The 41,235-nt window shown below is 69.9% G+C and carries 43 protein-coding genes and 1 tRNA gene; 22 read left to right on the top strand and 22 right to left on the bottom strand.

The annotated features are described in order from the left end of the window. Positions 1-681, bottom strand: a 681-nt coding sequence (locus RAC69_RS07155; RefSeq protein WP_375086130.1) for a DUF3027 domain-containing protein, incomplete at its 3' end; no start/stop codon positions are given. Further along, positions 665-1,045, bottom strand: coding sequence for a cold shock domain-containing protein (locus RAC69_RS07150; protein WP_341933779.1), 381 nt, complete (start codon positions 1,043-1,045; stop codon positions 665-667). The genes RAC69_RS07150 and RAC69_RS07155, both read right to left, overlap by 17 nt. Before the next feature lie 157 nt (positions 1,046-1,202). Between RAC69_RS07150 and RAC69_RS07145 the strand changes: the two genes are divergently transcribed. The 6 genes from RAC69_RS07145 to RAC69_RS07120 all read left to right on the top strand — a co-directional run bounded on the left by RAC69_RS07145 (position 1,203) and on the right by RAC69_RS07120 (position 7,757). Then, positions 1,203-1,478: a multidrug ABC transporter ATPase gene (locus tag RAC69_RS07145; RefSeq protein WP_375086128.1), complete on the top strand. Its 276-nt coding sequence runs from the start codon at positions 1,203-1,205 to the stop codon at positions 1,476-1,478. 10 nt (positions 1,479-1,488) lie between these two features. Next, the gene (locus tag RAC69_RS07140) at positions 1,489-3,198 is read left to right on the top strand and encodes a helicase-associated domain-containing protein (protein WP_375086126.1); all 1,710 of its coding nucleotides are present in this window, start codon (positions 1,489-1,491) and stop codon (positions 3,196-3,198) included. Positions 3,199-3,209: 11 nt separating this feature from the next. After that, on the top strand, positions 3,210-4,850 hold the full coding sequence (locus RAC69_RS07135; RefSeq protein WP_375086124.1) for a DNA repair helicase XPB: 1,641 nt from the start codon (positions 3,210-3,212) through the stop codon (positions 4,848-4,850). Positions 4,851-4,906: 56 nt separating this feature from the next. Continuing rightward, positions 4,907-5,593: a response regulator transcription factor gene (locus tag RAC69_RS07130; RefSeq protein WP_096714949.1), complete on the top strand. Its 687-nt coding sequence runs from the start codon at positions 4,907-4,909 to the stop codon at positions 5,591-5,593. 51 nt (positions 5,594-5,644) lie between these two features. Then, positions 5,645-7,348 carry a sensor histidine kinase gene (locus tag RAC69_RS07125; RefSeq protein ID WP_375086123.1) on the top strand — a complete coding sequence of 568 codons (1,704 nt, stop codon included), beginning with the start codon at positions 5,645-5,647 and terminating at the stop codon, positions 7,346-7,348. Between the two features lie 121 nt (positions 7,349-7,469). Then, positions 7,470-7,757 carry a WXG100 family type VII secretion target gene (locus RAC69_RS07120; RefSeq protein WP_375086121.1) on the top strand — a complete coding sequence of 96 codons (288 nt, stop codon included), beginning with the start codon at positions 7,470-7,472 and terminating at the stop codon, positions 7,755-7,757. Positions 7,758-7,824: 67 nt separating this feature from the next. On the opposite strand, the gene groL is transcribed toward RAC69_RS07120, so the two are convergent. The 4 genes from groL to RAC69_RS07100 all read right to left on the bottom strand — a co-directional run bounded on the left by groL (position 7,825) and on the right by RAC69_RS07100 (position 11,460). After that, the gene (gene groL / locus RAC69_RS07115; RefSeq protein ID WP_375086120.1) at positions 7,825-9,444 is read right to left on the bottom strand and encodes a chaperonin GroEL; all 1,620 of its coding nucleotides are present in this window, start codon (positions 9,442-9,444) and stop codon (positions 7,825-7,827) included. A 111-nt stretch (positions 9,445-9,555) separates the two neighbouring features. Next, positions 9,556-10,131 carry a LytR C-terminal domain-containing protein gene (locus tag RAC69_RS07110; protein WP_341933772.1) on the bottom strand — a complete coding sequence of 192 codons (576 nt, stop codon included), beginning with the start codon at positions 10,129-10,131 and terminating at the stop codon, positions 9,556-9,558. Between the two features lie 69 nt (positions 10,132-10,200). After that, positions 10,201-10,458: a DUF3263 domain-containing protein gene (locus RAC69_RS07105; protein ID WP_341933771.1), complete on the bottom strand. Its 258-nt coding sequence runs from the start codon at positions 10,456-10,458 to the stop codon at positions 10,201-10,203. Between the two features lie 9 nt (positions 10,459-10,467). Further along, on the bottom strand, positions 10,468-11,460 hold the full coding sequence (locus RAC69_RS07100; protein ID WP_375086118.1) for a DUF2332 domain-containing protein: 993 nt from the start codon (positions 11,458-11,460) through the stop codon (positions 10,468-10,470). Between the two features lie 70 nt (positions 11,461-11,530). Here RAC69_RS07100 and msrB point away from each other — a divergent pair, with 70 nt between their 5' ends. Both msrB and RAC69_RS07090 read left to right on the top strand, forming a co-directional pair. Then, positions 11,531-11,935, top strand: coding sequence for a peptide-methionine (R)-S-oxide reductase MsrB (gene msrB, locus RAC69_RS07095; RefSeq protein WP_341933769.1), 405 nt, complete (start codon positions 11,531-11,533; stop codon positions 11,933-11,935). Next, positions 11,932-12,498, top strand: a complete 567-nt coding sequence (locus RAC69_RS07090) for a nitroreductase family protein (protein WP_375086115.1) — start codon at positions 11,932-11,934, stop codon at positions 12,496-12,498. The genes msrB and RAC69_RS07090 overlap by 4 nt, the downstream gene beginning before the upstream one ends. Here RAC69_RS07090 and RAC69_RS07085 read toward each other — a convergent pair whose 3' ends face one another. After that, positions 12,499-13,437, bottom strand: a complete 939-nt coding sequence (locus tag RAC69_RS07085; RefSeq protein WP_375086114.1) for a DMT family transporter — start codon at positions 13,435-13,437, stop codon at positions 12,499-12,501. Between the two features lie 69 nt (positions 13,438-13,506). On the opposite strand from RAC69_RS07085, the gene RAC69_RS07080 reads away from it, so the two are divergent. From RAC69_RS07080 to RAC69_RS07060, 5 genes are all read left to right on the top strand, one after another. Further along, on the top strand, positions 13,507-14,133 hold the full coding sequence (locus tag RAC69_RS07080; RefSeq protein ID WP_375086113.1) for an SOS response-associated peptidase family protein: 627 nt from the start codon (positions 13,507-13,509) through the stop codon (positions 14,131-14,133). A 123-nt stretch (positions 14,134-14,256) separates the two neighbouring features. After that, positions 14,257-15,168 (top strand): ABC transporter ATP-binding protein, encoded by a 912-nt coding sequence (locus RAC69_RS07075; RefSeq protein ID WP_375086111.1) that lies wholly within the window; start codon positions 14,257-14,259, stop codon positions 15,166-15,168. Continuing rightward, a complete protein-coding gene (locus RAC69_RS07070; RefSeq protein ID WP_375086110.1) occupies positions 15,165-15,974 on the top strand; it encodes an ABC transporter permease in 810 nt (269 codons plus the stop codon). The genes RAC69_RS07075 and RAC69_RS07070 overlap by 4 nt, the downstream gene beginning before the upstream one ends. Before the next feature lie 25 nt (positions 15,975-15,999). After that, positions 16,000-17,265 (top strand): sensor histidine kinase, encoded by a 1,266-nt coding sequence (locus RAC69_RS07065; protein ID WP_375086108.1) that lies wholly within the window; start codon positions 16,000-16,002, stop codon positions 17,263-17,265. Beyond that, entirely contained in the window at positions 17,262-17,963 is a 702-nt protein-coding gene (locus tag RAC69_RS07060) for a response regulator (RefSeq protein WP_375086106.1), read from the top strand. Before RAC69_RS07065 ends, RAC69_RS07060 begins: the two co-directional genes overlap by 4 nt. A gap of 74 nt (positions 17,964-18,037) precedes the next feature. Here the strand turns inward: RAC69_RS07060 and RAC69_RS07055 are convergent, their stop codons facing one another. The 3 genes from RAC69_RS07055 to RAC69_RS07045 form a co-directional block, all read right to left on the bottom strand. Beyond that, a complete protein-coding gene (locus RAC69_RS07055) occupies positions 18,038-18,991 on the bottom strand; it encodes an aldo/keto reductase (RefSeq protein ID WP_375086104.1) in 954 nt (317 codons plus the stop codon). Between the two features lie 82 nt (positions 18,992-19,073). Beyond that, positions 19,074-19,146 (bottom strand) — tRNA-Thr (locus RAC69_RS07050). Between the two features lie 42 nt (positions 19,147-19,188). Then, complete coding sequence (locus tag RAC69_RS07045) at positions 19,189-20,085, bottom strand: thioredoxin domain-containing protein (protein ID WP_375086102.1); 897 nt, start codon at positions 20,083-20,085, stop codon at positions 19,189-19,191. 286 nt (positions 20,086-20,371) lie between these two features. Here RAC69_RS07045 and RAC69_RS07040 point away from each other — a divergent pair, with 286 nt between their 5' ends. Beyond that, entirely contained in the window at positions 20,372-21,475 is a 1,104-nt protein-coding gene (locus RAC69_RS07040) for a sn-glycerol-3-phosphate ABC transporter ATP-binding protein UgpC (protein WP_341933745.1), read from the top strand. Between the two features lie 85 nt (positions 21,476-21,560). Beyond that, a complete protein-coding gene (locus tag RAC69_RS07035) occupies positions 21,561-22,862 on the top strand; it encodes a DUF4032 domain-containing protein (protein ID WP_375086100.1) in 1,302 nt (433 codons plus the stop codon). 6 nt (positions 22,863-22,868) lie between these two features. On the opposite strand, the gene RAC69_RS07030 is transcribed toward RAC69_RS07035, so the two are convergent. The 6 genes from RAC69_RS07030 to RAC69_RS07005 form a co-directional block, all read right to left on the bottom strand. Continuing rightward, entirely contained in the window at positions 22,869-23,510 is a 642-nt protein-coding gene (locus RAC69_RS07030; protein ID WP_375086099.1) for an NAD(P)-dependent oxidoreductase, read from the bottom strand. Between the two features lie 11 nt (positions 23,511-23,521). Continuing rightward, complete coding sequence (gene rlmB / locus RAC69_RS07025; RefSeq protein ID WP_341933742.1) at positions 23,522-24,526, bottom strand: 23S rRNA (guanosine(2251)-2'-O)-methyltransferase RlmB; 1,005 nt, start codon at positions 24,524-24,526, stop codon at positions 23,522-23,524. Continuing rightward, positions 24,519-25,922, bottom strand: a complete 1,404-nt coding sequence (cysS, locus tag RAC69_RS07020) for a cysteine--tRNA ligase (RefSeq protein ID WP_375086097.1) — start codon at positions 25,920-25,922, stop codon at positions 24,519-24,521. The genes rlmB and cysS overlap by 8 nt, the downstream gene beginning before the upstream one ends. 54 nt (positions 25,923-25,976) lie before the next feature. Beyond that, positions 25,977-26,567, bottom strand: a complete 591-nt coding sequence (locus RAC69_RS07015) for a short chain dehydrogenase (RefSeq protein ID WP_375086096.1) — start codon at positions 26,565-26,567, stop codon at positions 25,977-25,979. Beyond that, positions 26,567-27,799, bottom strand: a complete 1,233-nt coding sequence (ispD, locus tag RAC69_RS07010) for a 2-C-methyl-D-erythritol 4-phosphate cytidylyltransferase (protein WP_375086095.1) — start codon at positions 27,797-27,799, stop codon at positions 26,567-26,569. The genes RAC69_RS07015 and ispD overlap by 1 nt, the downstream gene beginning before the upstream one ends. Positions 27,800-27,870: 71 nt before the next feature. Further along, positions 27,871-28,353, bottom strand: coding sequence for a CarD family transcriptional regulator (locus RAC69_RS07005; RefSeq protein WP_050722636.1), 483 nt, complete (start codon positions 28,351-28,353; stop codon positions 27,871-27,873). Between the two features lie 135 nt (positions 28,354-28,488). Here RAC69_RS07005 and RAC69_RS07000 point away from each other — a divergent pair, with 135 nt between their 5' ends. After that, complete coding sequence (locus tag RAC69_RS07000) at positions 28,489-29,025, top strand: DNA modification methylase (protein ID WP_341933738.1); 537 nt, start codon at positions 28,489-28,491, stop codon at positions 29,023-29,025. 63 nt (positions 29,026-29,088) lie between these two features. Here the strand turns inward: RAC69_RS07000 and RAC69_RS06995 are convergent, their stop codons facing one another. Then, the gene (locus RAC69_RS06995) at positions 29,089-29,772 is read right to left on the bottom strand and encodes a response regulator transcription factor (protein WP_096714925.1); all 684 of its coding nucleotides are present in this window, start codon (positions 29,770-29,772) and stop codon (positions 29,089-29,091) included. Further along, entirely contained in the window at positions 29,769-30,986 is a 1,218-nt protein-coding gene (locus RAC69_RS06990) for an ATP-binding protein (protein WP_341933737.1), read from the bottom strand. The genes RAC69_RS06995 and RAC69_RS06990 overlap by 4 nt, the downstream gene beginning before the upstream one ends. 220 nt (positions 30,987-31,206) lie before the next feature. Here RAC69_RS06990 and phoU point away from each other — a divergent pair, with 220 nt between their 5' ends. Next, positions 31,207-31,905: a phosphate signaling complex protein PhoU gene (phoU, locus tag RAC69_RS06985; RefSeq protein WP_341933736.1), complete on the top strand. Its 699-nt coding sequence runs from the start codon at positions 31,207-31,209 to the stop codon at positions 31,903-31,905. A gap of 66 nt (positions 31,906-31,971) precedes the next feature. Here the strand turns inward: phoU and RAC69_RS06980 are convergent, their stop codons facing one another. After that, positions 31,972-32,721, bottom strand: a complete 750-nt coding sequence (locus RAC69_RS06980; RefSeq protein ID WP_341933735.1) for a phosphoglyceromutase — start codon at positions 32,719-32,721, stop codon at positions 31,972-31,974. Between the two features lie 78 nt (positions 32,722-32,799). On the opposite strand from RAC69_RS06980, the gene RAC69_RS06975 reads away from it, so the two are divergent. Continuing rightward, positions 32,800-33,624 (top strand): class I SAM-dependent methyltransferase, encoded by an 825-nt coding sequence (locus tag RAC69_RS06975; protein WP_375086093.1) that lies wholly within the window; start codon positions 32,800-32,802, stop codon positions 33,622-33,624. A 104-nt stretch (positions 33,625-33,728) separates the two neighbouring features. On the opposite strand, the gene RAC69_RS06970 is transcribed toward RAC69_RS06975, so the two are convergent. From RAC69_RS06970 to RAC69_RS06960, 3 genes are all read right to left on the bottom strand, one after another. Next, the gene (locus RAC69_RS06970) at positions 33,729-34,850 is read right to left on the bottom strand and encodes a YgfZ/GcvT domain-containing protein (RefSeq protein WP_375086092.1); all 1,122 of its coding nucleotides are present in this window, start codon (positions 34,848-34,850) and stop codon (positions 33,729-33,731) included. A 1-nt stretch (position 34,851) separates the two neighbouring features. Further along, a complete protein-coding gene (locus RAC69_RS06965; protein WP_375086091.1) occupies positions 34,852-35,454 on the bottom strand; it encodes an FABP family protein in 603 nt (200 codons plus the stop codon). A 159-nt stretch (positions 35,455-35,613) separates the two neighbouring features. Continuing rightward, positions 35,614-35,901, bottom strand: a complete 288-nt coding sequence (locus tag RAC69_RS06960) for a hypothetical protein (RefSeq protein WP_375086090.1) — start codon at positions 35,899-35,901, stop codon at positions 35,614-35,616. 72 nt (positions 35,902-35,973) lie between these two features. Between RAC69_RS06960 and RAC69_RS06955 the strand changes: the two genes are divergently transcribed. The 4 genes from RAC69_RS06955 to pstS all read left to right on the top strand — a co-directional run bounded on the left by RAC69_RS06955 (position 35,974) and on the right by pstS (position 41,138). Further along, on the top strand, positions 35,974-36,657 hold the full coding sequence (locus RAC69_RS06955) for a winged-helix domain-containing protein (protein ID WP_375086088.1): 684 nt from the start codon (positions 35,974-35,976) through the stop codon (positions 36,655-36,657). Between the two features lie 52 nt (positions 36,658-36,709). Beyond that, positions 36,710-38,875 carry an RNA degradosome polyphosphate kinase gene (locus RAC69_RS06950; protein WP_375086087.1) on the top strand — a complete coding sequence of 722 codons (2,166 nt, stop codon included), beginning with the start codon at positions 36,710-36,712 and terminating at the stop codon, positions 38,873-38,875. Further along, on the top strand, positions 38,872-39,849 hold the full coding sequence (locus tag RAC69_RS06945) for an NUDIX domain-containing protein (RefSeq protein WP_375086085.1): 978 nt from the start codon (positions 38,872-38,874) through the stop codon (positions 39,847-39,849). The genes RAC69_RS06950 and RAC69_RS06945 overlap by 4 nt, the downstream gene beginning before the upstream one ends. 188 nt (positions 39,850-40,037) lie before the next feature. After that, on the top strand, positions 40,038-41,138 hold the full coding sequence (gene pstS / locus RAC69_RS06940; RefSeq protein WP_375086083.1) for a phosphate ABC transporter substrate-binding protein PstS: 1,101 nt from the start codon (positions 40,038-40,040) through the stop codon (positions 41,136-41,138). Positions 41,139-41,235 lie beyond the last annotated feature (97 nt).

The following is a 41,235-nucleotide window of genomic DNA, read 5'->3' as shown; positions in this document are numbered from 1 at the left end:
GTCCGAGTCGTCGTCGTCGGACTCGTCAGAGTCGTCGGAGTCGTCGGAGTCGTCGAGCTCGTCGGAGTCGTCGAGCTCGTCGGAGTCGTCGAGCTCGTCGATGTCGACGCCGTCGAGGTCGCCACCGTGCACGGGCCGCGGTTCGCTGGTCAGCTCGTCGTCATCGAGGTCGTCGTCTTCATCGTCGTCATCGAGGTCGTCGTCCTCGTCGGAGTCGTCCTCGTCGGAGTCGTCCTCGAGGTCCTCGTCCTCGTCTTCGTCGACGTCGTCGAGGTCGTCATCGTCCTCGGCATCGCTCTCGGCGCTGGCGTCGGCGTCGCTCTGCTCGGCAGCCGCAGCCGCGGCCTGCTCGGCCAGCTCGGCCTGGTGCGCGCGGTACTCGGCCAGTCGCTCGGCCCACGGCACCCACTCGGGCGCGAGGAGCGCGCCGTCGCCGGGCAGCAGTTCGGTCTCGAGCACCGTCGGCTCCTCGTCGTCGACACGTGCGACGGTCACCGTCCAGTACCACCCGGGGTAGCCGGCCAGCCGGTTCTCGAAGCGCAGCGAGACCGAGCCGTCATCCTCCAGGAGGTAGCCGGCCGCGGGTCCGATCGTCGACGCGGGCGTGATCTCACGCAGCGCCGCGAGTGCGAGGTCGTGCGCGTCGAGCAGGCGCTCGTCGGCGTCAGGCTTCGAGGTCATCGGCTACCTTGCGGAGGACAGCCGCGATCTTGCGGCCGTGACCGGACGACGGGTAGCGGCCACGACGCAGGTCGCCGCCGATGCCGTCGAGGAGCTTCACGAGGTCTTCGATGATGATCGCCATGTCGTCGGCGGGCTTGCGCTTCGCCTTGGCAAGGCTCGGCGGAGCTTCGAGGACGCGCACCGAGAGCGCCTGCAGACCGCGCTTGCCGTCGGCGACACCGAACTCGACGCGCGCGCCGGCCTTGACGGCCGTGCCCGCGGGCATCGCGGAGGCGTGCAGGAAGACGTCCTGGCCGTCATCGGTGGCGATGAAGCCGAAACCCTTGTCTTCGTCGTAGAACCTGACCTTGCCGGTGGGCATGGGAGAAACCTCGCTGAGTCGGTGTGGAGCTGGACGGCCGCGCAGGATGCGACCGTCTCCAGCCTACCGGTGAGCGGGATCGGGCGCGGGGAGCACGACGGAATGCAGTGGCCGCGCGCGAGGCCGAGTTTCCCGCTCAGCGACTAGGCTGAGCGGGATGAGCAGTCAGAGTCCGGAACCCGACGTGCCCGTGCGCCGCGTCGATCGCATTCTCGCGTTCGCCGCGCTGGGGCTCGCCGCGGCATCGATCGTCTGCTTCTTCGCGATCATCATCGGCACAGCGACCGGCATGCAGCAGGAGGACTTCGGCTCCGGCGTGTGGCCGGTCGTCGCGGCGATCCCCTACTGGGGCCTGCCCGCGGCGTTCGTGATGATCATCGTGCTGCTGGCCATGAGTTTCATCCGGAAGGGTCGCGCGGAATCGCGGCCCTGAGGCACCAGGCATGAGCACGCACGCCCGACCGCTGGCCGAACACCTGGCCGCGATGAGCGATGCCGACCTGGCCGAGCTGTTCGCGGCGCGCGGGGTGCGTTCCGACATCGGATGGCAGGACTTCTTCGACGCTGCCGAGGCTCTCCTCGAGCCGTCGTCGCTCGCCAAGGCCCTCCCCCGTCTCACGCTCTCGGAGGCGACGACCCTTCGCCGGATCGCCGCGGGAGAGGAGGTCGCCGATTCCGCCGACCTGCACGCCCTGCAGCGCCTCGCGCTGGTGCGCCCCGACGGCGGGGTCGTTCCGCCCGTCGCCGCAGCCGTCTCGGAACGCCCCGCTCCCTCCGCACCCGCATCGGAACACCAGGCGACGGCCGGAGACAGTGCGGCAGCGCACGCCGCGGAGCGTGCGTTCACCACCGTCGCCGCGATCGCCGACCTGCTGCTCGCGGCCAAGGACCGGCCGTTCGCCCTGCTCGCGGGCGGCATGCTCAGCGCGGGCGAGAAGCGGCAGCTGACCGAGTCCGGCGTGGCGACCGATGCCGTCGACGACCTCGTGGCGATCGCGTCCACCGCGGGGCTCGTCGCGGTCGGGGATCGGCGGCTGCACACCACGGGGGGAGCCGACGTCTGGCTCCGCTCCTCCGTCTCGCAGCGGTGGAGCGAGCTCGCCCGCGCGTTCCGCGATGCGCTCCCCCGCGGTGTCCGCTCCGACGAGGGCGGGTGGATCCCGCTCTCGGCCTGGGCGCAGGCCCACCCGTGGGATCCCGCCTGGCCCGAGCGCAGCACGGTGCTGAGCGACCGCGCGCGGCTGCTCGGTCTCGTCGCCGACGACGGGACAGAGCCCGCCTGGGCGGCTCCCCTGCGCGACGGGCTCGATGCCGATCCCGCCGCCCTCACGACGCTGCTGCCCGCCGAGGTCGATCGGATCTTCCTCCAGAACGACCTCAGTGCGATCTCTCCCGGGCCGCTCGCCCCCGCTCTCGACGTACGGCTGCGCACGGTCGCGACGCGCGAGTCCGCAGCGCAGGCGTCGACGTACCGGTTCACGCCGGAGTCCGTCGCGCGGGCCCTCGTGGCCGGGGAGACCGAGGAGTCGCTCGTCGACTTCCTCGAGAGCATCTCGCTCACCGGCATCCCGCAGCCGCTCCGCTATCTCGTCGCCCAGACCGCCCAGCGGCACGGACTCGTCCGCGTGTCGACGGACTCCGAGACCGGACGCACGCGGATCGAGAGCTCCGACCCGCACCTCATCGAGGCGATCGGCGTCGACCAGGCTCTGCGCCCGCTGGCACTCGCGAAGCACGTCGAATCCCTCACGACCCGCGTCGGGCGAGACACCGTCTACTGGGCTCTCAGCGACGCCCGTTACCCCGCGACCCTGGTCGGCGAAGACGGCACCGTGCTGACCGGGGAGCGGCACGCAGCGGTGCCCGCCCCGGACGATGACGCCCCCGACTATTCGACACTCATCGCTGCGCTGCGGTCGCACCAGGGGCCGGATGCCGACGCCGCCTGGCTGGACCGAGAGCTGGAGGCAGCGGTGCGCGCGAAGGCCGTGCTCCAGGTGACCGTGGGGATGCCGGACGGCAGCACGCGTGAGCTCCTGCTGGAGGCCACCGGTCTCGGCGGCGGGCGGCTGCGCGGGCGCGACAAGGCGGCGGACGTCGAACGCACGCTGCCGGTGTCGAGCATCCGCGCCGCGACCGTGATCGCCCAGTAAACTGGACAGCTATGTCTGATGGCCCCCTGATCGTGCAGAGCGATCGCACCGTGCTGCTCGAGGTCGCCCACGTGGATGCCGAGAGCGCCCGCCACGAGTTGGCGATCTTCGCCGAACTCGAACGCGCTCCCGAGCACATCCACACCTACCGGATCACCCGTCTCGGGCTCTGGAACGCCCGGGCAGCAGGACACAGCGCCGAGGACATGCTCGAGACCCTTGACCGGTGGTCGCGCTTCCCGGTGCCGCCCTCCGTCGCCGTCGACCTGCGCGAGACGGTCAACCGCTACGGACGCCTCGTGATCGAGCGCGACGACGACGGGACGCTGATCCTCCGCTCGACCGACCCCGCCGTGCTCGCCCAGGTCGCGAACAACAAGCGCATCCAGCCGCTGCTGATCGGCCACCCGAGCCCCGACACCTACGTGGTCGACGCGTGGGCGCGCGGCCAGATCAAGCAGGAGCTGCTGAAGATCGGCTGGCCGGCCGAAGACCTCGCGGGCTACACCCCCGGCACTCCGCACGAGATCGAGCTGGACGAGGGCACGTGGCAGATCCGTCCGTACCAGCAGGATGCGGTCGACGCGTTCTCGAAGGACGGATCGGGCGTCGTCGTGCTGCCCTGTGGCGCGGGCAAGACCATCGTCGGCGCCGGCGCCATGGCCGCGACCAAGACCACCACGCTGATCCTCGTCACGAACACCGTGTCCGCACGCCAGTGGCGCGACGAGCTGCTGAAGCGCACCAGCCTCACCCCCGAGGAGATCGGCGAGTACTCCGGTCAGGCCAAGGAGGTCAAGCCGGTCACGATCGCGACGTATCAGATCCTCACGGCCAAGCGGAAAGGCCAGTACGCGCACCTCGCGCTGCTCGACGCCCTCGACTGGGGCCTCATCGTGTACGACGAGGTGCACCTGCTCCCGGCACCCGTGTTCAAGCTCACCGCCGACCTGCAGGCACGCCGTCGCATCGGCCTGACCGCGACTCTCGTGCGCGAGGACGGCCGTGAAGGCGACGTGTTCAGTCTCATCGGTCCCAAGCGCTTCGACGCACCCTGGAAGCAGATCGAGGCGCAGGGGTTCATCTCCCCCGCCGTCTGCTACGAGGTCCGTGTGGATCTGCCGCCGAGCGACCGGCTCGAGTACGCCGCGGCGACCGACGACGAGCGGTATCGCCTCGCGGCATCCGCCCCCGCGAAGATCGACGCCGTGCGCGAGCTCATCGCCAAGCACCCCGACGAGCAGATCCTCGTGATCGGTCAGTACCTCGATCAGCTGGACACGCTGTCCGAGGCGCTGAACGCCCCGCAGATCACCGGCGCGACGCCCGTCGACGAGCGCGAGGAGCTCTACCGGCAGTTCCGTGAGGGAGAGATCCAGCTGCTCGTCGTGTCGAAGGTCGCGAACTTCTCGATCGATCTGCCCGAGGCGTCCGTCGCGATCCAGGTCTCCGGATCCTTCGGCTCGCGGCAGGAGGAGGCTCAGCGCCTCGGGCGGCTCCTGCGACCCAAGCAGTCCGGGCACACCGCGAGCTTCTACACGCTCGTCGCCCGCGACACGATCGACCAGGACTACGCGCAGAACCGCCAGCGCTTCCTCGCCGAGCAGGGCTACAGCTACACGATCATGGATGCGGATGCGATCGCGGCGTGACCGCCGCTCCGACGGATAATCAGCATCCGCATGGTCGGAGTCACCATAATGGGGACATGACTGATGCGCGCATCCTGGTCGTCGACGACGAACCCAACATCCGCGACCTCCTCTCGACGGGACTCAGCTTCGCCGGGTTCCAGGTCAAGACGGTCGCCAACGGCGCCGCGACGATCTCGGCGGTGCTGGAAGAGGAGCCGGACCTCATCATCCTCGACGTCATGCTGCCCGACATGAACGGCTTCAGCGTCACCAAGCGCCTGCGGGGCGCGGGTTTCACCGCCCCGATCCTGTTCCTCACCGCGAAGGACGGCACCGACGACAAGATCGAGGGCCTCAACGCCGGAGGCGACGACTATGTCACGAAGCCGTTCAGCCTCGACGAGATCGTCGCCCGCGCGCAGGCGATCCTGCGCCGCACGATGCAAGCCGACGAGGAGTCGATCATCCGCGCCGGCGAGCTGTCGATGGATCAGGACACGCACGACGTGCACGTCGGCAAGGAGCCGATCGAGCTCAGCCCGACCGAGTTCAAGCTGCTGCGCTACCTCATGCTCAACCCGAACCGGGTTCTGTCGAAGGCGCAGATCCTCGACCACGTGTGGGAGTACGACTTCAACGGCGACGCCGGCATCGTGGAGAGCTACATCTCGTACCTCCGTCGCAAGATCGACCCGCACACCGAGGAATCGGTCATCCAGACCAAGCGCGGCTTCGGCTACATGCTGAAGGTCGGCAAGTAGTCGTCGCCCTGGCGCCGACGACGCGCGCACCACGACCGGAGGGAGGGCCGCATGGCGCACAAGCCTGACGCGGTCACCCGCTGGTGGCGGGCCATCAGCCTGCGCGCGAAGGTCACAGGCGTCACGGTCGCGGTGCTCGCGCTCGGTCTCCTGCTCGCCGGGATCGGCACGGTCCCCATCCTGCGCAACTCGCTCGTCGGGAACATCGAGGCGCAGCTTCCCGCGCTGGTCTCGGCCGACCTCGCGCCCCGCTACTTCGACATGTCGATCGAAGACGGCAAGACCGTCTACACCCCTCGTGAATCCCCCAGGGATTTCTTCGTCGCGATCTACGACGGCGAGGGGGTACTGCAGACCACGACCGGGACGTCCGGGAACGGCGGAAAGCCCCTCTTCCCCTCGACGTACACGCTGCTGGACGCGCAGAACGCCGGCGACGGGGTGTTCCCTCTCGGCGGCACGAAGGGCGAGGACTTCCGCGCGGCCGTCGCACTGCTCCCGGGCGACGGCGACGGTGCGCTGCGGATCCAGATGGTGGCGATGCCCCTGGACTACGCCGACCGCATCATCAGCCAGTTCTTCGGCATCTACATCACCGTCGCGCTCGTGACGATCCTCATCGCGGCGCTCCTCACCCGGGGGCTCGTGACGCTGACCTTCCGTCGCCTGGGCCAGGTCGAGTCGACCGCCATGTCCATCGCGAAGGGCGACTTCAGCCAACGCCTGACCGACCTCGAGCCGACCACCGAGGTCGGGCGTCTCAACACGGCGATCAATACGATGCTCGACCGCGTCGACGGGTCGCTCGCCCAGCGGGACCGCACCGTGCAGCACATGCGGCGCTTCATCGGCGACGCCAGCCACGAGCTGCGCACGCCCCTCGTGAGCGTGCGCGGCTACGCCGAGCTGTACCGCATGGGCGCGATCAAGGGCGAGGAGGACACGGCTCGCGCCATGGAGCGCATCGAGAAGGAGGCCATCCGTATGGGCGTGCTGGTCGAGGACCTTCTGGCCCTTGCCCGTCTTGACGAGGAGCGCGAGCCCGAGATCGAGGCGCTCGATCTGCGCCCGATCGCGCGCGATGCCGCCCTGGATCTCCGCGCTGCCGCTCCTGGCCGCACGGTCACCGTGGTCGACCGCACGGTGGACGCGCCGCTCATCGACGTCACGACGCGGTCGACGCCGGTCGTCCCCGAGCCACAGACTCCCGCACCGCGCGGTGGTCTCTCCCGCGCCACGCTCGGACGCCTGCGCCGACGGCCGCGCACCTCCGCCGTCCCCCAGGTCGCCGGGATCGACTTCACGGAGGCCACGGACGTGCCGGTCCGCACGCCCCCGATCGTGTTGGGCGAGGAGAACAAGGTGCGGCAGGTCGTGACGAACCTGCTCGGTAACGCGCGGCGGTTCTCGCCTGCCGACAGCCCGCTCGAGATCGTCGTCGACGCGGACCGCGTGCGCGGAACCGGGAGCATCTCGATCGTCGATCACGGAGAGGGCATTCCCCCGCAGATCCGTGATCAGATCTTCGAGCGGTTCTGGCGGGCCGACACCTCGCGCGCTCGGGAGACGGGCGGGTCCGGTCTCGGACTGGCGATCGTCGCGTCGATCATGAAGGCGCTCCGCGGCGGTGTCGCCGTGTCGGAGACGCCGGGCGGTGGAGCGACCTTCACGATCACTCTGCCGCTGGCCCCCTCGCGCGCGACGCCGGCGCACCTGCTCGAGGACACGCAGCCGATCGACCCGCTCGCCCTCTGACCGCTCCTGCACCGCGGGGCCGGTGCGCGGATTGTGCACAGCGCGGCTGGTCGGCGCGCCGGACGCCGGATGCCGCGTGCGTTGCGCTCCTATCGTCGGAATCCCATCGAGAGGAGATTCCATGTCCGTCATCACCGTCGACACCGAGGCCGTGGGTGCGGCCCACACGGCTGCGCTCGCCACCATGGAGCGTCTGCACGTCGAGGCCGCCACACTCATGAGCCAGCTCACACAGCTGCAGTCGTCATGGGTCGGGAACGCGTCGAATGCTTTCCAGTCCTGCGTGGAGCAGTGGCGAGGAGCCCAGATCGGCCTCGAGCACACGCTCGAATCCATCGGGCACTCGCTGGGCAGCGCCGCCGCCCAGTACGCCGAGGCTGATCACTTCTCGGCGAGTCTGTTCCGCTGACCGCCTCTATGAACGAAAAGAGACGCCCCGACCGTGAGGCCGGGGCGTCTCTTTCAGTGCGTCCGGATCAGAAGTCCATGCCACCCGTCGGGTCGCCGGCCGGAGCCGAGACCTTCTCGGGCTTGTCGGCCACGACGGCCTCGGTCGTCAGGAACAGACCGGCGATCGACGCTGCGTTCTGCAGAGCCGAGCGGGTCACCTTGGCCGGGTCGATGATGCCCTGTGCGAACATGTCGCCGTACTCGCCGGTCGCGGCGTTGAGGCCCTGACCTGCAGGGAGCTCGGAGACCTTGTTCGCGACGACACCGGGCTCGAGACCGGCGTTCAGCGCGATCTGCTTGAGCGGAGCCTCGATCGCGACGCGGACGATGTTCGCGCCGGTCGCCTCGTCGCCCGAGAGCGTGAGAGCGTCGAGGGCCTTGGTACCCGACTGGATGAGAGCGACGCCACCGCCGGGGACGATGCCCTCTTCGACGGCTGCCTTCGCGTTGCGGACGGCGTCCTCGATGCGGTGCTTGCGCTCCTTGAGCTCGACCTCGGTCGCGGCACCCGCCTTGATGACGGCGACGCCACCGGCGAGCTTCGCGAGGCGCTCCTGCAGCTTCTCACGGTCGTAGTCGCTGTCGGTGTTCTCGATCTCACGACGGATCTGCGTGACGCGACCCTCGATCTGGTCGGCCTCGCCGGCACCCTCGACGATCGTGGTCTCGTCCTTGGTGACGATGACCTTGCGCGCACGGCCGAGCAGGTCGAGCGTGGCGTTCTCGAGCTTCAGGCCCACCTCTTCGGTGATGACCTGGCCGCCCGTGAGGATCGCGATGTCCTGCAGCTGGGCCTTGCGGCGGTCGCCGAAGCCGGGAGCCTTGACGGCGACCGACTTGAAGATGCCCTTGAGCTTGTTGAGCACGAGGGTCGCGAGAGCCTCGCCCTCGACGTCCTCGGCGATGATGACGAGCTCCTTGCCGTCCTGGATCACCTTGTCGACGATGGGCAGAAGGTCCTTGATGTTCGAGATCTTCTGGTTCGCGATGAGGATGTACGGGTCCTCGAAGACCGCCTCCTGGCGCTCCGGGTCCGTGACGAAGTACGGGTTCAGGTAGCCCTTGTCGAAGCGCATGCCCTCGGTGAGCTCGAGCTCGGTGCCGAAGGTCTGCGACTCCTCGACCGTGACGACGCCTTCCTTGCCGACCTTGTCGATCGCCTCGGCGATGAGCTCGCCGATGGCAGGGTCAGCGGCCGAGATCGATGCGGTCGCGGCGATCTGCTCCTTGGAGTCGATCTCCTTCGCGCTGGCGAGCAGCTCCTCGGTGATGGCCGCGACGGCCTTCTCGATGCCGCGCTTGAGCGAGATGGGGTCGGAACCGGCTGCGACGTTGCGCAGGCCCTCGCGGACGAGCGCCTGGGCGAGGACGGTCGCGGTGGTGGTACCGTCACCGGCGACGTCGTCGGTCTTCTTGGCGACCTCCTTGACGAGCTCCGCGCCGATCTTCTCGTACGGGTCGTCCAGCTCGATCTCCTTGGCGATCGACACACCGTCGTTCGTGATCGTGGGGGCGCCCCACTTCTTCTCGAGCACGACGTTGCGACCGCGCGGGCCGAGCGTCACCTTGACGGCGTCGGCGAGGATGTTGAGGCCGCGCTCGAGGCCGCGACGGGCCTCCTCATCGAAAGCGATGATCTTTGCCATGAGTTTTGTCGTCCCTCCTGGACGTAGACGTTGGGTTTAGCACTCAGAGTGAGAGAGTGCTAACGCCATTCTGGCACTCGACCCCATCGAGTGCAAGCCGCTGCGGAGGGACTACGGAGCCGGGGTCTCGGTCGCCGCCGGCGGGTTGGACGACCGGTCGAGACCGATCACCACCGTGAGCTGCTTCTGGTCCGTGTCGTTCATGTCGGCGTAGAAGTCGCTCTGCTGCACGTCGGCTCCGCCGATGACGCCCGCAAGGCCGATCGCGGCGAGCTCGTCCTCGTCCGCAACGTAGTAGACGGTCGTCGTGGAGAAATCCTGGCTCGTGCTGTCGCTCGCGAACACCACGTCCGCCGACCACCCTGTGTTGATGAGGGTGTCGCGCATCTGGTCGTCGAGGCCCTCGTCGGCCGTCGCGTTGAGGATGAGCACCGAGTAGGTGGTGTCGACGACCCCCGTCTCCTCGGGGGTCGGGGTGGCGGTCGGGACCGCCTCGGGGAAGAGGCTGATGCGCCCCATGACGACCAGCGACCCGAAGATCCCGCCGATGATGAGCACGAGGGCGGCGACGAAGGACCACAGGAGGACAATCCAGCCGTTCATCCCCGGCGCTTCGGCGCGGTGCGCACCCACGCGTCCTGAGGTGCGGGGGACGTCGTCGAATCGATCGCGGTTCGGCTTAGACACCCCTCGATGCTAACGGCACCGCGCTGCGTAACCGCGTCGGCGGCCGTTCAGCGCGTGGCGCGGTCTGGATCAGCCGACGAATCCGGGGGTGCGCGCCGAGCGCTGGACGGCTCGGCGGTCGCGGATCCGGCGCAGTCGTCCGACCAGCATGGGGTCGAACTCCAGAGCGGCCTCGGAGTCGATCAGCCGCCCGAGGAGCTGGTAGTAGCGAGCCGCGCTCATCCCGAGCTGCGCGCGGATGACCTCTTCCTTGGCGCCCCCGTGCCGGGGCCAGGCGGTCTCGAGGGCGAGGATCAGACGATCCCGTTCCGTGAGCTCTCCGCGCATGCGCTCAGACTACGTCGGCTCGCCTCCGTCGCCCGCGCGCCACTCCCACCATCGTCCGAGCGGATCGGCCGCCGACCGAACCCGGCCGTCGAGGGCGACGACGAAGCCCGGCCACTCCTCGTGCGCGACGGGCGGCTCCCAGACGTCGAGCAGCGCGGGCGGATCGATCGTCACCCAGCGCGCGGGCAGGGCGCGGATGCGGTCGACGAGCGCCGTCCGCGTCGCACGCGGGATGTGCACCAGCACGCCGGGAGTCGTGATCACGAGCGTCGCGTCGGAGGGCGCGGCCCGCACGAGCTCGTCGAGGCGTTCGAGGGCGTCGCCCTGCAGCAGCTCAGGCGGACCGGCGGAGACGATGTCGAGTGCGGCCTCGACACGCTGCTCCCGCCCCTCCTCCCCCGGCCAGACGAGTGAGCGCAGCCAGCGCCGATCGCGGGCGTCGCGGGCGTCGAGCGGCGCCAGGTCGACACCGCCGCGCCACACCACGTGCGGCATCCGGAGCGCGGGCATCTCGCCGTCGACGCGGCTCTCCAGCACCACCGACGACGGTCCGTCGGCGGGGTCGAGTGCCGCCCGCACGCGACCGTCCCCGTCGACGAAGCGGTAGGAGTAGCGGTCGGGGTAGAGGCAGAGTCCGGCGGACGCGCCGATCTCGAGCAGGGCGACCGGCCCGTCGATCTCGGAGAGCACCGGGAGCAGTGCGGCGAGGCGCAGCGGCTCGTTCGTCTGCAGCCGCCGATCGGCGCACTCCGCCACGATCTCGTCGGCGTGGGCCGTCACGAAGCCGCGCCAGGTGTCGAACGGGTCGGTGCCGGCGCCCAGCATCCTGGTGACCGCGAAGACGAGCGGCGGCTGCCGTCGGGTCTCGGGGATCCTCCCGAGGATGTCGGAGAGCTCCGGATCGCCGGCCACCCCTGCTGCCCATTCGGCGTACAGCTCGCTGCGGCCGGGGGCCTCCTGCTCGGCGAAGCGCGCGTATCGCTCCCGCACGGCATCCGTCATATGACCATCATGCCGTGGCGCCGCCACCCCCTGGACACGAGAGAATGGGGGAAGACCCTCAGGAGGACCGATGTCGTACAGCGTGGACAAGACCGAAGACGAGTGGCGCGAAGAGCTGGGTGCCGACCAGTACGCCGTGCTGCGTGAAGCGGCGACCGAGCGCGCCTGGACCGGCGAGCTGCTCGACGAGAGCCGCGCCGGCCTCTACACCTGCGGCGCCTGCGGGGCCGAGCTGTTCAAGAGCGGCACGAAGTTCGACTCCGGATGCGGCTGGCCGAGCTTCTACGAGTCGATCCGTCCCGACGCGGTGCAGCTGATCGAGGACACGAGCCTCGGCATGGTCCGCACCGAGGTGCGCTGCGCGAACTGCGGCTCGCACCTGGGGCACGTGTTCCCCGACGGTTTCGGCACCCCGACCGGCGACCGCTACTGCATGAACTCGATCGCACTGAACTTCACCCCCGACGAGTCGTGAGCGCGCTCGACGCCGTCCGCTCTCGTCAGTCCTGGTCGAAGGTCACCGCCGAGGCGCCCTCCCGCGAGGAGCTGCTGCACCTCGTCGCCGCGGCGGGGCGCGTCGCCGACCATTCCTCGCTGCGCCCCTGGCGTCTCATCGAGATGCGCGGGGACGACCGCGAGGTGCTGGGCGCCGCGATCGCGAAGGCGCAGGGCGACTCCTCTCCGTCGACCAAGCCGCTCCGGGCGCCGCTGCTGATCGCGGTGGTCGCCAGCTACCGGAAGAGCGACAAGGTGCCACGCTGGGAGCAGGAGGCCGTGGCGTCCGGCGTCGCCCACGTGCTGAGCCTGCTGCTCGACGAGGCGGGCTGGGGTGTCATCTGGCGAACCGGGCACTACACCCGCGCCAAGGCCGTCGCGAAGGCGCACGGACTCGACAAGAACGAGGAGCTGCTCGGCTGGCTGTACGTCGGCGGCAAGCCGGTGGGCAAGAAGCCGGGCCGGCGCAAAGCCGTCGAGGCACGCAAGCTCGTCACCCGCATGCCGAAGCCGAAGCCGAAGAAGCGCGACGAGAAGAAGTAGTCAGCGGCGACGACGCGGCAGCGCGACCACCACGGATCCGACGGCCACCACGACCATCCCGACGATCTGCCACAGCGCCGGTCCGGCGGCTGCGGGCCAGATGAGGTCGATCACGACGGATGCCGCGAGCTGACCCAGCACCGACCCGAGACCCATCAGCAGCACGCCCGTGTGCGCGACGATGAAGGCGCCGAGCAGGATGTAGGCGAAGCCGAGGAACCCGCCGAGGTACAGCCAGGGCTCGGCGGGCGGTGCGGCGGGCAGGCCGCGGATGGCGACGCTCACGGCTGCGGCGAGGAGCAGGGCGACCGTGCCCGCGACGAAACTCATGAACGTCGCGATGAGCGGTGACTGCACCCGCTGCGCGAGGCGTCCGTTCGTCGCCGCCTGCCACGCGATGCCGACACCGGCGGCGAAGGGCAGCAGCAGCATCCACAGCGGTGCGGTCGCGAGCACGTCGCCGCTGAGCGAGATGCCCACCGCAGCGAGCGCCAGCGCTCCGCCGAGCACGCGCCCCGGTGTGACAGCGACCACGCCGGCCGGTCCGAAGCCGATCCGATCGAGGACGAGACCGTGGAGAGTCTGCCCCGCCACCACGCCGACCGTGAAGAGCGAGACGCCGAGGACCCCGGCCGTCACCCCCTGCGTCGAGACGGTGAGGGCGCCGCAGGCGCCGCCCAGCAGCATCCAGATCGGGATCGTGCGCTGTCGGATGCCGTCGCGTAGTCGCCGTACGCCTCGACGTGCGGAGGGGATGCAGACGATCACGACGACGAGGGCCGCGAGTCCGACCGAGAACGAGAGGAGTCCGGCGACGATGCCGTTGTCGACCTTGACGCCGAGGACTCCGTTGATGCGTGCCTGCACGGCCGTCATGACGCCGATCGCGACCGCTCCGCCGAGCGCGACGGGGACGGGCAGACGGCGGTCGGGGGTCACCTGTCGACCCTACCCGAGCGCGCGAGACCGGCCCGTGCCGATGTCGGTGGTGCGGCGTACGCTGGCGGCATGTGCGCGAGCTACGGACTTGATCCCCGATTCACCGATGCGGAGCTGCTGACCGCCGCCGACGAGGCCGTGCTCGACGGTCTGCGGGCGTGGGCGGATGAGAACGCCGGCGAGACCGTGCGCCCCACCGGCAAGAACCTCCGCAACCTGAATCCGATCGTGGTGCAGCCCGACGCGGCACCGATCCTCGAGCCCGCATGGTGGGGATTCCTCGTCGGCGGGGAGCCCTCGAAGTTCCCGTCGATCAACACGAGGTCCGAGCGCTTGCAGGACCGCCCCGGCGGTCTGAAGACCCGTGCTCTGGTCCCGGCCACGAGCTGGTACGAGATGAAGAAGCCCGAGCGCGTGTGGCACGAGTTCCTCGTCGACGACGGCGCACTGTTCGGCATGGCGGCGGTGACGCAACGCGGCCGCACCGGGGACGGCACGTGGTTCACCTGCTACTCGATCGTCATGCGTCCTGCGCCGGACGGTCTCGCCGACATCCACGATCGGATGCCGCTCCTCATCCCCGCATCGCTGAGCCACGACTGGCTGATGGCCGAGCCGACGAGAGAGATCATCGACGAGGCGATCGCCGCGTCCGACGAGGTCGCCGCCCGCGTGACGGCCCGTCCACGCGACTGATCGCCTCATCCCGCCGACTGTCGCGGTATCGTCCTCCGGTGCCACAGGTCGGCGGACGGCGATCCCGCTTTCGGTACCACGGGAGGACGCGACCGAGCGACCGCCGGCCGTAGCGTCGGAGGCATGATCACAGCAGAGGGCCTCACGAAGAGGTTCGGAGACAAGACAGCCGTCCAGGACGTGTCGTTCACGGTCAAGCCGGGCACCGTCACCGGATTCCTCGGCCCCAACGGCGCGGGCAAGTCCACGACCATGCGCCTCATCGTGGGCCTCGACCGCCCGACCTCGGGCACCGCGACGGTGGCCGGACAGGAATACCGCAAGCTGCGCGCCCCCCTGACCGAGGTCGGCGTGCTGCTCGACGCGAAGGCCGTGCACACGGGCCGCACCGCCCGCAATCACCTCCGAGCCATGGCGGCGACCCACGGCATCCCCGCCTCTCGCGTGGACGAGGTCATCGAGCTCGCGGGCATCGGTTCGGTCGCCCGCAAGCGCGCGGGGAAGTTCTCGCTCGGCATGGGCCAGCGCCTCGGCATCGCGTCAGCGCTGCTCGGCGACCCGCACACGCTGATCCTGGATGAGCCGGTCAACGGACTCGACCCCGAGGGCGTGCGCTGGGTGCGTCAGTTCGTGCGGCACGCCGCCTCGGAGGGACGCACGGTGCTGCTCTCCAGCCACCTCATGAGCGAGATGGCACAGACGGCCGATCATGTGATCGTGATGGGCCGCGGTCAGGTGCTCGCCGATGCTCCTCTCGACGAGCTCGTCCGCGCCTGGACGCGCAACACGGTGCGGGTGCGCACGCCGCGCGCCGCCGATCTCGCCGCGGCCGTCGGGGGCCCCGATGTCGAGATCGTCAGCACCGCACCCGATCTCCTCGACGTCGTCGGCCTGCCTGCCTCGCGCATCGGCGATCTCGCCGCCGACCGCGGGATCCCTCTCCACGAACTCACACCGACCACCGGGTCGCTCGAAGACGCCTACCTCGCCTTGACCGGCGACGCGGTCGAGTACCGGACCAAGGAGATCTCATGACCGCTCAGGCTTCCGCCCTCACGCGTCAGCGCGTCGATACGGGCCACCGTCTCTCGTTCCTCCGCGAGGTGCGTGGCGAGTGGATCAAGCTCACCACCCTCCGCTCCACGTGGTGGTCGATCGCGATCACGGCCGTCCTCACGGTGGGCATCGCCGCTCTCATCGCTCAGGCGATGAACGCCCCGGGCTTCGCACCCATCCAGGCGGTCGTGATGCCGATCCAGTTCTCCATGCTCCTCGCAGGCATCCTCGGCGCGATCTCCGTGACCGGCGAGTACTCCACCGGCATGATCCGTTCGACACTCACCGCCAACCCCCGCCGCGGGTCGGCGCTGCTCGCGAAGGCCCTCGTCGTCGCCCTGTTCCTGTTCGTCTGCTCGCTGATCGTCTTCTCGGTCGCTGCCGGGGCGGTGTCGCTGATCGTGAGCGCACGTGATCAGAGCATCGACTGGAGCGATCCCGCCGCGTCGATCCTGCCGATCCTGGTCGCGTCGCTGGCGATGGCCGTCTTCGCACTCATCGGCGTCGCCTTCGGTTTCCTCCTCCGCTCGGGCGCCGGCGCGATCGCGGCGACGGTGGGACTCCTGTTCGTCCTCCCGATCGTCGCGACCTTTTTCCTCATGGCGGGCGAGTCGTGGGCGTGGGTCGTCGACGCATCCGAGTACCTGCCGGTCGCTGCGGCACAGAGCGCGATCCTCCCCGAGGGCGCCGCTCTCGACGGCCCGGTCGCATACCTCGCCCTCGGCGCCTGGACGTTCGGCGGGCTCTTCCTCGCCTGGCTCCTGCTGCGCACGCGGGACGCGTGATGGCACGGCCGCGTAGAGTTCCCCGGTGACCAGCACGCGCAGCCGCAGCTCCCTCCGCGAGGAGGAGGAGCTGCGGCTGCCGCGTCCTCCCGGCGTTCTCCGCCGCTTCTGGGCGCGGCATCCCGTCGTCGCCGACGTGCTGATCACCCTCTTCTGCCTCGCCCTCTCCCTCCTCCCCGCGTCACCTTTCGACCGCACTGCTCAGGGCCCGGTCTCCCTCGCGTTCGCGGCCGTGGCTCCGATCGCGATCATCGCCGCCTGCGTCACCCTGCTGTGGCGACGCATCGCGCCGCTCGTCCCGTTCGTCGCCTCCGCCGGTGTCGAGGGGCTCCTCCTCTTCGCCGACCAGCCGGCCGGTACGCCGCTGATGTTCGTCGCGTGCTACTCGCTCGCCGTCTACCGCTCGTCGCGCGCGGCATGGACGGGCCTCGGCATCGCCGTGGCCTCGCTGGTGACGCTGGCGACGCCTCTTGTGCTCACCGGCGTCGTCTCGTTGCAGATCGGACTCAACACCGCCCTCACCGTTCTCGTGCTCGGCCTGATCGGCACCCTCATCGGCGTGAATGTCGGCGGCCGCAAACGGTACATCGCCGCCGTGATCGACCGTTCCCGCCAGCTGCTCGTCGAGCGTGATCAGCAGGCGCAGCTCGCCGCCGCCTCCGAGCGGGCGCGCATCGCGCGGGAGATGCACGACATCGTGTCGCACTCGCTCACCGTGATCGTCGCCCTGTCGGAGGGCGCTGCGGCCACATCCGATCGGGAGCAGGCCGCTGCCGCCTCCTCCGCTGTGGCCGCGACTGCGCGCGACGCCCTCACCGAGATGCGGGCCATGCTGGGTGTGCTCCGCGATGCGGAGGCAACCGCTCCTCTGGCGCCGGTGGCACCGGTGGATCCGCGGGAGACGGTCGCGACCGCGCAACGCGCCGGTTTCCCCGTCACACTCACGGAATCCGGCACGTCCGTCCTCTCCCCCGCTCTCGCGCATGCGGTGGGGCGCATCGTGCAGGAGGGGGTTACCAACGCCATGCGTCACGCGCCGTCGGCGACGTCGATCGCCGCGCGCATCGTCCACAGCCCGGGGAGCGTCATCGTCGAGATCCTCAACGACGGCGCCACCGGAGCGGCCGGCACCTCGGGCTTCGGGCTCCGCGGCCTCGCCGAACGAGCCGCACATGTGCACGGCGCCTTCGTCTCGGAACCCGCCGCGGGGGGGCGATGGAGGCTGCGCGCCGAGCTGCCCGTCGACCACACCCCCGACCCCGTCGCACTCGCCCCGGAGGAGCCGTCATGACCGACCCGATCTCGATCCTGCTCGTCGACGACCAGGAACTCATCCGCCTCGGCTTCCGCATGGTGCTCGAGGCGGAAGCCGACATGGTGGTGGTGGGTGAGGCCGGAGACGGGCATGCCGCGATCGCGCAGACCGCGGCCCTGCATCCGGACCTGGTTCTCATGGACATCCGCATGCCGGGCCTCGACGGGATCGCGGCGACCGAGGCGATCGTGCGCGAGCACCCGGACAGCAGGGTGCTGGTGCTGACGACGTTCGACCTCGACGAGTACGCGTTCGGCGCCATCCGCGCCGGTGCCAGCGGTTTCCTGCTCAAGGACGCGCACCGTCAGGAGATGATCGCAGCCGTTCGCGCCGTGCATCGGGGCGATGCGGCCCTGGCGCCGAGCGTCACGCGCAGGCTGCTCGAGCACGTGGCCCCGCAGCTCGACGGCGCGCCGGACGCCTCACCCGCGCCCTCGCCCGGCGACGATCCGACGACGGCGCTCACCGAGCGGGAGCGCGACGTGTTCCTGGAGATGGCGCGCGGCCTCACGAACGCCGAGATCGCCCAGGAGCTGTACGTGAGCGAGTCGACCGTGAAGACCCATGTCGGGCGCGTGCTGTCGAAACTGGGGGCTCGAGACCGCATCCACGCCGTGATCCTCGCGCACCGGCTGGGTCTCGTGAGCGACGATTCGCTCCCCGGGGAGCGCTGACGAGCTGAGGCACCGAGACGCAGAAGCGCCCACGTCCGCAGACGCCGGCGCTTCTGCGTCTCGGTGCAGGACGGTCAGGACGCCGAGGGCGTCCATTCCGAGACGCGGTTCAGTACAGCCACCTCGTCGTCGGTGAGCTCCAGACGGCCGCCTGCCAGCAGGTCGGGGACCTGCTCGACGGTGCGCGCGCTGGCGATCGGCGCGACGACCGTCGGCTGGGCGCGCAGCCAGGCCAGCGAGGTCGCCGCGATCGAGGCGCCGTGAGCGTGACCGATCTCCTCGAGTGCGTCGATGATGCGCAGCCCCGCATCGGTCGCGTACTTCGCGGCGCCGCCGGCGCGGGGCGACGACTGGCCGGCGGTATCCGTGGAGCGGTACTTGCCGGTGAGGAATCCGCTCGCGAGCGAGTAGTACGGCACGAGGCCGAGGTCGAACTCCTCGGCCACCGGGATGATCTGCTCTTCGACGTCGTTGCGATGCACGAGGTTGTAGTGCGGCTGCACGGCGACCGGACGCGGGACGCCGATCCGGTCGGAGATGTCGATCCATTCGCGGATGCGGTCGGCGGAGTAGTTCGAGACCGCGATGTTCCGGACGAGGCCGTCGGCGACGAGGCGGCCGAAGGCCTCGACCGTCTCGTCGAGCGGGGTGTCGGCGTCGTCGAAGTGCGCGTAGTAGAGGTCGATCGCGTCGACGCCGAGGCGGCGCAGCGATGCCTCGGCGGCCGCGCGCACATTCGCACCGGCGAGGCCCGAGAAGTCGGGGTGCTGGCTGACCTTGGTCGCGACGACCATGCCTTCGGGCTTCCTCGACGCGAGCCACTCGCCGATGATCGTCTCGCTCTCTCCGCCCGAGTTGCCCGGCGCCCAGGCACTGTACGAATCGGCGGTGTCGACGAAATCCCCTCCCCCGTCGACGAAGGCGTCGAGCACGGCGAACGAGGTGTCGCGGTCGGCGGTCCAGCCGAACACGTTGCCGCCGAGCGAGAGCGGGAAGACGGTCAGGTCACTGTTTCCGATGCGAGTCATACTCGAGACAACCGGAGTCGCACGCCGAGTATTTCGCGTGTGACACCGAAAGTCGGACGGCGGAGACATCGCCCAAGGACAGAGCCGACTACGGGACTCGAACCCGTAACCCCCGTATTACAAGTACGGTGCGCTACCAATTGCGCCAAGTCGGCGGACGCCACCCAGCTTAGCGAGGGGCGGCGTCTGCGAACGAACTACGGCGTCGCGGTCGGAGTGGGCGTCGGGGTCGGCGACGGCGTCGCGGCCTCCTGCGACGCGTCGTTCGACACAGTCAGCACGAACTGCGAGAACTCGACCGGGTCGTCGAGGGCGCCGACGTAGGCCTCCCCGTTCACGACGATCATGGGCGCCGACGAGAGGACGAGGTCGTCGGATCCGACGAGCGGACCCTCGAGTGCACGCGACGTGGCCTCCTTGGCCCAGGTGACGTAGTCCTGGTCCTCGATGCAGGAGCGCACCGTCTTGATCTTGTCCGACCCCACGGCGCCGGCGATGTCAGCGAGCTCCGAGTCGGAGTAGCCGTCGGTGTTGACCTCGGGCTGGTCCTCGAGGAGGTCGTGGTTGAACGCGTAGAACTGCGCAGGCGAGTGCGTGGCGACGCACGCCGCAGCACCCGCTGCGCGCAGCGAGTACTTGGTGCCGTTGGAACTCGCGGTCAGGAGCGCCACCGGGTGGTACGTGACCGTCGCTGCCCCCTCGGTGATCCAGTTCACGAGCTGGCGCGCGTTCGCACGCTCGAACTCGCCGGCATCGGGCGACAGGTAGTCGACGTAGACGTGGATGTCGACCGAGCTCGACGTCGTGGGCTGCGGAGCGGGAGTCGTCGCGGCACCGGCATCCGTCTCATCGGGGCTGGGCGTCGCAGGGACCTCGTCGGCGACCGCGGTGGCACTGACGTCGGAGACGAGGATGCCGTCGTTGTCCATGCCACCGGGCGAAAGCTGCGGCTTCGAGATCTGCGCCGACACCGCGAGCGTCACCGCGGTACCGATTGCTCCGACGGCGACCACGGCGATCGCGCCGATGATGATCCGTCGCATGACGCGCGCCCTCGACTGCTGGGCGTGCACCTTCTGTGCCTTCTCCCGCACGACCTCGCGTGAAGTGCGAGATGTGGGGACGTTCGGCGTCTCGTCGCTCGACATCGTTCCTCTTGACAGTCCGGGGAGGGGCAGGGTGGCCCCCGATCGCCGTTCGGGAGGCGATCGCCGCGGATGCGCGGCCGAGATCGATGCTAACCAGCCAGGCTGAGAAATACCCAGACGCTCTGGATTCTGACATACTGATCCCGACCCGATGAGGGGTCACGGCGGGTCGAACCGCCGCTCTATCACTACGGATCGTCCGGCACGTACCTGCCGGTGAAGGAGAAACACAATGGCATCTGTGACTTTCGACGAGGCCACCCGCCTCTACCCGGGCGGCACCCGCCCGGCCGTCGACAAGCTCAACCTCGAAGTCGGAGACGGCGAGTTCCTCGTCCTGGTCGGCCCCTCGGGTTGCGGTAAGTCCACCTCCCTCCGCATGCTCGCCGGCCTCGAAGAGGTCAACGCCGGTCGCATCCTCATCGGTGACCGCGACGTCACCGACGTGCCGCCGAAGGACCGCGACATCGCGATGGTGTTCCAGAACTACGCGCTGTACCCGCACATGACGGTCGCCGAGAACATGGGCTTCGCGCTCAAGATCGCCGGTGTCGGCAAGGAGGAGCGGGCCTCCCGCGTCCTCGAGGCGGCGAAGCTCCTCGACCTCGAGCAGTACCTGACCCGCAAGCCGAAGGCCCTCTCGGGTGGTCAGCGTCAGCGTGTCGCCATGGGTCGCGCCATCGTGCGTCAGCCGCAGGTGTTCCTCATGGACGAGCCGCTGTCGAACCTCGACGCCAAGCTGCGCGTGCAGACGCGTACGCAGATCGCGTCGCTGCAGCGCCGCCTCGGTGTCACCACGGTCTACGTCACGCACGACCAGACCGAGGCTCTGACCATGGGCGACCGCATCGCCGTACTCAAGGACGGCCTGCTCCAGCAGGTCGGCTCGCCGCGCGACCTGTACGAGAAGCCGAACAACGTGTTCGTCGCCGGCTTCATCGGCTCGCCCGCCATGAACCTGTTCTCGGCCGACCTGGCCGACGGCGGCGTGCTCTTCGGCACCGAGACCGTCCCGCTCGACCGCGACACCGTTGGCCGTGCGAACGGCTCGCAGGTCACCGTGGGTGTGCGCCCCGAGGACATCACGGTCGGTCCGGCCGACGGCAAGGGCCTCTCGGTCGTCGTCGACCTCGTCGAGGAGCTCGGCGCCGACGGTTACCTGTACGGCCACACCGACATCAACGGTAAGCGCACCGATCTCGTCGCACGCGTCGACGGCCGCAACCACCCGAACGCGGGCGAGACCGTGACCCTGGCCGCGAACCCCGGTCACGTGCACGCCTTCGACCTCGAGTCGGGCGACCGCCTGAACGACAAGCCGATCGTCTCCGCCTGATCGGAACCGCTGACGCGGCGCGGGCAGACTTCGGTCGCCCGCGCCGCTTCTGTTTCCCGACCTCCCTCTCGTCGACAGGAGAGCCATGCCGCAGGCGCTGCGCATCACCGCGAGTTCGGTCGACCCCGGGCTGCTGTCGCTGCCCTGGTCGACCCCGCTGGGCGCCTGGCCGTCCGAGCACATCGTCTCCCTCCCGAAGGGGCTCTCGCGTCACCTCGTGCGCTTCGCCGACCTATCGGGCAAGGTCGTCGCGGTCAAGGAGACGACCGAGGAGATGGCTCGCCGCGAGTACGAGATGCTCGGCAACCTCGCCCGCCTCGACGTGCCCTGCGTGAGCCGCGTCGCGGCGATAGCCGGTCGCAGCGACGCCTCGGGTGAACCGCTCCCGGCGGCACTGGTCACCTCGCACCTGCGCTTCTCCATGCCGTACCGTGCGCTGTTCACGCGGGTGCTCCGCCCCGACACCGCGAACCGCCTCGTCGACGCCCTGGCTGTGCTGCTCGTGCGCCTGCACAACGTCGGCTTCTACTGGGGCGACGTCTCGCTGTCGAACACCCTGTTCCGCCGGGACGCCGGGGCGTTCGCCGCCTACCTCGTCGACGCCGAGACCGGCGAGCTGCACGAGGAGGGGCTCACCGACGGGCAGCGCGCCTACGACCTCGACCTCGCCCGCACGAACATCGCCGGCGAGATCATGGACCTCGCGGCCGGCGGCCGGCTCGAACGCGGAGTGGATGCCGTCGCCATCGCCGACGGCATCGTGTCGTCGTACCGCTCGCTGTGGGCCGAGCTGACCGCTCAGGAATCGTTCTCCGCGGCAGAGACCTGGCGCATCACCGAGCGCGTCGAGCGGCTCAACGCGCTCGGTTTCGACATCGACGAGATGTCGATGTCGACGACCTCCGACGGCACCGTCGTGGAGATCCAGCCGAAGGTCGTGGATGCGGGGCACCACCAGCGACGACTGATCCGCCTCACGGGGCTCGACGTCGAGGAGAACCAGGCCAGACGGCTGCTGAACGACCTCGACGAGTTCCGCGCCCGCTCGACCAAGCAGTGGTCGGACGAGGAGATGTACGCCCACGAATGGCTCACCCGGGTGTTCGAACCCGTCGTGCGGGCGATCCCCTACGAGCTGCGTGCCAAGCTCGAGCCAGCCGAGGTCTTCCACCAGGTGCTCGAGCACCGCTGGTACCTGTCTCAGGCGCAGGGCCGCTCCGTCCCGCTCGCCGAGGTGCTCACGAGCTACATCAACGAGGTGCTCCGTCACCGCCGCGACGAGGCCACGATCATGGGCCCGCCGACCGAGACCATGAGCCTGCCGGTCGTGACGGGGTCGACGGCGGTCGCGGTCGACGACGAGATCGACTGGCGCGACCTGGTCTGACGGGGGTCAGTAGCCGACCGTGAACCGCTCGCGGTGGTGGTTGCCCTGTTCGATCTCGTCGACGACCGCGACCGCGAAGTCCGCGCCGGAGATGAACGACTGCCCCTCGGCGTCGCGCACCAGCACGTCTCCCCCGTCGCGGTAGCGGCCGGTGCGCTCGCCCTCCGCCCAGGGCCCGAAGACCTCGGCCGGGTGGATGAAGAACCAGTCGAGATCGGCATCCGACTGCTCCAGCAGCGCGAGCGAATCGATGCCGACCTGTGCCTCGTGCCTGTACTCCTCGGGGAAGTCCAGGTCGAAGAGCCGCGGGCCATCCGGAGCGACGAGGCTGCCACCAGCGCCGCCGACGACCCCGAGGCGGGTCGAGGTGTCGGCGAGCTCCGCGATGACGTTGCGCAGGGCCTCCAGCACCCGGTCGGTCATGTCCCCGCGCGGCGAGAGCGCCGAGACCACGGCATCCGCGCCGTCGAAGGCGTTGGCGAGAGAAGCGGGGTCGAGCGCCGACCCCTGCACGTACGACACGCCCTCGACCGGGGCGGCGGGCTCGGAGCGGGAGATCGCGATGACCTCGTGACCGCGGCTCACCGCCTCGGTCACGATGTGCGCGCCGGCGTAGCCGGTTCCTCCGAGGACGACGATGCGGGCCATGGTGACTCTCCCTATTTGGCGTTGCGGATGGTGGAGACCTGGTAGAGCGCGACGGACGTCGCGATGCCGGCGTTGAGGGACTCGGTCACCGCCGAGATCGGGATCGACACGATCTGGTCGCAGGTCTCGGCGACGAGGCGCGACAGCCCCTTGCCCTCGGACCCCGTGACGATCACGACCGGACGGTCGGCGAGCTGCAGGTCGGGGAGCAGCACGTCGCCGTCGCCGTCGAGTCCGAGCACGAACACGCCTTGCTTCTTGAACTCCTTGAGCTGCGTGGTGAGGTTCGACGCGAGCGCGACGGGCACGCGCGCGGCCGCGCCGGCGCTCGTCTTCCAGGCCGCCGAGTTCACGCCGGCCGAGCGGCGCTGCGGCAGGATGATGCCGTGACCGCCGAAAGCGCCGGTGGAGCGGATGATCGCTCCGAGGTTGCGCGGGTCGGTGATGCCGTCGAGCGCCACGAAGAGCGGGACCTCGCCCTTGTCGATGACCTGCTCCAGGAGGTCCTGCGGGTGCGCGTACTCGTACGGCGGGACCTTGATCGCGACGCCCTGGTGCACGCCGTCGAACCCGGCCATGCGGTCCAGCTCCTGGCGCGTGACCTCGAGCACCGGGATGCCGCGGTTCGTGGCGATCGACAGCATCTCCTTGACGCGGTCGTCCATCTCGACGCGCTGCGCGATGTAGAACGCCGTCGCGGGGATCCGGGCACGCAGCGCCTCGAGCACGGAGTTACGGCCGGTGACCGTCTCGGTGTCGGTCGTGTTGTCCTTGACGCGCGATGAACGGTTCGGGTTTCCGCCGGACGCCTGACGCCCGCCGGGCTTGCCCCGTCCCCCGGCGGCGGCGTAGCGCTCCGCCGCTGCCTTGCGCTTGCCCGCCGGGTGCCACGCGCGGTCCTCCGCCTTCGGCGTCGGTCCGCGTCCTTCGAGCGAGCTACGCCCCTTGCCGCCGGAGCCCTTGGTGGGGCCCTTCTTCTTTCCCTTGCCCGCTGAGGGGTTGCCTGGCTTAGCCATCGATACTCCAATGAGTTCCGGCCGGAGTGTCCTCCAGCGTGATTCCTGCGGCGGCGATCGCGTCACGGATGCGATCCGCCGCCGCCCAGTCCTTGTCAGCGCGCGCTTGCGCGCGCTGCGTGATCATCTCCTGCACGAGTGCGTCGAGCGCTGTCGCGTGCGCCGTGGAGGCCGTCGACGCCGACGACGGCACGAGCCCCAGCACCGAGGTCATCGCGAGCACCTCGCGAGCGGCGCCGAGCGCGGCATCCGTGTCTCCGGAGTCGAGCGCGGTGTTGCCGGACCGCACGGTCTCGTGCAGCACCGCGAGCGCCTGCGGGACGCCGAGGTCGTCGTCCATCGCCTCCGCGAAGGCCGCGGGGATGCTCTGCGCCGCCATGAATCCGATGCCGCCGCCGGCGACGCGGCCGACGCGCTGCAGGAAGCCGCCGATCCGGCCGAGAGCGGCCTCCGCCTCGCTCCACGACGACTCGGAGAGGTCGAGGCTCGATCGGTAGTGGGCCGCGGCGAGCGCGTAACGGACGACGAGCGGGTCGTGCTCCCGAAGAACGTCGGCCGCGAGGGTGAAGTTACCGAGCGACTTCGACATCTTCTGACCGCCGACGGTCACGAGACCGTTGTGCACCCAGTAGTTGGCGAAGCCGAGGCCGGCCGCGGTCGACTGGGCGAGCTCGTTCTCGTGGTGCGGGAACCGGAGGTCCAGTCCCCCGCCGTGGATGTCGAAGGAGTCGCCGAGATAGCGACGCGACATGGCCGAGCACTCGATGTGCCAGCCGGGTCGGCCGGCACCCCAGGGCGACCGCCACACGGCATCCCGCGGCTCGTCCGGCTTGGCGCCCTTCCACAGCGCGAAGTCCTGCGGGGCTCGCTTGCCCCGGGGGTCCGCGTCCCCCGCGGCCTCCATCGCGTCGACCGACTGGTTCGTGAGCGCGCCGTAGGTCGGCCAGGAGTGCACGTCGAAGTAGACGTCGCCGGACCCGTCCGGAGCCGGGTACGCGTGACCGCGCTCGATGAGCGTCGCGATGAGCTCCTGCATCTGCGGGACGGATGCCGTGGCGCGCGGCTCGTAGGTGGGCGGCAGGATGCCGATCGCCGAATACGCGCGGCTGAACTCCTGCTCCATCCGGTACGCCAGCGCCCACCAGGGCTCGGCATCGGTCGCGTTCGCGAGCACCTTGTCGTCGATGTCGGTGACGTTGCGCACGAACGTGACGCGGCCGTGTCGGAGCTCGAGCCAGCGACGCAGCAGATCGAAGCTCAGAGCGGCACGGACGTGCCCGATGTGGGGTCCCGACTGCACGGTGGGTCCGCACACGTACATCGTGATGTTCTCGCGATCGAGAGGCACGAAGTCACGCAGCCGCTGTTCGCGGGTGTCGTAGAGGCGCAGAGTCACCGGTCAAGCCTACCGGGCGGGGTGATCGCGAACCCGGGAGTCCGTCAGGCGAGCTCAGTCGACGGCGAGCACCCGCCCGGTCTGCACCCCGAGCACGCTCTTCGCGAAGGCCTGCCCGACCCGATGCGACGAGACGGGGACGAATCCCGGGAACGACGAGTGGTACGACGGAGCGTCCTCCAGCACCGAGGGACTCACGGCGTTGATGCGGATCCCGCGCGGCAGCTCGGTCGCGGCGGCGATCACGAAGGACTCGAGAGCACCGTTGACGAGCGACGCGGCCGCGCCGGTCGCGATGGGCTCGCGGGCGAGGACGCCCGACGTCAGCGTGAACGACCCTCCGTCACGCACGAAAGGCGTGCCGATCCGCACGACGTCGAGCTGTGCGAGCACCTTGCTGCGGAACGCCGACTCGTAGTCGTCCCTGCTCAGGTCGGCGAGCGGGCGGAAGGCGACGCTTCCGAGCGCGACGATCACGGCATCCACCTCTCCCACCTCCGCGAACAGGCGCTCGATGGATGCCGGGTCGGTGGCGTCGACGGGATGGTCGCCGCTGCGAGACGCCTCGATCACGTCGTGGCCTTCGAGCGCGGCGACGGCCGTGCGGCCGACGGATCCGTGGGCTCCGATGATGAGGACCTTCATCATGACTCCTTCCCGGCACGACGGCCGTTGCTGTGGATCAGGGCGATCGCCGTGACCGAGATGCCCTCGCCGCGTCCCGTGAACCCGAGGCCGTCGGTGGTCGTGGCCGTGATCGACACGGGAGCACCGCCGAGAGCGGCCGAGAGCACCCGTTCGGCCTCGACGCGGCGTGCGCTGAAACGCGGCCGGTTTCCCTGGAACTGCGCCGAGACGTTGCCGATCTCGAAGCCGGCGTCGGCGAGCAGTTCGCGCGTCCGCGCGAGGAAGACCGCGGCGTGCGCACCGGCGTACTCGGGATGCGCCGTGCCGAAGTGCTCTCCGATGTCGCCGAGCCCGGCGGCCCCGAGGAGCGCATCGACGATGGCGTGCGCCACGGCGTCGCCGTCGCTGTGCCCTGACAGCGGCTGCTCGCCCTGCCACTCGAGTCCGGCGAGCCAGAGATCCCCCTCGCCCCCGAACGCATGGACGTCGGTGCCGATGCCGACACGGGTCGCGACGGGGCGCTGCGCGTCGAGCTCCGTCGCCGACGGTGCGGACTCGGCGAGCAGATGTCTGGCCCGCTCCAGGTCTGCCGGTGTGGTGATCTTGAACCCCCGCGCCGATCCGGTGATGTGCCGTACCCCGTGGCCGGCCGCGGCGAAGAGAGCGGCATCGTCGGTGTACTCGATGCCGTCGGCGAACGCCCGCTCGTAGGCGCGTTCGAGGAGCGCGCGCGGGAAGCCCTGCGGCGTCTGCGCCGCGGCGAGCTCGGAGCGATCGATGGGCCCGACCACGGCATCCCCGTCCACCCGCTTGAGGGTGTCGACGACCGGGAGCGTCGGCAGGATGCCGGTCTCGGCGTCGACGGCGCCCCGCACCGCGTCGATGACCTCGGGCGGAGTCAGGGCGCGGGCCGCGTCGTGGACGAGCACGGTGCGCACGTCGCCCCACAGCGCCGCGAGTCCGGCGGCGACGGACTGCTGACGGGTGTCGCCTCCCGTGACGACGCGGCCGAGGTCGGAGCGGTCTCCTGCGGCCTCGCGCAACTCGGTCTCGGCGTCCCCCTCGAATCCCGCTGGTGCGACGACCACGATCTGGGCCGGGGCTGCGGCGAAGACGCCGTCGAGCGCGTGGCGCAGGATCGAGTGCGCGTCGATCCCGACGAACGCCTTGGGAGCCCCGCCGTCGAGGCGGGTGCCGGAGCCGGCTGCCACGACGATGATCGCGGTGTCCGGGACAGGTATCAGGGTCACGCCCTTCACGTTACCGGCGCCGAACGACGGAAGGCGGATGCCGAAGCATCCGCCTTCCGTCGAAGAAGCACTCAGGAGGCGAGGACCTCGTCGAGCAGTGCGCCCGCCTTGTCCTCGTCGATCTTCTCGGCCAGTGCGAGCTCGGAGATGAGGATCTGCCTGGCCTTCGCCAGCATCCGCTTCTCTCCGGCCGACAGGCCGCGATCCTGATCGCGGCGCCACAGGTCGCGCACGACCTCGCTCACCTTGATGACATCACCCGAAGCGAGCTTCTCGAGGTTCGCCTTGTAGCGGCGCGACCAGTTGGTCGGCTCCTCCGTGAACGGCGCGCGCAGGACCTCGAAGACATGGTCGAGACCCTCCTTGCCGATCACATCGCGAACTCCCACGAGATCGACGTTCTCAGCGGGCACCTCGATGATGAGGTCCCCCTGGGTGACGTTGAGCTTCAGGTACTTCTTCGTCTCGCCCTTGATGATGCGCTCCTTGACCTCGATGATGGTCGCAGCGCCATGGTGCGGATAGACGACGGTCTCGCCAACCTCAAAAAGCATAAAAACGTGTCCTTTCGGCAACCTCAAGGATACCACAGGGGATATGCGCTAAGGTTCGCGCCTCCTGGTCCACGGGGGCCTCCCCGCATACGCATAGAATGGATGCGGATATCCCGTCGGACCTCAGGAGGACCCGTGAAATCGCGCCTTGTTGCGTCTGCCGCCATCAGCGCCCTCGTTCTGCTCGGCGCCACGGGCTGCACCTTCATCACGCCGCAGTCGACGGAGATCCAGTACTCCGCCTCCGACGGCGTGAACGTCTCCGACACCGACGGCCCGCTCGACGTGCGCAACGCGTTCATCGTGGCCAACGACGAGGGAACGGTGGGCAACTTCATCGGAGCCGTCGTCAACCCGACCTCCGACAAGGCGACGCTCACGATCACGATCGCCGGCATCGACCCGCTCACGGTGACCGTGCCCGCGGGCAAGACGATCAGCTTCGGCACGAAGGACGAGGATCCGCTGCGCATCGTCGGCCTCGACACCAAGCCGGGCGCGACCATCGAGATGCACTTCCAGTCCGGAGACGGCGCCGGCACGAAGACCCAGGTGCCCGTCCTCGACGGCAAGCTCCCCTACTACGCCGACCTCGTGCCAGACGCGGCCGAGAGCACGCCGACGCCGACCCCCACACCGAGCGACACCGCGGCGCCGGCTCCCGAGGAGTGAGTCGATCGCGAACGTCCGAGAGGCCAGCACCCCGCGGGGTGCCGGCCTCTCGCGTTCCCGGCGTCAGCCCTCGAAGCGATAGCCGAGACCGCGCACGGTGACGAGCATGACGGGCTCGCCCGGGTTCTCCTCGATGCGGGAGCGGATGCGCTTGATGTGCACGTCGAGCGTCTTGGTGTCGCCGAAGTAGTCACTGCCCCACACGCGGTCGATGAGCTGCCCGCGGGTCAGCACCCGGCCGGAGTTGCGCATCAGCACCTCGAGCAGCTCGAACTCCTTGAGCGGCATGTTGATCTGCTGGCCGGCGACCGAGACGGTGTGCCGATCGATGTCGAGACTCACGCGCCCGCCCTCAAGCACGCGCTCGTCGAGCTCGCTCTCGGCCTGCACGACGCGGCGCAGCACCGCACGCATGCGGGCGAGCAGCTCGCGCGACGAGTACGGCTTCGTGATGTAGTCGTCGGCGCCGAGCTCGAGCCCCACCACGATGTCGACCTCGGAATCCTTGGCCGTGAGCATGATGATCGGCACCGCCGAGGTCGAGCGGATCTGCCGACACACCTCGGTGCCCGGCATCCCGGGAAGCATGAGGTCGAGCAGCACGACGTCGGCGCCGCGCTCGCGGAACGCCGTGAGGGCGCCTGGGCCGTCTTCGGCGATCTCCACCTCGTAGCCCTCACGGCGCAGCAGGTACGCGAGCGGGTCGGCGAGGTCGGGTTCGTCTTCGACGAGAAGGATGCGGGTCATTCGTTCTCTCCGTTTCGGACACGTGCTGCGGCCTTCGCGGCCTTGCGCTCGCGCTTCTTCTTGCTCTTCTTGCCCTGGTCCAGCCCCGAGGGGGCGTCGATCATGGGAAGCCGGATGGTGAAGGTCGATCCCCGTCCGGGCCTCGACCACAGCAGCACCTCGCCGCCGTGCCGCTGCGTCGCGTGCTTGACGATCGACAGCCCGAGGCCCGTGCCGCCCGTGCGGCGCGACCGCGCCTCGTCCGCGCGGTAGAAGCGCTCGAAGATGCGCTCGCGGTCGGCCTCCGCGATGCCGATGCCCTGGTCGGACACGGCGACCTCGACGACCTCGCCGTCGGCCTTCACCCCCACGCCGACGCGCGATCCCCGCGGCGAGTAGGCCACGGCGTTGGCGATGAGGTTGCCGAAGGCCTCGATGAGGATCTGCGAGTCGCCGCGCACCCACACGCCCCGGTCGCCGCCGCGCGCGATCTCGACACCGCCCGAGTCGGCCTGCACGACGTGCGCCTCGATCGCCGACGCCAGCACCTCGTCGATCGACACCGACCGCGCATCGGAGAGGGCGTCGTCGGCCTGGAGGCGGGACAGGCTCATGATGCGCCCGGTGAGCTGGCCCAGCCGTGCCGCCTCTGCGGAGATCCGGCTGGCGAAGTGCCGCACCTGGGCGGGGTCGTCCGACGCCGACTCGATCGCCTCGGCGAGGAGCGTGACCGCACCGACCGGGGTCTTCAGCTCGTGGCTCGTGTTCGCGACGAAGTCGCGGCGCATCTGGTCGAGGCGCTCCTGCTCCGTGACGTCGCGGATCACGAGCAGCGACATGCGTGGACTGATCGCGCTGGCGCGCGCCGAGACGAGTCGCGGGTCGAGGCTGAGCCCTCCCCGCGTGAGCCTCAACGACTCGGTGGCCGGCGCCCCGTCCGCACGCACGCTGCGCACGAGCTGTCTGAGCTCCGGGTTCTCCAGGGGCGCCCCGACCTCGATGCCGAAGCGCGCGGCGGGCTTCGAGGCCGCGAGGACGAATCCCGAGGTGTCGACGACGCAGGCCGCGTCGTCCATGCTGCCCAGCACCGCGGTGACGCCGTCGGGGACGACGAGCGACGTCTCGCTCTCGATCCGCGCCCTCGTGCGGTACGCCCACGCGACGACCAGCGAGAGCCCGACGCCCATCGCGACACCGACGAACAGCGCGAACAGCGCGATCTGCGGCAGGGTCATGTCACCAGCGTAGAGTGCGTTCACCTGCCGATCGGCGGGTTCGCCCGCCCCTCAGCCGACACGAGAACTACTATTCACGTGCTGGGCACCGTTCGTTAACCTTCGGGGCAGACAATCGCTTCGGGCCTGTGCGGGAGCGCGGTCCTCTCTCACGCGCGAACGACCCAGCCGTCTCGCGCTGGCACCTCAGCCGAGACCCGAATGAAAGGTTGCGCCTCCCATGCGCGAAGTCTTCCACCAGTCCCTCGAGGACCTGCAGTCCCGCCTCGTGGAGATCGCCGACCTCGTCACGGTCTCGATCGACAAGGCCACCCGCGCGTTCGCCACGAGCGACGTCGCCCTCGCCGAGGAGGTGATCGCCGACGACGCCAAGATCGACGAGCTGGCGGTCGCGCTCGACGAGCAGGCCATCGAGATCCTCGCCCGTCAGCAGCCGGTCGCCCGCGACCTGCGCATCGTCGTCTTCGCGCTGCGCGTGAGCGCGTCGCTCGAGCGGATGGGCGACATGTCAGAGCACATCGCCCAGCTCGCACGCCTCCGCTTCCCCGAGCGCGCCATCCCGCGCGGCCTGAAGGGTACGTTCACGAAGATGGGCGAGCTCGACGTCGAGATCTCGCGCACGCTCACCGAGCTGCTGCGCACGCAGGATCTCCGTCTCGCCGACACGATCCGCAACACCGACGACGACATCGACGAGCTGCACGCCAGCGTCTTCGAGAAGGTGCTCAGCGACAACTGGAAGGGCGAGGCCACCGCCACCGTCGACGCCACGCTCGCCAGCCGCTACCACGAGCGTTTCGCCGACCACGCCGTGGCGGTCGCCAAGAAGGTCGTGTACCTCGCGACCGGCGACTGGCAGGTGCAGGAGGAGGACATCGCCTTCGCCGTCGAGCAGCAGGAGCAGCTCGGGCACGCCTGACCCGGCATGACGAAGGGGGCGGATGCTGTCGCAGCATCCGCCCCCTTCGTCGTCCCGCGTGCGCGGTTACTTCTTGCCCTGCGCGGCGACCGCGGCCGCACCGGCGGCTGCGGCCTCGGGGTCGAGGTATCGGCCAGGGCCGGTGGGCACGTTGTTCTCGTCGAGCTCGTAGACCAGCGGGATGCCGGTGGGGATGTTGAGCTCCGCGATGTCGGCGTCGCTGATGCCCTCGAGGTGCTTCACGAGACCGCGCAGCGAGTTGCCGTGCGCCGTGACGAGCACCGTCTTGCCGGCCTCGAGGTCGGGGACGATCGCGCTCTCCCAGTAGGGCAGCAGGCGGTCGATCACGAGCTTGAGCGACTCGGTGCGGGGCACCTCGCCGTCGATGCCGGCGTAGCGGGGGTCGTTCACCTGGCTGAACTCGCTGTCGTCGTCGAGCACGGGCGGCGGCACGTCGAACGAACGGCGCCACAGCTGGAACTGCTCTGGGCCGAACTCCTCGAGCGTCTGCGCCTTGTCCTTGCCCTGCAGGGCGCCGTAGTGACGCTCGTTGAGACGCCAGGAGCGGGTCACCGGGATCCACAGCCGGTCGGCGGCGTCGAGCGCGATGTTCGCGGTCTGGATCGCGCGACTCAACAGCGAGGTGTGCAGCACGTCGGGGAGGATCCCGGACTCGGCCAGCAGCTCGCCGCCACGACGGGCTTCCTCGCGGCCCTGCTCGTTGAGGCGGACGTCCACCCACCCGGTGAAGAGGTTCAGTTCGTTCCACTCGCTCCGGCCGTGGCGGAGCAGGATCAGGGTACGCGTCGCAGTCATGCCGCCAGTTTATCGGCGCAGGACTCCGCGATGACGGCGGGCGTCGAATGCCCTTCCCGGGGCTGGGAGGATGGGGGCATGGCGTCCTCTCCCCTCGGCAGGCCCACCCGGGGCACCACCGGGACCAACCGCCTACGGCGCGTGGACCGCTGGATCGCCGCGAGCGCCGCCTTCCGACGGGCCACCGATCCGCTGGTGGTCGACCTCGGCTATGGCGCGAGCGGAGTCACGGCGTTCGAGCTCGCGCTGCGCCTGCGGCGCGTGCGACCGGATGCCGAGGTGCGCGGCCTCGAACTCGACCCGGTGCGCGTCGCGACCGCCGACGCGCAGCTCGCCGAGGTACGCGCAGGCCGCACGCCCTTCCCCGCCGACCTCGGGGTGTCGTTCGGCCGCGGTGGGTTCGAGGTGCCGCTGCGCGCCGGTCGCACGGCATCCGTCATCCGCGCCATGAACGTGCTGCGGCAGTACGACGAGACCGACGTCGCCGATGCGTGGCGCGCGATGGCATCCCGCCTCGCACCCTCCGGGTTGCTCGTCGAGGGCACGTGCGACGAGATCGGACGGGTCGCGAGCTGGGTCGACGTCGATGCGACCGGCACGCCGCTCCGGTTCACGATCTCGCTGCGGCTGTCGGAACTCGAGCACCCGGGCATCGTGGCGGAGCGGCTGCCGAAGGCGCTCATCCACCGGAACGTCCCCGGCGAACGCGTGCACGCCCTGCTCCTCGACCTCGACCGCGAATGGGATCGCGCGGCCGCCCTCTCGACCTTCGGCGCGACGCAGCGGTTCCTCGCCGCCGTGGCCGCGCTGCGTGCCCAGGGCTGGCCGGTCGAGGGCGGGCGATCGCGATGGCGGCTCGGCGAGCTCACGGTCCCGTGGGCCGCGGTCGCGCCGTCCGACTGATTCCACCGCGTCTCGTCTCGTCGCTGCGCTCCTCGCTCGACGACCCGCGCAACGGGTCCCGGCGAATGCCCGATCGTCGAGCGAGCGCGGTGGGACGGAACGCCTCAGACGGCGCTGCGCGGATCCGGGGCGCTGGGGCGCCGCGACAGACGCGTCAGGCGCGGGATGTCGGCGGTCGCGCCGGCATCCGCGGGAACGATGACCTGCTGCGCGGCGGCGATGTCGCCGCCCTCTGCGCGCACGACGAGGTCGCCGACGGGAGCGCGGCGGGAGAGGATCGCGAGGGCGATCGGGCCGTCCTCGTGGTGGCGCGCGACGGAGGTGATGTGCCCGACCTCGTCATCTCCAACGAAGACGGGATCGCCCGGGGCAGGCAGCACGGCGTCGCTGCCGTCGAGGTGCAGGGCAGCGAGTCGGCGCGGCGGGTGGCCGAGGTTGTGCACCTTCGCCACGGTCTCCTGACCGCGGTAGCAGCCCTTGTTGAGGTGCACGGCGGTGCGCAGCCAGTCGGATTCGTGCGGCAGCGAGCGCTCGTCGACCTCCGCCGACCAGCGCGGTCGCCAGGCGGCGATGCGCAGCGCCTCGGCGGCGAGCAGTCCCGCGAGCTCTTCCGGCTGCAGGGAGGCGGCGAGCGCCTCGGCATCCTCTCGTGTCACGATCGCGACCCGCCAGGCCAGGTCCGCACCCGGGTGGCTGGGGACTTCGGAGTACTGGTGCCCGCCCGCGCTCACGGACTGCCACGGATCGACCCACAGCAGCGGGACGCCGGCGGGACGGGCCGCGACAGCGAGGATGCGCCGGGCGGCGGCACCGCCGTCGATGACCCCGAGCAGGGCGAGATCCGGCCGCACGTCGACCGTCGCCTGAGTGCGGAACTTCATGCGCTGCAGCCAGGTCGCGAGTGCGTCGGCGTCTCCGGCGTCGGCGATGAGCCACGTCGACGCGCCGTCGTCGACGACCCCCGCCGCATGCTCCACGCGCCCCTGCGGATCGAGGACGAGAAGCTCGGTGCTCTCGCCGGGGGCCAGTCGGCCGAGCGCCTGCGAGGTGATCGAGTCGAGCCAGCTGAGACGCTCGGGTCCGGCGACCTCGATCACCGTGCGGTCGTCGAGCGGGGCGATCGCATCGCCGGCGGCGAGACGGCGCTGCTCGCGGAAGGCGTCGCCGAAGTGCGCGATCCCCGCGTCACCCGCGACCGCACCCGCGATGTCGGCGAACCCGGCCATGTCAGACCCTCGCCAGTCGCGCGGAGGCGTGCGAACGCAGCGGCGTGCCGAGCGCCGCGATGTCCCAGGCCCAGAGCAAGTGCCCGTCGACCAGGCCGTACATGCGCGAGGCGCCGGCGTAGTCCTTGGCTCCCGCCGCGCGGACCACGGCATCCGTACCGATGTCGATGCGCGGGCCGTTGATCTCGCCCAGGTACAGCTCCAGCATCCCGTCGGCGTGCGCGATCGAGACCTCGAGGGGGAAGCCGCCGGATGCCGCGCGCAGCGCCTCCACGTCGTCGACGTCTCGCGCTGAGGCGCCGCCAAGCGGCGGAAGCAGACCGGGGCCGGCATCCGCGTCGGTGGCCGGACGGCTGAGGCGCCAGAACCCCGACTCCGCGACGAGGGGGACGGACACCGCGTGGCCGTCGCCGGTGAAGGTGGCGGTCGCGGCGTAGTTGAGGAAGGGGCCGCCGTCGTGGCTGAAACTCACACGATGCGTGAACTCGCCGTGCAGCCGCTCGTCACCGACCGGATAGTCGATGACGCCGGTACCCTCCCAGACGCCGATCAGCCAGGCGAGCGGCGCGAGATCTGCGGGGAGGTCGGTGGGCAGCTCGAGCATCGCGCTCAGCGCTGGCCGCGGAAGAGGTTGCGCAGCACGACGACCGAGACGAACACGATCGCGAGGCTCGCCAGGCCGAGGAGGCCGATGTAGAAGAGTTCGAGCGCCATGAGGTCCATGTCCTCCACACTACCCTCCGCGCGCGCCGCTGTCTCTCGATCAGGAGACGAGGGCGGCGAGGCCGAACCCGACCGAGATCACACCCATCACGAGGAGCGCTCCGAGTGCACCGCCGGCGACCCGGAGGATGTATCCCTGCGTGCGTCCGTACCAGAGCTGCACGGCGAAGGACAGGAGCACGACGCCGCCGAAGCCGACGAGGAGCCACGGCACCCGCCACTCCTCCGGGACCAGGATGCCGATGGCGATCGACGCTGCGAAGGCGACCGCCCAGACGACGAGCACGCCGACGAATGCGTTCCTCGGTGCAAGCGCAGGTTCCGTCATGACTCCATTCTCACCCATCCCGGCCCGGTATCATGGCTCCACGGCGTACCCCGCCGTCTGGAAGGAGTGCGTGTGGCCCAGGTTCTGGTGTTGACCAATGCTCCGACTGCGGAGCAGGTGCTTCCCGCCCTGGAGCTGTTGAGCCACCGCGTGCGGCAGATCGCGGCCGAGCCGGCGCAGCTCGTGAGCGCTCCCGACTACGACATCGTGATCGTCGACGGCCGTCAGGACCTCGTCGGCGCGAAGTCGCTGTGCCGATTGCTCCGCGCAGCCGGGCAGGACGCCCCGCTGCTGCTCGTCGTCACGGAGGGCGGCATGAGCGCTCTCTCCGGCGACTGGGGCATCGACGACGTGCTGCTCGCCACCGCCGGCCCGGCCGAGACCGACGCCCGCGTGCGGCTCGCGCTCGCTCGGCGCGACGAGGTCGCCGAGCCAGGCCGCGTGCAGGCATCCGGCGTCTTGATCGACGAGCAGTCGTACTCGGCGAAGCTGCACGGCCGTCCGCTCGACCTCACGTACAAGGAATTCCAGCTCCTGCACTTCCTCGCCACGCACCCCGCCAGGGTGTTCACGCGCGAGCAGCTGCTGAGCGAGGTCTGGGGGTACGACTACTTCGGCGGCACGCGCACGGTCGACGTGCACGTGCGGCGCCTGCGCGCCAAGCTGGGCGATCAGGAGCAGATCATCGGCACCGTGCGCAATGTGGGCTACCGCTTCAACGTGTACGACGACGAGACCGTCCCCGCGACCCGCTGAGCCGACACGCCCGTTCACACACGCGACACCTCGCGGTGCTTAGATGTACCCCATGATCGATCCCGCTCTCGCCGACGCCGGTCTCGGTGATGCCGAAGACGACGACTTCGATGCCATCGAGGCGCCTGACTCCCAGCTGCCGGACCACCGCTACCTCGACCGCGAGCTGAGCTGGCTCGCGTTCAACCAGCGGGTGCTGGAGCTGGCGGAGGATCCGAGCCTCCCGGAGCTCGAGCGCGCGAACTTCCTCGCCATCTTCGCGAGCAACCTCGACGAGTTCTTCATGGTGCGCGTCGCGGGTCTCAAGCGGCGCATCGTGACGGGTCTCGCCGTTCCGACGAACATCGGCCGCTCCCCCGTGGACGCCCTCGCCGACATCTCCCGCGAGGCCCACGCCCTGCAGCTGCGCCACGCCGCCGCCTGGACCTCGCTGGTCCGACCCGCCCTGGCCGACGCCGGCATCGAGATCACCGAGTGGTCCGACCTGACCGACGCCGAGCGCGAGGCCCTGTCCGAGTACTTCGGCGCGCAGGTCTTCCCCGTGCTGATGCCGCTGGCGGTCGACCCCGCGCATCCGTTCCCGTACATCTCCGGCCTGTCGCTCAATCTCGCGATCCGGATCCGCAACGCCCGCACCGGTCGTCAGGAGTTCGCGCGCCTGAAGGTGCCGCCGATGCTGCCGCGCTTCGTCGAGGTTCCAGGGACCGGTGAGATCAAGAGGTTCCTGCGTCTCGAGGAGCTCATCGCCAATCATCTCGGCGACCTCTTCCCCGGGATGGAGGTGCTCGACCATCACGCGTTCCGGCTGACGCGCAACGAAGACGTCGAGATCGAGGAGGACGAGAGCGAGAACCTCATCCAGGCGCTCGAGGCCGAGCTGCTGCGGCGCCGCTTCGGCCCGCCCATCCGTCTCGAGATCACCGACGATATGGACGAGGTCACGATGGACCTGCTCGCCCGCGAGCTCGACATCACCGACCAGGAGGTCTACCGCCTCCCCGGACCGCTCGACCTGCGCGGCCTCTTCGACCTGTCGCGGATCGACCGTCCGGACCTCCGCTACCCGCCGCACCTGCCCACCACGGCCGTCGCCTTCCAGCCCACCGGCAGCAACACCCGCGCCGACATCTTCAAGGCGATCCGCAAGTCCGATGTGCTCGTGCACCACCCGTACGAGTCGTTCACGACGAGCGTCGTCGCCTTCCTCGAGCAGGCGGCCCGCGACCCGCATGTGCTGGCCATCAAGCAGACGCTGTACCGCACGTCGGGTGACAGCCCCATCGTCGAGGCCCTGATCGACGCCGCCGAGGCCGGTAAGCAGGTGCTCGCGCTCGTCGAGGTCAAGGCGCGCTTCGACGAGGCGAACAACATCGTCTGGGCCCGCAAGCTGGAGAAGGCGGGCGTTCATGTCGTGTACGGCCTCGTCGGGCTGAAGACCCACTGCAAGCTCGCCCTCGTGATCCGCGAGGAGGAGGGCGTGCTGCGCCACTACTCGCACATCGGGACGGGCAACTACAACCCGAAGACCAGCCGCATCTACGAGGACTTCGGCCTGTTCACCACCGACCCGCAGGTCGGCAAGGACCTGACGCGTCTCTTCAACGAGCTGAGCGGCTACGCGATCGAGAAGAAGTTCAAGCGTCTGCTCGTCGCCCCGCTGCACCTGCGCAAAGGACTCGTCCGTCTCATCGATGCCGAGCGCAAGCACGCCGAGTCGGGGAAGCCCGCGCACATCCGCATCAAGGTGAACTCGATGGTCGACGAGGAGATCATCGACGCGCTGTACCGTGCGAGCGCGGCCGGGGTGAAGGTCGACGTGTGGGTGCGCGGCATCTGCAGCCTCCGCACCGACCTCGAGGGCATCAGCGACAACATCACCGTGCGCAGCATCCTCGGCCGCTATCTCGAGCACTCCCGGATCTTCGCGTTCGAGAACGACGGCGACCCGCAGGTGCACATCGGCAGCGCCGACATGATGCACCGCAACCTCGATCGCCGCGTCGAGGCCCTGGTGCGGGTCACCGACCCCGTGCACATGCAGGATCTGCTGGCCTTCTTCGACCTCGCCATGGCCCCGGGCACCTCGTCGTGGCACCTCGGCGAGGACGGCGTGTGGACCCGCCACGCCGAGGATGCCGACGGCAACCCGCTCACCGACCTGCAGGATAAGACCATGGGACTCATCCAGCGACGTCGTCGGGCGCGGGCGGTTCGATGACCCCGCAGGCCACGGCTCGGGCGACCCGCTCGAAGTGGACCGACAAGGCCGTGTACGCGGCAGGCGCCGTCGTGTGGCGCCTCGTCGACGACAAGCTGCACATCCTGCTGATCCACCGCACGAAGTACCGCGACGTCACTCTCCCCAAGGGCAAGGTGGATCCCGGGGAGATGCTGGCCGAGACCGCCGTGCGGGAGGTGCACGAGGAGACCGGGATCCGCGTCTCGCTCGGGGTCCCCGTCGGCGTGAGCCGCTACCACCTGCCGTCGACCAAGCAGAAGGTCGTGCACTACTGGGCCGCGGAGGCCACGCCCGACGCGATCCGCGAATCGACGTTCGTCCCCAACCGGGAGATCGCCGCCCTCGAGTGGGTGACGCTGAAGAAGGCGCGCTCGCGGCTGAGCTATCCGGTCGACCTGGAGATCCTCGACTTCTTCGCGAAGCTCGTCGATGACGGGGCGCTGCGCACCTTCCCCGTGATCGCTCTCCGGCACGCGAAGGCGCTCCCCCGATCCGAGTGGGACGGAGCGGATGCCGCGCGCCCGCTGACCGAGCGCGGACGCCGCCAGGCCGACTCCATCGTCGGCCCGCTGCGGGCGTTCGGGGTCCGGCGCATCGTGACGAGCGATGCCGTCCGCTGCGTGCAGACCGTGAAGCCCCTCGCGAAGTCCCTCGATCGCAAGTCCGTGAGGACCGCGAAGATCAGCCAGGACGCCTGGGAGGACGGCACCGACGACCTGAGGTCGATCATCGGCCGCCGGGTCCGCTCCGGCAAGCCGTCGGTGGTCTGCAGCCACGGGCCCGTTCTGCCCGGCATCCTGTCCGAGATCGCCCTCGCGACCGGCACGATCCAGGGCTCGTACGTCAGCAGCGCCGCCGACCTCGAGCCGGGAGCCTTCTCGGTCGTGCACCTGTCCTCGTCGAACCCCGGCTCCGGGATCATCGCGATCGAGACGCACAGCCCGAAGGTCTGATCGCGGTCGCGCGCCCGGCGGCGGAAGCGGTGCCCGGATTCTCCGCATGATCACGGGGATCGTCCCCAGAGAGTCGCCGGTCGTTCACCTTCCGTTCACCTGCGCGGTCGAGTCTCGTTAACCGCCGCACCTAGCGTCACTGTGTGCCCTGCACCGGGCCCCACCCATCCATGATCGAAGGATCCACAGTGAAGATCTCCCGAATCGCACGTATCGGCGCCGTCGGCGCCGTCGCCGCTCTCGCTCTCGCCGGCTGTGCCGCGAACGAAGGCGGCAGCGGGTCGTCCGACGCCCCCAGCGACTCCACGCTGTCCGGCAGCCTCGACGCGACCGGCGCCTCCTCCCAGGAGGCCGCGCAGCAGTCCTGGGTCGCCGCCTTCCAGACGGCCAACCCCGACGTGACCGTCAACTACACCGCGACCGGTTCGGGCACGGGCCGCGAGAACTTCATCGCCGGCTCCTCGAACTTCATCGGATCGGACCGCGCGTTCAACACCGACGAGCTCGCCAAGGGCGGCTTCGGCTCCTGCGCCTCCGACGAGATCGTCGAGATCCCCGTCTACATCTCGCCCGTCGCCGTCGCGTTCAACCTCGAGGGCATCGACGAGCTGAACCTCGACGGCAAGACCCTCGCCGGCATCTTCTCGGGCACCATCACGAAGTGGAACGACCCGGCCATCGCCGACCAGAACGAGGGCGTCGACCTGCCCGACCAGGCCATCGTGCCCGTGCACCGCGCCGACGCGTCCGGCACGCAGGAGACCTTCACCAAGTACCTCAGCGCCGTCGCCCCCGACGTGTGGACCTACGAGGCCAGCGACGAGTGGCCGCTGTCGACCGGTGAGGCCGGCGACGGGACCTCGGGCGTGGTCGACGCCATCACCAACGGCTCGGGCTACATCGGCTTCGCCGACGCCTCGCGCACCTCCGACCTCGGACAGGTCGCCGTCGAGGTCGGGGGCGAGTACGTCGCATACTCCGCCGAGGCCGCCGCCGCGCTCGTCGAGGCGTCGCCGCTCGAGGAGGGTCGCTCCGACCACGACCTCGCCTACGCGGTCGACCCGGCAGCCGCTCCCGCCGGCTCCTACCCGATCGCCCTGGTGTCGTACCTCATCGGCTGCGTCGAGTACGACGACGCCGAGACCGCCGGCCTCGTGAAGGCTTACTTCCAGTACGTCGCCTCGGCCGAGGGTCAGGACGCTGCTGCCGAGGCCGCAGGCAGCGCGCCGATCTCGGACAGCCTGCGCGACCAGATCAACACCGCGATCGACGCGATCGTCACCGAGTGATCGTGAGCTCAGCCACTGGCTGAGCTCCGGTCCCGGCGCCCCCGGGTGTCGGTCGACAGGATCTCGACCGACACCCGGGGGCACCCGCATGAGAACA

Source organism: Microbacterium sp. LS_15 (assembly GCF_041954735.1).
In the GTDB taxonomy this organism is placed as follows: domain Bacteria; phylum Actinomycetota; class Actinomycetes; order Actinomycetales; family Microbacteriaceae; genus Microbacterium.
This window is presented reverse-complemented; position numbering and strand designations above follow the sequence as displayed.

Excerpts from the sequence above, each read along its gene's own strand:
- RAC69_RS06995 (WP_096714925.1), bottom strand. The coding sequence starts at position 29,772 with ATGACCCGCATCCTTCTCGTCGAAGACGAACCCGACCTCGCCGACCCG.
- RAC69_RS07125 (WP_375086123.1), top strand. The coding sequence starts at position 5,645 with ATGGCGCACAAGCCTGACGCGGTCACCCGCTGGTGGCGGGCCATCAGC.
- RAC69_RS06970 (WP_375086092.1), bottom strand. The coding sequence starts at position 34,850 with ATGGCCGGGTTCGCCGACATCGCGGGTGCGGTCGCGGGTGACGCGGGG.
- RAC69_RS06975 (WP_375086093.1), top strand. The coding sequence starts at position 32,800 with ATGGCGTCCTCTCCCCTCGGCAGGCCCACCCGGGGCACCACCGGGACC.
- RAC69_RS07075 (WP_375086111.1), top strand. The coding sequence starts at position 14,257 with ATGATCACAGCAGAGGGCCTCACGAAGAGGTTCGGAGACAAGACAGCC.
- RAC69_RS07005 (WP_050722636.1), bottom strand. The coding sequence starts at position 28,353 with ATGCTTTTTGAGGTTGGCGAGACCGTCGTCTATCCGCACCATGGCGCT.
- RAC69_RS07015 (WP_375086096.1), bottom strand. The coding sequence starts at position 26,567 with ATGAAGGTCCTCATCATCGGAGCCCACGGATCCGTCGGCCGCACGGCC.
- RAC69_RS06990 (WP_341933737.1), bottom strand. The coding sequence starts at position 30,986 with ATGACCCTGCCGCAGATCGCGCTGTTCGCGCTGTTCGTCGGTGTCGCG.
- RAC69_RS07040 (WP_341933745.1), top strand. The coding sequence starts at position 20,372 with ATGGCATCTGTGACTTTCGACGAGGCCACCCGCCTCTACCCGGGCGGC.
- RAC69_RS07130 (WP_096714949.1), top strand. The coding sequence starts at position 4,907 with ATGACTGATGCGCGCATCCTGGTCGTCGACGACGAACCCAACATCCGC.
- RAC69_RS07080 (WP_375086113.1), top strand. The coding sequence starts at position 13,507 with ATGTGCGCGAGCTACGGACTTGATCCCCGATTCACCGATGCGGAGCTG.
- RAC69_RS07070 (WP_375086110.1), top strand. The coding sequence starts at position 15,165 with ATGACCGCTCAGGCTTCCGCCCTCACGCGTCAGCGCGTCGATACGGGC.
- RAC69_RS07030 (WP_375086099.1), bottom strand. The coding sequence starts at position 23,510 with ATGGCCCGCATCGTCGTCCTCGGAGGAACCGGCTACGCCGGCGCGCAC.
- RAC69_RS06945 (WP_375086085.1), top strand. The coding sequence starts at position 38,872 with ATGACCCCGCAGGCCACGGCTCGGGCGACCCGCTCGAAGTGGACCGAC.
- RAC69_RS07060 (WP_375086106.1), top strand. The coding sequence starts at position 17,262 with ATGACCGACCCGATCTCGATCCTGCTCGTCGACGACCAGGAACTCATC.
- RAC69_RS07035 (WP_375086100.1), top strand. The coding sequence starts at position 21,561 with ATGCCGCAGGCGCTGCGCATCACCGCGAGTTCGGTCGACCCCGGGCTG.
- RAC69_RS07055 (WP_375086104.1), bottom strand. The coding sequence starts at position 18,991 with ATGACTCGCATCGGAAACAGTGACCTGACCGTCTTCCCGCTCTCGCTC.
- RAC69_RS06965 (WP_375086091.1), bottom strand. The coding sequence starts at position 35,454 with ATGCTCGAGCTGCCCACCGACCTCCCCGCAGATCTCGCGCCGCTCGCC.
- groL (WP_375086120.1), bottom strand. The coding sequence starts at position 9,444 with ATGGCAAAGATCATCGCTTTCGATGAGGAGGCCCGTCGCGGCCTCGAG.
- RAC69_RS07120 (WP_375086121.1), top strand. The coding sequence starts at position 7,470 with ATGTCCGTCATCACCGTCGACACCGAGGCCGTGGGTGCGGCCCACACG.
- RAC69_RS06960 (WP_375086090.1), bottom strand. The coding sequence starts at position 35,901 with ATGACGGAACCTGCGCTTGCACCGAGGAACGCATTCGTCGGCGTGCTC.
- RAC69_RS06950 (WP_375086087.1), top strand. The coding sequence starts at position 36,710 with ATGATCGATCCCGCTCTCGCCGACGCCGGTCTCGGTGATGCCGAAGAC.
- RAC69_RS07100 (WP_375086118.1), bottom strand. The coding sequence starts at position 11,460 with ATGACGGATGCCGTGCGGGAGCGATACGCGCGCTTCGCCGAGCAGGAG.
- RAC69_RS07135 (WP_375086124.1), top strand. The coding sequence starts at position 3,210 with ATGTCTGATGGCCCCCTGATCGTGCAGAGCGATCGCACCGTGCTGCTC.
- RAC69_RS07150 (WP_341933779.1), bottom strand. The coding sequence starts at position 1,045 with ATGCCCACCGGCAAGGTCAGGTTCTACGACGAAGACAAGGGTTTCGGC.
- msrB (WP_341933769.1), top strand. The coding sequence starts at position 11,531 with ATGTCGTACAGCGTGGACAAGACCGAAGACGAGTGGCGCGAAGAGCTG.
- RAC69_RS07105 (WP_341933771.1), bottom strand. The coding sequence starts at position 10,458 with ATGCGCGGAGAGCTCACGGAACGGGATCGTCTGATCCTCGCCCTCGAG.
- phoU (WP_341933736.1), top strand. The coding sequence starts at position 31,207 with ATGCGCGAAGTCTTCCACCAGTCCCTCGAGGACCTGCAGTCCCGCCTC.
- rlmB (WP_341933742.1), bottom strand. The coding sequence starts at position 24,526 with ATGGCTAAGCCAGGCAACCCCTCAGCGGGCAAGGGAAAGAAGAAGGGC.
- RAC69_RS07140 (WP_375086126.1), top strand. The coding sequence starts at position 1,489 with ATGAGCACGCACGCCCGACCGCTGGCCGAACACCTGGCCGCGATGAGC.
- RAC69_RS06980 (WP_341933735.1), bottom strand. The coding sequence starts at position 32,721 with ATGACTGCGACGCGTACCCTGATCCTGCTCCGCCACGGCCGGAGCGAG.
- RAC69_RS07145 (WP_375086128.1), top strand. The coding sequence starts at position 1,203 with ATGAGCAGTCAGAGTCCGGAACCCGACGTGCCCGTGCGCCGCGTCGAT.